This is a genomic window from Candidatus Omnitrophota bacterium (genome assembly GCA_030695905.1).
Classification (GTDB): domain Bacteria; phylum Omnitrophota; class Gorgyraeia; order 2-01-FULL-45-10; family 2-01-FULL-45-10; genus CAZHPY01.
This window is the reverse complement of record JAUYOL010000036.1, coordinates 173,015-230,685: the sequence shown is the minus strand read 5'-3', so window position 1 is coordinate 230,685 and position 57,671 is coordinate 173,015. Positions and strand designations below refer to the sequence as shown.

Genomic DNA, 57,671 nt, shown 5'->3' with positions numbered 1-57,671 from the left:
TTTGCCGGACGCGCCGAACATTTAATAAAAGATATATTAAAACGCAAAAAGATACCGATAGTTCTCGGAGGTACCGGGCTGTATGTAAGGGCGCTGGTAGACGGCCTTTTTCCCTCACCGGAAGCGGATCAAAATTTCAGGAAAAAGATGTATGGCCTTGCCGCGCGTTATGGAAATGAGTATCTGTATAAAAAATTACAGAAGGTTGATCCGCAGTCCGCGCGTCTTATCCATAAAAATGATATCAGGCGTGTAATAAGAGCTCTTGAGATATATAATAGTACCGGTAAGACTATGACCGAATTAAAGAAGAGCACAAAAGGCATAGCGGGTAGCTACAAAGTAAAGATATTCGGCCTGACGGCCCCCAGAGACCTTATCTATTCGAATATAAACGATAGGGTTGATGATATGATTAATGCCGGAGCCTTAAAAGAAGTTAAAAATATATACAAAAAGAAATTGAGCAAGACCGCAAATGCCGTGATAGGACTAAGAGAGTTGTCCGGTTTTCTAAAAGGCGAATACGGCCTTAACGCGGCGAAGGAGCTGATGAAGATGAATACAAGGCGCTTTGCGAAGCGGCAGCTTACATGGCACAGGCCTGATAAAAGGATAAAGTGGTTCGACGTCAGCAAGATTTCGCAGGGCAGGATAATAAGCGCAATCGCGAAAGGGGTATCGTAAATTGGAATTGGCAATAACCGTAACCATTGATCTTAAAAGACGCGAAGAGTGGACTCCGAAAGAACGCTCGAAGGAGCTTGTTGAGCTTGCCTCTTCCTGCGGCGCGAAGGTCGTGGAAGAGCTTATCGTCCGCAGAGAAAAGATAGAACCTGCCTGTTATATAGGCAAGGGCAAGGCCGAAGAGATCGGACGCCTGTGCGCGGAGAAAAATATAAGTATTGTTGTATTCAATAATGATCTTAGCGGCACCCAACAGAGGAATCTGGAAGAGATAATAGGTAAGAAGGTTATAGACAGGACGCAGCTGATACTTGATATATTCGCCAGACGAGCCCATTCTAATGAAGGTAAGGCGCAGGTTGAGTTGGCGCAATTGATGTATTTACTGCCGCGGCTGACAGGCAAGGGCATACAGATGTCAAGGCTCGGAGGCGGTATAGGTACAGTAGGGCCGGGTGAAAAGAAGCTCGAGGTTGACCGGCGCCGTATCAGGTCCAGGATATTCAGGCTTGAAAAAGAGCTTGAGAACTTAAGCGCCAGGCGCGGCATGATGCGTAAAAAAAGAGACAGATTTTCTCTTCCGACCATAGCCATTATAGGATATACGAATGTAGGTAAGTCTACTTTAATAAATGCGCTTACAAAATCAGATGTAGTCGTTCAGAATAAACTTTTCTCCACTCTGGACCCCACCGTGCGCAGGTATACGCTGCCGGACAGAAGAAATATTCTTTTTGTCGATACGGTAGGATTTATAGATAACCTGCCTCACAACCTCGTGGAAGCGTTCAAAGCGACTCTCGAAGAAGTGGTCGAGGCGGACCTGCTCCTGCACATAGTAGATGTGAGTCATCCGAAAGCGAAGGAGCAGTCTAACGCCGTATATAAGGTATTGGAGGAGATAGGCGCCAAAGATAAAAAGATCATCACTGTCCTTAATAAGATAGATAAGGTGGAGAATCAGATAGCGGTAGATAGGGCAGTAGAATATTTTCCTAATTCTGTGGCGATATCGGCATTAAAAAGAGAAGGATTCGACTCTCTGATCAGGATGATATCGGATGCGCAAAATACCGTCAAATTTGCTTGACAAAAAATTGAGTTATGATAGACTGCTATATTAGCACTCTTAAATAAAGAGTGCTAATTTGTCTGACGAAGGAAACGTGTTATGCCAAAGAGCGCTAAGAGAAGAGAAGAAGCGGTTTTAGAGATAATCGTGAGGAACTATACTGAATCCGCAGAGCCGGTCGGCTCGCGATTCGTTGCCCGCAAGCTCGGACTATCCAGCGCGACTATCCGTAACGTCATGAGCGACCTGGAGGAAGAGGGCTTTCTCATGCACCCGCACACTTCCGCGGGAAGGATCCCTACAGATAAAGGTTATCGCTATTATGTCAACAGCCTCATGCATAAACGAAGCATCAATGATAATATACTGCATATGGTGGAAGAGCAGTACCACCAGAAGATAAGGTCTCTTGAGGATATCCTGGAAAAGACGTCGCATCTTATGTCGAGCCTCACAAATTATGTCGGTATAACTTTGTTGCCGGATATAGACAGGGTATATCTTGATGGGGCGAGCCATCTTATAGAACAGCCCGAATTCCACGATATTAAGAAGCTGCAAAGTATCTTCAAATGCCTTGAAGATAAAGTCAGCATATTAAAAATTTTGTGTGGCGAGACAGAGGACGACTCGCTAACCATACATATAGGTAAAGAGAATAAATCAAACCAGCTATCCGAATGCAGCGTAGTTACCAGAGGCTATAAAGTCAGAGGCAAAAAAAGCGGCAAGGTAGGAGTAATAGGGCCAAAGAGAATGGTCTATGAGAGGGTCGTGCCGATGGTTGAGCTTCTTGCTGATACTGTTTCCATAATAATAGATGATATGGAGTAATGATAATGCCCAAAGAAAATGATAATAAGGGGAAAGATATACCCCTGCTCGAAGAGATGGTGACTATCCCCAAGAAGGAGTACGAAGCTCTTAAAGTAAAGCATGATGAGCGCGACGCGTACTATGATAAGTATGTAAGGGCTCACGCTGAATTTGAAAATGCCAAGCGCCGTATCGAAAAAGAAAAAGGTGATTATTTAAAGTATGCCAACGAGTCGTTTGTTATAGATCTATTGCCGATAGTAGACTCACTCGAAATATCGGAAAAACATATAAAGGAGGCCAAGGACTTTAAGGCTGTGCAGGAAGGAGTCGACATGATCCATCTGCAGATCCAGAAATTCTTAAAAGATATTGGACTGGATAGGATAAAGGCTGTCGGCGGGAAGTTCGATCCCAATCTGCACGAACCTATAGACTCGGTCGATATAAAAGATAAGGAAGAAGGTTTAATTGTAGATGAATTGAAGCCGGGCTATACATTTAACGGCAGGTTATTGCGTCCGGCGTCGGTAAAAATAGTAAAACACGGAGGTTAAGTATGGCAAAGGTAATAGGTATAGACTTAGGAACATCAAATTCAGCCGCTGCTCACATGGAAGCGGGCAGGCCCGTAATAATTCCATCAGCGGAAGGCGCGGGAGTCGCCAGCGGCAAGGCGTTTCCGTCATTCGTAGCTTTTACCAAAGACGGGCAAAAGCTGGTCGGAGAACCTGCAAGGCGCCAGGCATCGATAAATCCGGAAGGCACGGTCTTCGCGGCAAAGCGGAAGATGGGCACCGACTTCAAGTATAAGGTATACGGGAAGGAATATACGCCGCAGCAGATATCAGCATTTATATTGGCAAAGATCAAACAGGATGCGGAAAACTATCTGGGTGATACGGTAAACGAAGCAGTCATAACCTGCCCCGCGTATTTTAATGATAACCAGCGCCAGGCGACAAAGGACGCGGGCGAGATAGCGGGATTAAAGGTATTGAGAATAATCAATGAGCCGACGGCGGCGTGCCTTGCTTATGGTATCGATAAGGCCGGCAAGGAGCAGAAGATAATGGTATTCGACCTTGGGGGCGGGACGCTCGATGTTACAGTGCTCGAAATGGGCTGGGATGATGAACATAAGGCGGCGACATTCGAGGTCATATCGACAAGCGGCGATACGCAACTCGGCGGTACAGACATGGATAATACGCTCGTTGATTATATTACGAAAGAATTTAAGAAAGATACCGGTATAGATCTAAAGAATGACAAGATGGCGATGCAGAGAGTCAGGGAAGCCGCCGAAAAGGCTAAGGTGGAACTATCGAGCACGATGTCGACGGACCTGAATCTTCCGTTCATCACGGCCGATCAGTCTGGTCCGAAGCATTTGACTACGTCTTTGAACAGGGCAAAGCTCGAAGAGCTTATATCTCCTATTATCGACAGATGCAAGCACCCGATGGAACTGGCACTGTCCGACGCGAAGATAACGGCGAAGAATGTCGATAAAGTAATATTGGTCGGAGGCCCTACCAGGATGCCTATAGTCCAGAAGTTCGTCGAGGATTATGTCGGCAAGAAGATAGAGCGCGGGGTCGATCCTATGGAGTGCGTCGCTTTAGGAGCGGCAATACAGGCGGCTATAATGACCGGCGAGGCGAAAGACGTATTATTACTCGACGTTACGCCTCTGTCGCTCGGCATTGAAACTCTGGGAGGCGTATGTACTCGCCTGATCGAGAGGAACTCTACCATTCCAACACAGAAGAAGCAGGTATTTTCTACCGCCGCGGATAATCAGACGGCCGTTACGATAAGGGTTCTTCAGGGCGAACGCAAGATGGCCGACGATAACGTCGAGCTCGGAAGATTTGATCTTGTGGGAATTCCGCCTGCTCCAAGAGGCATACCCCAGATAGAAGTTTCGTTCGACATTAACCAGGACGGTATAGTTCATGTCGGAGCGAAAGATCTCGGTACAGGAAAAGAGCAGTCAATAAAGATAACCGCCTCAACGAAGCTTTCAAAGGAAGAGATAGAAAAATTCGTTAAACAAGCGGAAAAATTTGCTGCCGAAGATGAAAAGAGAAAAGAAGAGGTCGAGGTCATAAACCAGGCCGACACCTTAGTATACGCTACCGAAAAATCCCTGAAGGAGTTCGGCGATAAGGTCAGCTCACAGGAGCGCGCCGACATAGAGTCGAGGATCAATGATCTGAAGCAGGCGATGAAGGATAAGAATGTCGACAGTATAAAGCGCGGCACCGAAGAGCTCACAAAAGTTTCGCATAAGTTGGCCGAAGAGATATATAAGAAGACGTCGGCGAAGGAACAGCAGGGTAAGGGTCCCGGCGCAGGACAGCAGCAAAGTCCCAAGGGCGGAGCTGAAGCAGAAGGCGAAGCCGGCGGCAAAAAGGACGACGTCATCGACGCAGAATTTACATCGGATGACGAAAAGGGCAAGAAGTAAAACTTTCCGCACGCTGTATGGCGGTCCTTGCGGGGCTCGCCTTCAGCGGGTGCAAATTTACATTAGGCATGTAAATTTGCTCGGGAAAATTTTGATGGCCGTTCAACCTGGCAACCAGTATACAATGGCCCAGTTTGTCCGGCCGTTCTGAATCGCCAAAAGGAATCAAAATTTTCAACGCCGCTTCAGGCGGAACCCCACAAGCCCCGCCCGCGACATAAGCGAAAAAGTTTTACAAAGAAGGGCAACACATGGAAGAGGTAGGGGCCATCATAGAAGGGGACACCCTTTTATGTCAGCGGAAGGCGGCTACAAAAGCGACCGCCTACATCTGGAAGCAAAAAATTTATCATATTTGTGCGAACGTAACGAAGGATTAGGTTTGAGATCTTCTGCTGATGGGCCTGGACCCGTAAAATTATAGATGTAGGCTATAATTACAAAAGTAATATTTTACATACTTTTATATTGACAAAGTAAGTTTTTTGATATATACTTGTTTTGGAGGTGAAGAATGAAGAGCGTATTATCCATAAAAATTGAAAAGTCTCTTATACAGCAGATTAAGGAATTCTGTCAGTTGCATGGGTTGAAGCAGGGCTTTTTTGTCGAAAAGGCATTAAAGAGCCAGCTTGAGCGCGAAGAGATGATAGAGGATATCGTTGAACTCAAGGAGTTGCGTCCGCAGGAAAAAATCGCTATAACGTTCGATGATTATCTTAAGAAAAGAAAAGCATGAAATATAGCATCAAGATAGTTTCAAAGGCCGAAAAAGACCTCGATACTATTACAATGCATGATTTTGATGCTATCAAGAAGAAAATATTGGCACTGTCGGAAAATCCCAGGCCTTTTGGGTGTAAAAAATTAACCGCTGACGAAGGTTACAGGCTTCGGTCAGGAGATTTCAGAATAGTATATCGCATAGATGATAAGGCAAGAGAAGTAATTATTTATAGAATAAAACATCGCAAAGATGTTTATCGATAGAAGGCAAGAAAGAATTGAATGACTACTAAAAGAGACTACTATGACATACTCGGCTTGAGCAGGTCCGCCACGGCCGATGAGATAAAGAAAGCTTACAGAAATCTCGCCTTAAAGTACCATCCGGACAGGGTAGGCGCCGACAAGAAGAAGGAAGCGGAAGAGAAGTTTAAGGAGATGTCGGAAGCGTACGAAGTCCTGATGGACCCCAATAAGAAGGCTACGTACGATCAATACGGCCACGCCGGTGTGGATAGTTCCTTTAAGGGTGGCGGTTTCGACTTTAATCAGGACTTCCACCATTTTGATGACCTGCGTGACTGGGGTGTCAATTTAAATGACATACTTCAGGGATTCGGTTTTGGCGGCGACATATTCGGCGCAGGCTTCGGCGGCGCTGGAAGGCGTGGGGGGCCTCAGCGTGGTCACGACCTTGAATATAAGATAGAGATAAATTTTGAAGACGCCGCTTTTGGCGGGAAGAAGACTATATCTATACCTCGATTTGAGTCCTGCGAAGAATGTGGTGGTACAGGGGCCAAGCCCGGTTCGAAACAGGAAAGGTGCCCTGCCTGCGGAGGGCGTGGGCAGGTAAGCTCATCAAATGGTTTCTTTAATATAGTAAGAACCTGCGATAAATGCGCCGGTGAAGGAGTTATAACAAAGACACCCTGTCAGGAGTGCAGCGGTAGGGGGCGTATAAGGGCCAAAAAAGAGATAGAGGTAAATATACCGGCTGGCGTAGATTCCGGTTCGCGCCTAAGGCTTCAGGGCCAGGGCGAAGCGGGAGAAAAAGGCGGACGCCGCGGCGATCTATATCTTGTCATACATGTTAAGCCGCATGAAATATTTGAAAGGCACGAATCTGACGTATATTGTGAAGTCCCTGTGGAGTTCGTCGTCGCCGTGCTTGGCGGGGAAGTAGAGGTCCCGACGCTTGAGGGTAAGATAAAGATGAAGATACCCGCCGGCACCCAGAGTGGAAAAGTATTCAGGTTAAGAGGAAGAGGAATAGCTCGCCTGCATGATTATGGCAGGGGCGATCAGCTGGTAAAAATGCAGGTAGATGTACCGACAGATTTGACTGCGGAGCAGAAGAGGCTGTTGAAAGAATTTGCCAAGGTATCGGACAAACATCCGGGGCCGTTAGGGCAGTCATTTATGGAAAAGATGAGGAGGATGCTCAAATAAAATGCCGACATACGAATATTCATGTGACAAATGTAAAAAGAATTTTGACCTGTTCCAGAATATGAAAGATGAGCCTATAAAAAAGTGCCCGAAGTGCGGCGGTAAGGTGCACCGGCTCATAGGAGGAGGTTCGGGGATAATATTTAAGGGCACAGGTTTTTACGAGACGGATTATAAGAAAAAGAAGGGCCATCCACATTCGGACGCCTGTAAACACTGCCCGTCGAATAAAGGTAAGTCGTGTTCAAAAGAGTAGGCGTATTGCTATGGTTCTGGACCCCTGTCTTTCTATGGATGGGGATAATTTTTTACGCTTCTTCTATCGTATCCGACCAGATGCCGAAGTTTGATATACGGAACATAGATAAGTTATTTCATCTTGTAGAATATCTTGTCTTAGGCTTCCTTCTTGCCAGGGCATTCGTCCATTCTTCAGTCAAACCTAACTATAAATTAATCTTTATCGCGGCAGTCGCGATAGCTTTGTTATACGGGGCCTCGGATGAGATTCATCAGCGTTTTGTTTCCGGCAGGAGTTGCGATATAATAGATTTATTATCCGATCTTATAGGATCCGCTATCGGCGCCGGGTTATCTTTATATAAAGAAAGGGTTAAAAGTGCCATCGATAAGACCGTTTAAAGCAATTATATATAATAAGAAGAAGGTAAAGGATTTTACTAAGGTGGTGGCGCCGCCTTATGATGTCATCCCGCCGGCAATGCAATCCGCGCTTTATAAGAAGCATGAGAATAATATCGTAAGGCTAATTCTGGGAAAGATAAAAAAGTCTGACGATGTGTCTAGTAACAGATACACGCGCGCAAAAGAATTTTTTGATGCATGGCTCAATAAAGATATCCTCATTGAAGATGATGGAGAAGCAATATACATATATTCGCAAAAGTACAAATATGACGGCAAGATAATCGAGAGAATAGGCTTTATAAGCGCGCTAAAGCTTGAGCTCTCTGACAAAAAAGCTGTACTGCCTCATGAAAACACCCTTCAGGCGCCTAAGGCAGACAGATTGAATCTCATGAGAAGCGTCTCGGCGAACTTGAGCCCGGTATTTATGCTATATCAGGACGATAAAGACGAAGTCGGCGCTATATTAAAAAAAGTTATGAAGGCTACGAAGCCTTTTATAGATATCAGTATAGACGGTATCCGTAATAGAGCTTGGAAGATATCGCGCTCAGACGCCATAGAAAAGATAGAGCGTTTTATGACAGATAAAAACGTATTTATCGCCGACGGGCATCACCGTTATGAGACCGCGATAAATTATGCCAATGAGACAGGCAGTGAAAATTCAAAATACACATTAGCGTACTTCTGCAAGCTCGATGACGATTCCCTCACAATATTACCCACCCATCGATTAATAAAAGATATAGGCAAATTAACAAAAAACGATATATTGGAAAAATTAAACAGATATTTTATTGTCGAGGAATACCCTTCCGCCAAAAAATGTATTTCCAGGCCCAAGGAGCTCAGGGATTACCATGCTTTTGGAATGTATATGGGCGGCAAAAAGTTCTATTGTTTAAAATTAAACAAAGAGAACGCGGCAAGGACCTTTATGGGAGAAGGTTCGCAAGATTGGAAGAGCCTGGACGTGGCGATATTGCACAAGTTTATCATACAAAATGTGTTGGATATTCGCGATGAAGATGATAATATAGAGTTTGTCAAAGATGCGGATGAGGCGCTTACCTTAGCAGGCAAGGGAAAGTTTAAAATAGCTTTCCTGCTTAATCCTACAAAAGTTTCGCAGATGAAGAAGGTGGCCGAACACGGGGAAAAGATGCCCAGAAAGGCCACATATTTTTATCCTAAGCCGCTGTCGGGGCTTGTTATCAGAAAAATTTAGAGGTAAAGATGGCAGATGCTATTTTAAAAGATATAGGGATCGCTCTGGCAAAGGGCGATAGGGCTACCGTCGCTAAGCTTACCAAGGAAGCGCTTGATAGGGGCATTGGCGTAAAGACGATCCTCGAAGATGGCCTTATAGCGAGCATGAACGCCATAGGCGAGAAGTTTAAGGCCAATGAAATATTTATTCCGGAAGTTCTTATCGCCGCAAAAGCGATGCATGCAGGGATCGCGGTGCTTGAGCCGCTCTTCGCTTCGTCGGGCATTAAGCCGATGGGGAAAGTCATAATAGGTACCGTCAAAGGCGATCTTCATGATATAGGCAAGAATATAGTCAGCATGATGCTAAAAGGCGCGTGCTTTGAGGTAATGGACTTAGGCATAGACGTCCCACCCGGTAAATTCGTGGAGATAGTCCAGGCTAAAGGAGCGGATATAATAGCGATGTCGTCGCTATTGACCACTTCAATGGGTGCCATGAAAGATACTATAAAAATGTTGAAGGATTTGGGAGTGCGTGATAAAGTAAAGATCATCGTCGGAGGAGCGCCGATTACTCAAAGCTTCGCGGACTTTATAGGAGCGGACGGCTACGCGAAGGACGCCGCAACGGCGGTCGATAAGGCAAAAGAACTGCTAAAGGTTTAGGATGCCTTTTTTTCCAAAAAAACCAAAGTATACCATAGTAAAAGTCGCCAAGAAACGCGGCGATATCCCCAGCGACCTCTGGACAAAGTGCGAGGATTGCAAAGAGCTTATTTATAATAAGAAACTCGATGAAAACCTGCGCGTCTGCCCCAAATGTAATTTTCACTTCAGCCTCAACGCCCCCGATAGAGTAAGACTAACTCTTGATGAAGGAAGTTTCAAGGAGATGGATCCGGACATGGAGTCGCTCGATCCTCTTTCGTTTGAAGGGCCGAAGACATACAAAGAGAAATATAAAAAAGACCAGGAGCTTACAGGGCTTAAAGAAGCTGTTATTACCGGCGAAGGCACGATATACGGCAGGAAGGTCGTCATCGGCGTTACAGATTCGCGTTTTATAATGGGCTCTATGGGATCCGTCGTGGGCGAAAAACTTACACGCGCTATAGAGCGTTCCATAGAAACAAAATATCCCCTGATAATAATTTCCGGTTCGGGCGGCGGCGCCAGAATGTATGAAGGCCTATATTCTTTAATGCAGATGGCCAAGACATCCGCAGCGTTAAGTAAGCACAATAAGGCCGGATGTGTTTTTATATCGATACTTACCAATCCTACGATGGCCGGCATTATGGCGAGTTTCGCCTCTTTAGGCGACCTGATAATCGCCGAGCCTAAAGCATTGATAGGTTTTACCGGCCCGCGTGTTATAGAGCAGACGATAAGGCAGAAGCTTCCGCCTGGTTTTCAGAAGTCGGAATTTTTGCTTGAGCACGGGCTTATAGATATGATCATTCACAGAAAAAATATGAAAGAAAGTCTTTCGAAGCTTTTAACCTACTTCTAATATGGCACAGGTAAGCTTACAGAATGTTTCCAAGGTATTCTCCGGTAATGTCTGGGCGATACGCGATATCAATCTGGGCATAGAGAGTAAGGAATTTGTCGTTTTCGTAGGGCCTTCCGGATGCGGTAAGTCTACCACATTGAGAATAATAGCCGGATTGGAAGAAGCGACAAACGGAAATGTCTATATCGGCGACCAGAAGGTCAATGATATCCCGCCCAAAGATAGAAACATCGCCATGGTATTCCAGAATTATGCGCTCTATCCCCACATGACGGTCTATGAGAACATGGCGTTCGGATTGAAATTAAGAAAATACCCGAGGCAGGAGATAGAAGCCAGAGTAAAAGAGGCCGCTAATATTCTTGGAATAGAAAAACTCCTTCACAGGCGGCCCAGGGAACTATCCGGAGGACAGAGGCAGAGGGTCGCGGTGGGAAGAGCCATAGTGAGAAAGCCCCTCGTGTTTCTTTTTGACGAACCGCTGTCAAATCTCGACGCCAAGATGCGCGTGCAGATGAGGACCGAGATAAAGAAGCTTCACATACGTCTTCAGACCACGATGATATATGTTACGCATGACCAGACCGAAGCCATGACGATGGGCGACAGGATAGTCGTTATGAAAGACGGTATAATCCAGCAGATCGCCGACCCGATAGGACTTTATGATAACCCTGTAAATAAATTTGTGGCCGGGTTTATCGGTTCTCCTCCGATGAATTTCATAAAAGGAACTATATTAAATAAGGAAGGCAAGTTTTATTTCAACGAAGGCAATTTCCAGGTCAAGATAGTTGACGCTATGGTGCCCAAGATCATATCCTTCCTCAACAAGGAAGTCATATTCGGCATAAGGCCCGAAGATATATACGATAAACTCTTCGTATCATACGCTCCTTCCGAAAATACCATAAAGGCAAACTGCGAGGTTATCGAACCTATGGGTTCGGAGGTTTATCTGCATCTTAATACGGGCCGCAATTCACTGATAGCGAGGGTCGGCGGCCACGACCGGCCTACCATAAATCAGGACATGGATCTTGTATTCGATATGGCCAAAATCCACTTTTTTGATAAGGATACGGATATAACAATTGTCTAATCCGAGCACTCGCTCAATACTCGGAATTACTTCTTTAATAGTATTCCTCGCCCTATCGCATCTTTTATTTTCAATTCATCCTAAAATAGACCCCATTCTTTCGCCCGACTCCTCGGTAATTTCTGTAGCGGTCCTCTGTTTTAACATACCGATAATTCTTTTATGGATAGGGTTCGGTATATTCACAGGCATAGCGATCACTATCATCTCTTTATTCATCGCGCTGACAGGTGTTTTAAAAAGCGGTTATTATAGCGCGGCTTTCCTCTCGTGGAGCTTTATCTTGACGGCGCTTATAGGATACAGAAATTGGAAAGCTACAAAGAGTATAAAGTATTTTGCGGGACTGGATTCGGAAAAAGTCGAAGAGGGTATCAATATACTGTCTGACGAACTTAATAAAAAGAGGATCGACACAAAACATCTTGAGGAAAAACTACTTCGCTATAGCATGCTAAAAGATGTAGCGGAGTCTCTCACCACTACGCTTACTATAGAGGAGATAGCCAGGCTTATCATAGAAAAATCCACAGTGACGATAAAAAAATCAGGGCGCATAATGCTTTTCCTCGTAGATGTGCAGAAACAGGAGCTTATGCTTTCGGCATCGCAGGGGCCGCTTAAAGTGAAAGCGAAGGCCGGAGATATATTTGATAAGTGGGTGTTGAAACACGGTACGCCGCTTATAATCGAAGACTCTATGCAGGATTTTCGCTTCCCTAGCAAAGAAGCGGAAGAAGCCAAAGAATATTTTAAGTCACTTATCGCTGTGCCGCTTTTAAGCGGCAATAAGGTCATAGGTATATTGAGGATGGATTCTCCGACCGAAAATTTTTATACGCAGGATGACCTGCGCCTTCTCGACATATTGGGGGGATTAGGTTCAGTTGCCATACAGAACGCTTTCCTGTATTCATGGGTCCAGGATCTTGCTATACACGACTCACTGACCGGCCTATCTGTGCGGCGTTTCTTTCTAAAACGTCTGCATGAGGAGGCAAAACGCGCCGCCAGGAAGAAGGACGGCTCTATCGCGCTTCTGATGCTGGATATAGACCGATTCAAATGGTATAACGACAAATATGGCCATGCTACCGGAGATATTGTATTAAAATATATTGCCGGTACAATAGCAAGTGAATTACACGAAGGTGATATGGCGTCACGTTACGGCGGTGAAGAGATAGCGATATTTTTGTCCGGTGCCGATATCAGGAAGGCGCAGAAGAAGGCGGAGAGCATAAGAAAAAAGATAGAAGATCACCCTATTACCGTGCGCAGGGAAAGGCATAGCATAACCGTTTCTATAGGCGTTTCGGCTTATCCGAAAGATACGGCGGTGGAAGAGGACCTGGTCAAGATAGCCGACGAGCGTTTATATAAGGCAAAGTCATTGGGGAGAAACAGGGTATGCGCAGAATGATGCTTTACTTATGTATCTGTGCGGTCTTTCTCGCGGCGCTGGTTCATTTTATACCGGATAAAATATTTTTTATACCCATCCTATCATTCTTATTATTTGGCATCGCCGTGACCTGGAAAGAATACAGGGATAGCATAAACATTTTGAAAAGCGAAACGGGCTTAAAGCTTGAAAATTACAGCAGTGAAAAAAATAAATTGGAAAAAGATATTACCAGCGAAGACAGCCGTATATATGCCCTGCGCAACAAAGAGATGATGATATCGAGCCTTTATGAGATAACGAAGAATATGTCTAGCGACCTTACATTTAATGAAATATTCGGCGCGTTAAGCGCTTTTTTAAAAGAATATTTTGTATTCAAAAAGAGCGAACTTCTTATCTTAAAAGAAGTGGAAGGATGTATAAAGGTAGATAAAGTCTATAAATTATATAAGGATGAGAACTGCAAGCAAGAGGATGCGGAAACGAATTACGACGATATGCTGACGCTCTTCGACAATGATAAGAAAGAAGTGTATATCCCAAAAGCGGGCGGCGGGAGTTTCGGCGCGATACCGTTACTTAGTGAAAATAAGTTTGTCGGAATACTTACTATAGAGAACCTGCCCGGCATAGATTTTGACAGATTCGTTATAGTCGCTATGCAGTTTGCCCTCGAGATAAAGAAGGTGCTTTTGTATGAGACGGTCGAAGGCTTGGCGATAACAGATTCACTTACCGGGCTTTATACACGCAGATACTTTTTTGAACGCCTGAATGAGGAATTAAACAGGTCGAAAAATCACGGTTTTAAATTCACATTTCTTATGATAGACATAGATGATTTCAAAAAATGCAATGATACTCACGGGCATCTGGTGGGCGATGTTGTTTTAAAGGATATCGCGCATTTAATAAAGGAAAATGTCAGGGAGATAGATCTTGTGGCAAGATACGGAGGGGAAGAGTTCTCTATTATTTTACCCGAAACTGAGAGAATTGGCGCGATGCTTGCGGCGGAGAGAATACGTAAAAAGATAGAGGAGCACATATTTAAGGCATATGATGAGAAATTGAGGATAACAGTAAGCGCAGGCCTTGCGATATATCCCGATGACGCGGCCGATATGGAAGATATTGTGGAGAAGGCTGACAAAGCCCTCTATACGGCCAAGAGTTCCGGGAAAAATATTGTTTGTGAGTACAAAGATTAAATAGTATAATAACACAATTATTATGCGATTATTAATAGGTATAGATATAGGCGGTACGAATATTAGGCTTGCTTTGATGGATCGATCAGCGCGCCTTAAGGCAAAGAGGATATTCTCCACGGCAAGTTTTAAAGGTAAAGACGCCCTCGTAGATAAGCTTGTAGAAGAAATAAAGCTGCTCACCAAAGAATATTCTGTCACAAAAAAAGAGTTAATAGGCATAGGCATAGGCGCGCCCGGCGCGGTAGATATCAGGACGGGCACAGTCCACTACCTTACGAATATCCCGAATTGGCGCGAAGTGGCGTTAGGCGACATCTTAAAGAAGAGATTGGGCGTGCCGGTCTTTGTCGATAACGATGTCAATGTCATGGCGCTGGGCGAATTACGTTTTGGGGCAGGGCGAGGCGCTAAGAATATGCTGTGTATTACGCTCGGGACGGGAGTCGGCGGAGGATTGATATTGGATAACTCGCTATATCGCGGTTCAAGCTACGCGGCCGGGGAATTTGGCCACGTGCCGATAGGTATCGACGGCCCGAAATGTAATTGCGGAGGCCGTGCATGCGTTGAAGCCTATGTGGGCAACCGCTACATAATAAAAGACGTGGAGGCAAGGATCAAAAAAGGCGAGAAGACGCTCATAAAGAAACTTGTAGGCGGCGAACTTTCGAAGATCACCCCTGAAACGATTGACGAAGCCGCGCGTAAGGGCGATAGATTCGCAAGACAAGTTTGGATTGACGCCGGTAATAAGGTAGGCATTGGCCTTGCGGGCGTCGTTAATCTTTTGAATATAGAGAAGATAGTTATAGGCGGCGGGGTTGCCGAAGCGGGAAAGATATTGTTCGACTCGATAAAGAGGACGATATCCGAAAGAGCGATGAAGTTGCCGGCAAAGACGGTAAAAGTTGTGAAGGCAAAGTTAGGATATGACGCCGGTGTTATCGGCGCCGCGACGTTAGTATTATACGAGAGGGGTGTATGAAGTTATTTATTGATACGGCGAACATAAATGAAATCAAAGAGGCGAATTCTCTGGGGATAATCGACGGAGTTACCACAAATCCTACGTTGATAGCCAGGGAGGGCAAAGATTTTATATCTGTAGTAAAAGAGATATGCTCTATCGTAGACGGGCCTATCAGCGCCGAGGTCATAAGCTTAAAGTCCGATGAAATGATAAAAGAGGCCAGGACGCTTGCGAAGATACACAAAAATATTGTAATTAAGATACCATTGATACCCGAAGGACTAAAAGCAACGAAGATTTTATCAAAAGAAGGCATAAAGACAAATCTTACGTTATGTTTCTCGCCCACACAGGCACTTTTAGCCGCAAAGGCCGGCGCTACCTACGTAAGCCCTTTTATAGGGCGGCTCGACGATATAAGTATCGTCGGGATGGATTTGATACGCGATATAAAGACCATCTTTGGTAATTACGGGTTTAAGACCGAAATAATAGTCGCCAGCGTCCGTAATCCCGTGCATGTACTTGACGCCGCTAAGATAGGGGCCGATATAGCTACTGTGCCATATGCGACGTTGATGGCTCTTGTAAAACACCCGCTTACAGATATCGGGATACAGAAATTCTTAAAGGATTGGGAAAGTGTACCGAAGAAATAAATATTTATTTTATAGCCTGCAGCTTATGGCCTACAGCTTGATCGTCCTATCCTCAACTGCCTACGCGCAGGACTTTAAGCAAAAAGCGCCCATCGTAGTCAACGGCGATAAGGTCGAGTATTTCCACGAGCAGAAGAGAGTCGTGGGAACGGGAAATATATTTATCGACTATGAAGACGTGCGGCTAACCTGCGAGAAGGTCACGGTATATTTAGATACACGCGAAGCTATAGCCGAAGGCAATGTCAAGATAACGCAGAAAGACGCTTATTTTACCGGTGACAAAATAAATTACAATTTTGACAAGAGGACCGGCACCGCGATAGATGCTTATATAAATTATGTCCCATTCTACGGTAAGTGGCAGAAGATAGATAAGGTTGGGGAGAGCCAGGTAGGCATCGAAAAAGGTTATATGACTACCTGCGACCTGGAAAAACCGCATTACAGGATAGAGGCTAAAAAGGTAGAGATATACCTGGAAGATAAAGTTATCGCGAAGAATATAGTCGCGTATGTCGGCAATTGCCCCATTATGTGGCTGCCTTATTATTACCAACCCATAAAAGAACAATCGGCTCATATAACCATAATGCCGGGCCATGACAGGGACTGGGGCTATTACGCGCTTATGTCCATGAAATATGATTACAGTGAAATTTTTAAGGGCAGGTATAGGTTCGATTACAGGACGAAGAACGGCATAGCCGTCGGCATAGATAACTCCTACAAACTTGAAGGCCTGGGTGAAGGCATAGCCAATTTTTATTATGCCGATGAGAATAATGAGTATCTTTCATACAAGCCTATAACGCGTGAAGAAGGAAAATATAGATTACAGATAAGGCATAAATGGCAGGTCCTGGACGATACCTTAATGACTATGGAGCTTGAGAAGGTCCGTGACGACAGGATGGTGAAATATTATTTCTACAATGAGTGGGAAGAGCATCCTGTGCCGGATAATTATATCTCATTTATTACCTCAAAGGAAAGTTATACTACGGAATTTTTAGTACGCAAGCGAATGGACAAATACTATGATGTCGTCGAAATATTGCCCGAATTTAATGTCAACATACCGCAGTATAATATAAAGTACAATGGCGGAAGCTCGCCATTATACTATAACGCAAGTTTTACGCCTACATATATGAACCACACCTTTCCTCATTCCGAAACGAGCCAGTACAAAGATCTTAATGTCATAAGAGTAGATACTTATAATAAACTTTTATATAATACCAAACCCATACCATACTTAAGATCGCTCTATGTTACACCATTCGCCGGAACGAGGCAGACATTTTATTCAAGAGGCAAGTACGGCCAGACGAATTTTATAAGAGGTGTATTTGACGCTGGTTTCGACAGCTCCATGAAATTGTACAAAATATACGACATCAATACCAATGCGCTCGATCTGGACATAAATAAACTGAGGCATGTAATTACTCCGACCGTGAGCTACTTCTATACCCATCAGCCCACGGTCAGCATGGATAATCTTACGCAGTTTGATGCTATTGACGCGATAAAAGAGCAGAATAACATCGTCTTCCAGGTGGAAAATAAACTTCAGACAAAAAGAAACGGGGTGTCTGTCGATCTTGTGGACTACATTATAAGGACAGATTATCAGTTCAGGCTCAAAAAGGGCGTCTTCGCGTTTAATGATGACTCTGATTTTAAAGACCAAAAATTTCAATACGTATTTATGCAGTTGGAGCTTACGCCCTATCCTTGGCTATATACACTTGCAAAGATGAATATTAATACAAAGTATGGCCTGCCCGATTCTGCGAGCGTAGACTTTGTCGGGGGCAAGGAAGAAGATAGGTCGCTTGCTTTTGGGTATAGATATGAGCACTCATTTAATTCTGACATACCCGTCGACCCGGACACAAATGGTAATTTAGTCAATTATCTAACTACCGATGCCATATACAGGTTTAACGAGAAATGGAAAGCGCGGGTTTATTGGCGTTTTAATATGGACAAAGGATATATAGATGAACATCAGTACACCCTTTCAAGAGATCTGCACTGTTGGATATTAGAGTTTACCTATGATTATAGGCCTTATGAGGACAATAAAACGATCTCAACCCAGACATTTTGGGTATCGTTGCGTCTCAAGGCATTTCCTAAAATGCCGCTTGGAGTTGGTAGGGCCTATTCCAGAACAAGGGCTGGTCAACCTGGCGATGCCGGTTTTATAGAGCGTCAGAGGCTTTCTGCCGGACGTTCCGCAGGCTATTAGCGTAAAATCTAGTTTTTTCTATAGACCTACCGTACATTTCTTGCTATAATATTTAGCTTATAATATAGGGGTTACGATATGAATATAACGATTGTAGGTTCAGGCTATGTAGGTTTGGTCACAGGCGCTTGCTTTGCGGATCTTGGCAATGATGTTATATGTGTTGATAATAACGAAAGCAAGATCTCCAAGCTAAAAAAAGGCATAATGCCTATTTACGAGCCCGGCCTTGAAGAACTTGTTAAGCGAAATGTTAAAGAGGGCCGAATCACTTTTACCAGCCGTTTAAAAGATGGGGTAAAAAAGTCTGAAGTGATCTTCGTCTGTGTGCCGACCCCGCCCAAGGATAACGGCGACGCGGATATGACATATGTCGAAAATGTGGCGCGAGAGATAGCTCTTTCGATGTCTTCTTATAAGCTGATTGTGGATAAGTCCACCGTCCCGGTAAATACAGGCGAGTGGGTCGAGCATACCATAAATATATTCAATAAGCGCAAGATAAAATTCGATGTAGTGTCCAACCCCGAATTTTTAAAAGAGGGGACCGCTATCGAAGATTTCATGAATCCCGACAGGGTTGTCGTTGGGGTCAAGTCTAAAAAGGCCGCGGATATTCTTACCGAATTATACAAGCCTCTCAAGGCGCCGATAGTCGTTACAAATATAAAGAGCGCGGAACTGATAAAACACGCCTCAAATTCATTTCTTGCGACAAAGATATCCTTCATAAACTCTGTAGCCAATATCTGTGATAAGGTCGGCGCGGATATCGTGGATGTCGCGCGCGGCATGGGGCTCGACAAAAGGATATCGAAAGATTTTTTAAATGCTGGGATAGGCTTTGGCGGATCATGCTTCCCGAAGGATCTCGACGCGTTTGTTCACATAGCCGGAAAGATAGGTTATGATTTCGGCATACTAAAAGAGGTTCAAAATGTAAACAGGGAGCAGAAGAGGCTGGCGATAAAGAAGATAGAAGCTTTATTATGGAACCTGCCTAAAAAAACAGTCGGTGTTTTAGGGTTGTCTTTTAAACCGGGGACGGACGATTTAAGAGAAGCTCCTGCCATGGAGATCATAGAGGCGCTTCTCAAAGAAGGTGTGCGCGTTAAAGTGTATGATCCTGTCGCGATGGCTAAGGCCAAAGAGCGGTTGAAGGCGAGCGTTGAATTCTGCAAAGACGCTTACCAGGCCGCTAAAGACAGCGATTGTATTATTGTGGCTACGGAATGGAATGAATTTAAGGAGTTGGACTTTAAGAAGATAAAGAAAATAATGAGACAGCCTGTTATAGTTGACGGAAGAAATATTTATAATCCGGCCCAGATGAAGAAGCTTGGATTTAGATACGAGGGGATAGGCAGGGGCCATGATTAAAGGCGTTAAAGTTAAAAAATTAAAAATTATCCCGGATAAGCGCGGCAGGCTTATGGAAATCTTGCGCTGCGACGACAAAGTCTTCAAGAAATTCGGGCAAGTATATATGACGACTACTTATCCGGGCGTGGTAAAGGCGTGGCATTTTCATCAGAAACAGAATGATAATTTTGCCTGTGTGCACGGCAAGATAAGACTTGCGTTATACGACGCGCGGGAAAAATCGCCTACCTATAAAGAAGTTAATGAATTCATATTATCCACAGATGACCCGATACTCGTTACTATCCCCAAAATGGTTTACCACGGATTTAAGGGCATAGCAGATTGCGAGTCTATAGTTATCAATACTCCTACGCTTCCTTATAATTACAAAAAACCGGATGAAGAGCGTTTGGATGCTTATGATAATGATATTAACTACGACTGGAGAAAGTAATACATGGGATTGAAAGGCGTAATCTTAGCCGGGGGCTTGGGAAAGCGGCTCTATCCTTTGACGAGGATCTCCAATAAGCATCTACTGCCTGTTTTTAATAAGCCGATGATCTATTATCCCATACAGACGCTCGTCGATGCCGGTATTAAGGATATATTGATAGTGACCGGCGGAAATCATGCGGGAGAATTTCTGCGCCTTCTCGGTAATGGCAAGGATTTCGGCCTGAAGCATATAAATTACACTTATCAAGAAGGCGAGGGCGGGATAGCCGAGGCGCTGAAACTTGCCGAACACTTTGCCGACAATGACAAGATAGTGGTGATCCTGGGTGACAATATAATCGAAAAGGGTATAAAAAAGGCCGTAGAAGATTTTAGAAAACAGCCGAAGGGCGCGAAGATACTCTTGAAGAAGGTTGAGGATCCGGAGAGATTCGGAGTCGCCGAGTTTAGGGGTAAGAATGTAGTGTCTATAGAGGAAAAGCCCAAAAAGCCCAAATCCGATTACGCCATTACCGGTATCTATATGTATGATTCAAAAGTATTTGAGATAGCTAAGACACTGAAGCCGTCCAGGCGCGGCGAGCTCGAGATAACTGATGTTAATAATGAATATATAAGGCGCGGCGAACTTACTTACAATATTCTCGACGGCTGGTGGACGGATTCGGGAACTTTCGATTCACTGTTAAGGGCGAATATATTAGTAGCGAAGAAATTGACCAAATGAAAAAACTACTTGTGACTGGCGGAGCCGGATTTATCGGTTCAAACTTCATACGTTATATGTTAGGTAAATACGAGGACTATCGTATTACCAATATTGATAATCTCACCTATTGCGGCAATCTCGAAAACCTGAAAGACATTAAAAAGAATAAGCGATATAAATTCGTAAAGGGTGACATTACAGACGCAAAAGTCGTTGAAAAGCTGGTTAAAGGCAGCGATTGCGTAGTAAATTTCGCGGCAGAAACACATGTGGACAGGTCGATAAAAGACCCTTCGGTCTTTATCAAGACGAATGTATTTGGTACATATACTTTATTGGAAATGGTAAAGAAAGTCGGGGCGGAATTGTATATTCAGATCTCTACCGATGAGGTATATGGAAGTATTCCCAAAGGTTATTCTAAAGAGACGGATCCTTTGGAGCCCAACAGCCCATATTCAGCGAGTAAAGCCGGCGCGGACTTATTAGCAAGGTCCTATTTTGTTACTTATGGCTTGCCGGTGATCATAACGAGAAGCTCTAATAATTTCGGGCCGTACCAGTATCCGGAAAAAGTAATACCTCTGTTTGTAACGAATCTATTGCAGGATAAGAAGATTCCTTTATATGCCGACGGGATGAATGTGCGGGACTGGCTCTATGTAGTGGATAATTGCGAGGCCATAGATGTTGTCATGCATAAGGGGAAAGTCGGAGAAATTTATAATATAGGTGTCGGCGGCGAGACTACAAATATCGAATTGACGCACGCGATGCTTGCGCTTTTAGGAAAAGATGAAAGCATGATAGAGTATGTCAAAGACAGGCCCGGCCATGATAAGAGGTACGCGCTTGATATAACGAAGCTAAAAGCGCTCGGTTGGAAACCAAAGCATGATTTTAAATACGCGCTTGAACTTACTATAGAGTGGTACAAGAAGAACACAGCCTGGTGGCAGAAATTAATTAAATGCCGAAAAGATATAAAATATTAGTTACAGGCTCGAGCGGAATGCTAGGGACCGATCTTTGTCAGGAGCTGAAAAAAGACTATCAAGTGTATGGGGCGGATTTAGCTTATAGCTTAAAGCTTACAGCTTACAGCTTCACAAGGTGCGACATAACCGATAAACGTAGCATTTCCAAGGTTATGAATAAGCTTCATCCCGATATTATTATACACACAGCGGCGATGACGGATGTCGATGGCTGCGAGCTTAATCCGAAAAAGGCGTATAAGGTAAACGCCGAAGGTGCAAAAAATGTCGCGTTGGCCTGTAAAGAGGCGGACGCCGTTTTAATATACATCAGCACCGATTTCGTATTCGACGGTAAAAAGAAAAATCTATATAAAGAAACGGACAAGGTAAACCCCTTAAGCATATATGGAGATTCAAAGCTGAAAGGCGAAGAATCTATAAGAAATACGCTTAAAAAATATTTTATTCTTCGCACCAGTTGGCTTTATGGTAAGCATGGCAAAAATTTTGTGGATACTATTATTGCGAAGGCAAAGAGTGAAAAGGCCTTGAAAGTCGTTGATGACCAGGTGGGATCGCCGACGTACACGAAGGATTTAAGCAAAGCGATACACGTATTGTTGCACCGCCGCGATGACAAGTTGTTTTCGCTGACTACACCGCAGCGGTGGGCTGGTGTTTATCATGTTTCGAATTCGGGAAGCGTTTCGTGGTTTAGTTATGCCAGAAAAATATTGAAATTGGCGGGATCAAAGACGAGAGTTCTTCCGATATCTTCAAAAGAATTAAACTCCCCCGCGAAACGTCCGGCGATGTCGATATTGGATAATTCAAAGTTCATGAAATTTACAGGTTATAGGATGCGCAATTGGCAGGAGGCATTAAAAGATTATGTTTGATACCTTGAAGAATAAAATTCTTACCAAGAAAGCAAAGATAGGCGTGATAGGCTTAGGCTATGTAGGGCTGCCGCTTGCCATGGCATTTGCCAAAAAAGGGTTTAAGGTGTGGGGCATAGATGTCGACAAGGACCGTGTCGCAAGATTAAAGAAAGGGCAGTCTTATATATTGGACTTAAAGCCCCGGGAGATAGTCGCGTTACAGAAAGACGGTTCGCTGACTGTAACAACGGATTTGAGTAATATCAAAAGATTGGACGCTTTTATAGTATGCGTGCCGACACCTTTATTAAAGACCAAAGAGCCGGATGTTTCTTTTATAGTTTCCGCGACCCAGATGATAAAGAAGCACATGAAGCACGGACAGATAGTCGTATTGGAGTCTACCACATATCCCGGCACTACCGAAGAAGTTATGTTGCCTATTTTAGAATCGACAGGGCTTAAAGAATGCAAAGATTTTTATCTGGCATTTTCGCCGGAGAGGATAGATCCGGGTAACGCGAAATATTTTGTCACAAATATTCCTAAGGTTTTGGGCGGCATATCCGAAAGCTCCACACAAATCGGAACCATTTTATATAATCAAATAATAGATAAAGTCATGCCTGTCTCTTCGGCTAAGGCAGCAGAGATGACTAAGCTGCTTGAAAATACATTCAGGATAGTTAATTTGGGCCTTGTGAACGAGCTTGCGTTGATGTGTGATAAGCTCGGCATCAACATTTGGGAAGTCATCGAAGCGGCAAAGACGAAACCGTATGGCTTTATGCCATTCTATCCAGGGCCCGGCGTAGGCGGCCACTGTTTAACAAAGGATGAATACATATTCGTGAAGGATAAGGAAGCCTCGGGATTCAGGCCTATAAAGATATCTGATTTTGTCAGCGAATCGGGGAAAAACCCAAATTCGAGACTGCATAGAGTTAAAGGGGCAACATTTATAAGGCCTATTTCTAAAAAGGTGCTATCTTATGACCCGATAGGCAATGGATCATGCTTTAAAGAAGTCAGCATGCTTTCGGAAAGGCCCTATAATGGGGATATAATCAATATTAAGACGCAGGATAGCCGCGCTATATCCGTTACATCCAAGCATCCGATGATAGTTAACAAGGGCGGTCAATTGGGCGTCAAATTTGCCGACGAGCTTGAATTAAACGATGAGATACCTGTTATCCTCAATCTTCCGGAAGAATCTGTCAAAAAAGAGGACTCATGGATAGATTTGATAGAATTTCTAAAACAGCGGAATTTTGTAAGCGGTATAAGAGTCAAGGGAACATATTTTGAATGGCGCGATTTTAAGAAAGAAATAAAGCAAAGGTCGGCACCCGGCGCAAAAGCCAGTCTGGATGACTATTTTAAAGCCGGCTATCTTCCGTTAAATGTATATCTATCGCTGGAAGGCAAGATGAGCTGGCCGGTTAATAGAGAAGATCTCATGCTTTGTACAGGTCGCGGGCCTTCATACCAAAGCATTCCGGCGGTTATGGATGTTGACGAAGATTTCCTAAGGTTTATCGGTTATTATTTAAGCGAAGGCTGTATAACGGTAGATAAATCTATAAGAACGAGATTAACATTTAACAGGAATGAATCGCAATACCTTAACGATATCAGGTTGTTCCTTAAAGAGAAGGGTATCTGTTACTCAGAATATAATTCAAAGAAATGGAACAGCACCTGCATTAAGATATCGTCAAATATTTTCGGTTACCTCTTAAGAGATATACTGGGCTGCGGCGTTGATTCTTACTCTATGAAAATTCCTCAGCGATTTATGCTCTTGCCGAAAAAATTGAAGCTTCATCTAATTATGGGGTTATTGAGAGGAGACGGCGGCGTAGACAGTTCTAGCGGAAAGAGAGCCTATTGTAAGAACGGGAAAATATATAAGCATAATTTTAATTCGGCCACAGTAAATTATTTCACAATAAGCGATACCCTGTTTAATCAAATGGTGCTTCTACTACAGGATTTAGGCTTTATGCCAAGCTTCAAGAAAAGAAAAAATCTGTTAAACATGTTCGGGTACGGTCAACTTAAAAGATTGAGAAGCATGTTTCTTGGAGAGAAAGCGGGGCGAATTAAGTCTTATCTTGAAAAAAGCAGGAAAATAATACCAAACAAAAACTTCAATTTATATACAAATTTCGCGACTACAAAAATTAAAGACATATCCTACTCTAAAGCAAGCAAAGTCTATTCTATGGAAGTGCGGGATACCAATACTTTTGTAACATCATATGGCATACTTACTCATAATTGCATTCCCATAGATCCTTTGTATCTATCGTGGAAGGCAAGAGCGCATGGTTTTGAAGCGAGATTTATAGATTTAGCGTCGGAAATAAACGGCCGCATGCCGCACTATGTAGTGGAAAAGATAATCAGCGCGCTTAATAAAAAGAAGAAAGCGCTTAAAGGTGCCAAGGTATTGCTTATAGGAGTGGCATATAAGAAAGACGTCCAGGATTTGAGAGAGTCACCGGCGTTTGAGATAATCGAACTATTGGAAAGGAATGAGGCGAACGTTTTATATTATGATCCTTATTTTCCATATATTAAAGTAGACGGTATTAATTTGAAACGCGCGAAATTTACCAAAGAGGTGTTGGCTTCGGCCGATTGCGTTGTTATAGTAACCGATCACTCTAATATTGACTACCAGTTTATAGCGAAGAATTCAAAAGTTATTATCGATACCAGAAACGCGTTGAAGGGTATCAAAAATAGGTCAAATATCATAAAACTATAAAAATATGGCTAAATATCTTGTTACAGGCGGAGCGGGATTTATCGGATCGAATATTACCGAAGAGTTGGTTAAGCGCGGGGAAAGAGTCCGCGTTCTGGATAGCTTTATTACCGGTAATCGTGATAATCTTAAAACTTTTTTAAATAAAATCGAGCTGATCGAAGGCGATATCAGGGATGCGGCTGTAGTTAAGGATGCGATGAAGGGCATGGATTATGTCATTCACCAGGCGGCGTTGCGCTCTGTCGCCAAATCGGTTGAAGATCCAATTGCCACAAATGATACAAACGTATTTGGAACACTGAATATTTTAGTTGTGGCTAAGGAAGCCGGAATAAAAAGAGTGGTCTACGCTTCTTCGAGTTCAGCATATGGAGACGCCAAGAGCTTTCCTCAAAAAGAAACAGACCTTCCCGTGCCCATATCACCATATGGCGTTTCAAAATTGGCGGCGGAACATTATTGCGTTACATTCGCGAAGACCTTCGGATTAGAGACTGTCAGCTTAAGATATTTTAATGTCTTTGGCCCCAGACAAAACCCCGAAAGCAAATATTCCGCGGCCATACCCGCTATTCTTGCCAAGATGCTGGGAAGCGAATCTCCTATAGCGGAATGGGACGGTAAACAGTCGCGGGACTTTACTTATGTTGCAAATGTGGTTGAGGCGAATTTGAGAGCATGCATTGTTCCGAAAATATCAGGAGAGGTTTTTAATATAGCATGTGGGTCCACTACATCTATACTGGATATAATAAGAGAAACAAATAAAATATTGGGATTAAAACTTAAACCTGTATATGGGCCGAAAAGACAAGGTGATGTCAGAAAAACCTACGCCGACATCAGTAAGATGAAAAATATGTTAGGTGTGAAAAAGATAGTGGGATTTAAAGAGGGGCTTAAGTCAACGATAGATTGGTTCAAGTTGAAGAGACTGTCCCAGAATGGGACTGTCTCTAAAGAAAGCGTTGCATGAGAAAAACAGTTTTAATTACCGGCGGAGCAGGATTTATAGGTTCGCATTTATGCGAATTATTTTTAGGAAGAGACTGTCTCCAAAAAGTTGAATACTCGTTGAAGGAGACTGTCTCTAACAAAAATAGCTACAACGTCATCTGTGTTGATAATCTCATAACCGGCAAGCTCTCCAACATATCTCATCTGCTTAAAGACAGAAATTTCAGATTCATGAAACATAATATTTCCGAGCCCATTAAAATCAAAGGGCCTGTTCATTATGTCCTGCACTTCGCCTCTCCCGCAAGCCCTATAGACTATCTTAAGTATCCTATCCAAACACTTAAAGTCGGTTCTTTGGGGACTCACAATGCCTTAGGTGTAGCCAAGGTGAAAAAAGCAAGATTTTTACTGGCATCCACAAGCGAAGTATATGGGGATCCTCTTGTGAATCCTCAGCCCGAAAGCTACTGGGGAAATGTTAATAGCGTCGGGCCGCGGGGAGTTTACGATGAAGCCAAGAGATTCGCGGAGGCAATTACCATGGCTTACCATCGTGTTCATAAGGTAGATACAAAGATAGTCCGTATATTCAATACCTATGGCGTGAGAATGAGGGAAAAAGACGGCAGGGCAATACCTAATTTTATAAATCAGGCTTTGAATAATAAGGCTATTACGGTTTATGGCACCGGGTCTCAGACGCGAAGTTTTTGTTATGTTTCGGATCTCGTGGATGGCATATACAGGTTATTGATGTCAGAAGAACATGATCCTGTGAATATAGGCAACCCTAATGAGATGAAGTTGATAGATCTTGCTAAAACCATAATCAAGCTGACCGGAAGCAAGAGCAAGATTGTGTTTAAAGGGCTGCCAACGGATGACCCCAAGGTAAGGCGGCCAAATATAACTAAAGCGAGAAAATTTCTCAATTGGAAACCAAAAGTAGATCTCGAAACTGGATTGAAGAAGACGATAAGTTATTTTAGGGGAGAGTAATGAAGATACCTATTTTAGATTTGCAAGCGCAGTATAAGAGCATAAAAAATGAGATAGACGCAGCTTTAATGAAAGTTGTCGGAAGCCAGCATTTTATACTTGGGCCGGAGGTGGAGGCATTCGAACGCGAAGTTGCCGTATATTGCGGGACAAAATACGCGGTAGGCGTTGCCTCAGGCACGGATGCGCTTATATTATCGCTCAAGGCTCTTGGCATAGGCCCCGGCGATGAAGTCATTACAACTCCATTTACATTTTTCGCTACGGCCGAATCGGTGTCTATATTGGGCGCGAAGCCGATATTTGTTGATATCGACCCGAAGACTTACTGCATTAATCCGGAATTGATAGAAGATAAGATAACCAAACGCACTAAGGCGATTATCCCTGTGCACTTGTTTGGCCAATGTGCCGATATGGACAGAATTTTAGAAATCGCTAAGATCAATAATTTAAAAGTGATCGAAGATACGGCTCAAGCCATGGGCGCAACCTATAAAGACAGGCAGGCTGGATCAATGGGCGATGCGGGAGCTTTAAGTTTTTTCCCGAGCAAGAATTTGGGCGGTTTCGGTGACGGCGGCATGGTTGTCACAAATAATAAGGCAATTGCCGACAAAATAAAGATGCTGCGCGTTCATGGCAGCACGATAAGATATATTCATTCAGAGATAGGCGCTAATTCCCGCCTCGATGCTCTCCAGGCGGCTATTCTAAGGATAAAGCTCAAATATTTGAACAAGTGGCTGGATGGCCGACGCAGGGCCGCCCAGTACTATAATGATCATTTGAAAGATATAAGCGCTATTATGGCACCATTTGCACCTTCTTATAATACGCATACTTACCATCTTTACACTTTGCGGGTCAAGCCAAGTCCAGAGAAATTAGCAAAATTTCTTAATGACGCAGGTATTGAGGCCCGGACCTACTATCCTGTTCCGTTACACCTGCAAGAGTGTTACAAAGACCTAAATTACAAAAAAGGCGCTATTCCTGAATCTGAATCCGCCGCCTCCCAAACTTTTTCCATACCGATATATCCTGAGTTGGGAACCAAAGAGCTGAAACTTATAGTAGAAAAAATCATTGAAGGCTCAAAATAAGCGCTACATTCTTATTATCATTGCTATAGCTTTAGTAATAAAGCTTTCGCTCTTCCTGTTTGCCGCAATTCATGCCCCACAAGGAAAATTATTACCCGACTCTTATGGATATTTGAAATTATCTGATATGCTTACAACTAAGGGTGTTTTTGCTACGCAAAATGAAAATGGAGCATTGACATATGAAATGTTCAGAACCCCCGGTTATCCGCTATTTCTCGCCATTCTTAACGGTATATTGAAGATCCCGCTCGACGGAGTAGTCCTTTTGCAGATAGCGATGACTTTTATTATGGCTTTCATAGTTTATAGAGCGACATTGGAGATAGATCAGAAAATAGCTTTATTAAGCGCCCTTATGTGGGATGTCTGCGAAAGGCTGCGAGTGCCGATGATGCCCTTTATAGCCATAATTTCAGCCTATGGATGGTGTTTAATGATTGAACGAGTGCAAAAGAATAGGCCCGGCAATGGATAACTATATTAAAAAAGTTTCTTTAGTCAAAGGCTCCGGCAGGTATGGCAATATACAAAAATCCCTGGACCTCATAAAGCCGGACCTGGAAGTGATCCGCAGTAAAAAAGAGATACTAATAAAGCCCAATCTGACTGCTACCAACAATAAAACTGCTAATACGCACCGGGAGGCGGTAGAGGCCGTAATAGATTTCTTGCTGGGTAATTTTGCCGAGCTGCGCCACAGCCGGTTCGTTATCCTGGAAGGGAGCGGAAGTGCGCATTATGAAAAGACATCCACGAATGAAGTCTTCAGAAAATTCGGGTATTTTGACCTCATAAAAAAATACGATAACGTAAGTATAGAATGCATTGAAGATCATGCGGATTATTCCGAGCATATGATCATGTCTATAGCGGGCCCTGAAAAGATACGGATCGTAAAGCGTTTATCCGCCTTTGACTTCAGGATATCCATAGGGGTGCCCAAAACTCATAACTACGCCATAGCTACATTCGGTATAAAAAATATGGCGGGCCTGATCAGGCAGGAAGACAAGTCGCTGCTTCACGGCCTCCGTACTCCAAGTGCGCCCGACGCCAAAACTATATTCACATATATTCCCACGTCTGCCATAGCTTGGATGAGGAGAAGGCTTCCGGGCCTGGTAAACCTTATTTTTAAAAAGTCGGTTGCGTACATGAGATCTACAAAGGTTATTCATAGAAATATTGTCGATCTGGCCAAACTTACCTGGCCGGATCTAGTGGTATTGGACGCGTTTGATTGCATGGACGGAAACGGCCCCGTAGACGGTTTTCCTGTAAAGCTGGATGCGGCGGTCGCGTCAACGGATGCCCTGAAAGCGGACGGGGTCGGGGCCAGATTAATGGGGCTTGAGCCAGAGGATATAGGTTATCTCTATTATCTGCATGAAGAAGGGCTGGGGGATTATTCTATTAACGGCATGGTAGGGGCCTCTATAAGCGATGTCAGGCGGAATTTTATGATGCACCCGACCTATAATATACAAAAGAACTGGTATTTGGCACAAATATAGGTGAATACAGCAGTAAAAGATGCTTCTGGACACCAACGCCACAAGCGATTTTTGTTGATTATATCAAGTCCTTCTGGTAGAATTTTTGTTCAATGAATGAACATCCCCCAAAAGAAGAAATTCTGCATATAATCAAGGAAATAGACAGTAATTCAGCCATTACCCAGAGGAATATTTCAGATAAGCTTGGAATATCTCTCGGTAAGACGAATTATCTGCTCAATGCCCTCATCGAAAAGGGCATAGTCAAATATAAAAGTTTTTCCGAAAACCCAGGGAAGATCAGTAAGATCCAGTATAGCCTTACCAAAAAAGGCCTGGAAGAGAGGATACGGCTTATGCACCTTTTTTTGAAGATCAAGGAAGAAGAGTATAACAAGATAAGACAGGAGTGGGAAAGTCTTAACGCCAATGGCAATAGTAGCGTACTAAAAGGAGACTCTTTAGATGAAAAAGAAGGATAATGAGCGCTTTTCTTTCGATGTGGTGATCATAGGCGGCCTGGGGCATGTCGGATTACCCCTTGGCCTGGTGCTGGCCAACAAGGGCCTTAGGACGTGCCTGTGCGATATCGACCCGGCCAAGGCAGGCATGGTAAAAAAAGGCATCATGCCCTTTATGGAGCATGGCGCCGAACCGATATTAAGAGAAGTTCTGAAAAATGAGAAACTTAAAGTATCGTTGGATGAAAAGGTCGTTTCAAAAGGAAGGTATGTCATCATAGCTATAGGGACGCCCGTAGACGAACACCTCACCCCGAAGACACGCGCCTTTCTGGAGCTTTTTCTTAAATTAAAGAGATATCTGAACAAAAGACAGGTCATTATCATTCGCAGTACGGTCTATCCTCACACCTGCCAGCAGGTCTTAAAGATATTGGGCCGGAATGCCGGATGGCGCATAGCGTATTGTCCGGAGCGGATAGTCCAGGGATATGCCGTTAAAGAATTGAATGAATTGCCCCAGATAGTTGCCGGCATGAGCGATGAAGCGGTTGATGAGGCCGCGAGACTGTTCGGCGTTATTTCGCCCAAGATCATTAAGACCTCTATGGGAGAGGCGGAGCTGGTCAAGCTGTTTACTAATTCCTGGAGATACATGCAATTTGCCATGACCAATCAATTCTATATGATCACCAGGAATTTCGGGGTTGACTATAACAATGTGCGCAAAGCGATGACCGAAGGGTATGGCAGGATGGCGACCTTGCCGACAGCAGGTTTTGCTGCAGGCCCTTGCCTTCTGAAAGATACGATGCAGCTGGCCGCATTCAGCAGCAATAATTTTATTTTAGGCCATGCGGCGATGATGATCAATGAGGGCCTGCCTAATTTCTTGGTGGAGAAATTAAGGGAAAAGCGCGACCTGCATAAAACCATGATAGGCATACTCGGGATGGCCTTCAAGGCCGATACTGATGATATAAGAGATTCACTTTCGTATAAACTCGGTAAGATCTTAAGGTTTCACGGAGCGACGGTCTACTATTCCGATGAATATGCTAAAAATTCGGATTTTGTTACGAAAGAAAAGCTGTTAAAATCCTGCGATGTGATAATAGTCGGGGCTCCTCATTCCGCCTATAAAAAAATACATATTCCGGAAAAAGTAGATGTTATCGATTTATGGGGAATAATTGAAAGAAAAAATGCAAAAGTATAAGAAGGTGCTTCTAACAGGGGCCTACGGCCAGCTGGGCACGGCTATATTAAAAGAAGGTGTCCGCGGATATTTTTTGACTCCCGGGAAGGATCTTTTAGATATAACGAGATATTCTTCAGTCGAAGGATATTTTAATAAACACAAGTTCGACGCTATCATACATTGCGCCGCTCTCGCGCGCATGACCGAATGTGAAAAGCATCCGATAGCGGCCATTGAAACAAATATAAAGGGGACGGCCAATCTTGTGATGGCGGTAATAAGCGAGGAGACGCGATTGAAGAGGCCCTTTAGATTTATACAGATCTCTACCGATGGGGTATATCCCGGCACAAAAGGTAATTATTCCGAAAAAGACGAAACCATTCCATATAATATTTATGGATGGACGAAGCTTGGCGCCGAGTGTGCCGTGCATTTGCTCAAAAATTTCTGTATTATACGTACCAGTTTTTTTAATCCGGGCAAGATTAGCTTTGACCGTTCCGCTACAGACCTGTATTCATCCAAAGTCACAATAGACTATCTGGCCAGGGCGATTATGGTATTGCTTGAAAGTAAATTTATCGGCACAATAAATATCGGCAGTCAAAGGCAATCTGATTACCAGAGGTATAAGGAATTCAAGCCCTCTTTACGGCCATGCAGGGGTACCGATATATCTAAAAGCATAGGCCTTGATCTTGCAAAGGACGCTTCTTTAAATTATGGACAATGGAAAAAAATAGAGCGAGGATTGTTAAAAAACTTCTAATGGATAGATTAGATATAGTCATTCCTGTTTATAACGAAGGCGAAAATATTGCGACAGTCTTTAGGCTGCTTAAAAAAGATGTTTCCACGCCTTTCCGCGTTTTGATTTGTTACGATCGCGATGATGATAATACGCTGCCCGTGGCTAAAGATGCCGCCAGGGAGCTGCCATATAAGGTGATATTCGTTAAGAATAACGCCGGAGGAGTGCATAACGCGGTTATCGCGGGATTCAATGCCAGCGACGCGCCGGCAGTATTGGTATTCCCGGCGGACGATAACGATAATACCAGGATAATAGACAGGATGTACGAAAAATTCAAAGAGGGAAATGATATTGTTGCCGCCAGCCGTTTCATGAAAGGCGGCTGTATGAAAGGCTGCCCCTGGCTAAAATCATTCCTGGTACGCTCCGCTTCATTTACGCTTTATTGGCTGGCAAGCATTCCGATAAAAGATGCCAGCAACGGTTTCAGGTTATTCTCCAGAAGGATTCTCGATACTGTCCCGATCGAGTCGAGCCAGGGTTTTACATATTCGCTGGAGTTTTTAGTTAAATGCCACCGTTTGTGCTGGAAGATCGCCGAAGTGCCGTCTTCCTGGTATCAGCGTGAAAAGGGGAAGAGCCATTTTCGCCTGTTTAAGTGGCTTCCATATTATTTGCGCTGGTATTTTTACGGGTTTATCACCACGTATCTTAGAAAAGTTCCGGCAGCTGTTAAGTTAAAAGGGTAATAATCATGTCAGGTAAAAAAGTATCTGTAATTATACCGATGTATAATGCCTCCGGCTGCATCGAGAGCTGTCTGTCGGCTGTATCAAGACAGACGGCCGGGGATCTCGAGGTTCTACTGGTAGACGATTGCTCTACGGATGACACTGTTCAAAAAGCGCAAAGTTATCCGTTTAAGATAATCAAGACCGGAAAGCGTATTTCTCCGGCCAAGGTAAGGAACTACGGGGCAAAAAATGCTTCCGGAGATATCCTTGTATTTGTTGATGCGGATGTCATGCTTAATCCGGACTCAGTGGAGGAAATTATTAATGCGATATCCGCGCCTGGTACGGACTCGGTTTTCGGTATATATGCAGAAGATACCCCTCAGCCCGGTTTTTTCAGCCAGTTCCAAAACTTATTCATAGTGTACAGATATGAAAGATTGTCCAGCCCTACGGACATCACCTGTTCTTTTTTCTTTGCCATAAAAAAGAGCGTTTTTGAGGCTATCGGGGAATATAACGAAGAGATGTCTTATTACGAAGATATTGAGCTCGGCAAAAGGCTTGCCAAGGGGGGCTACCATTGTAAAATTGACCCTAAGCTCAGGGTAACGCATCTGAAATATTATAATCATCTAGGCCTGATAAAAGACTATCTTAAGAAAAGCGCCGAAGTGGGGCTTTACGTAAAACGCGAAGGTTTTTCAGGAAAGGTAAAGGATAATGCGTGGCCCCTTTCGATTAAGATAGCGGCATTATCGGGCCTTTGTCTTTTATTTTCCATCAGCCTGCTCAAGATCACATTCGTCCCTTTTTTGCTGTTTTTTGGTGTATACAATATTTCGATAGCGCCTTTTTTATCGTATCTGGTCAAAGCCAGGGGCCTTCTTTTTGGCTTAAGGTCTTACGTTGTCCTGTTCGAGATCTATCCGGTTTTCCTTGCCGGGCTGTCTTACGGCATCCTGAAAAGGGGTACTCATGGCTAATCTGCTCAAATTTCTGCCAAGAATATTTTTCTCTAAAGGTGACCCGCTCCAGTTCATTTTTTTCATTACTTCCAGATGCAACCTCAGGTGCAGGCACTGCTTTTACCTCGAGAACCTGCACGGCCCGAAAGACGAATTATCCTTAAAAGAGATAGAGAAGCTCTCGCAGGGAATGGGTGAACTGCTCTGGCTCTCCCTGACCGGTGGCGAGCCTTTTTTAAGAGAGGATATCGCCCAGATCGCCAGGATCTTTTATGATAACAACAGATTCAACCTCCTGACCATATGTACAAACGGCATTTTGCAGGATCATGTCATTCGTTCGGTTTCCGATATATGCAAGGCATGCAAAGGCTCACGCGTAATACTATACGTCTCACTGGACGGTATGAAGGAGACTCATGACCGGATCAGGGGCCTTCAGGGCGGGTTTGAAAAGGCCCTGGGCACGGTACGGGAGCTTAAGAAGCTCAAAAAAGACTTTAAGAATCTGAATGTAGCGACCATTACTACCTGCAGCGCAGAAAATCAAAAGGAGATGGGGGCCTTAGCGTTGTTCCTGAGGAGCGAGGTTAAACCGGACACTATTTCGATCAATCTTATAAGAGGTAAACCGCGCTCCACCGACCTGGGCGAAGTGGACCTGAAGCATTATTTCGAGTTCATAAAGATCCAGAAAGAAGGATGGGCCACGGGAGATCTCGGGCATTTTAATTTGCTGGGCAAAACCTTTATCAAGCGCAGAGAACTGCTGCAGAAACAGGTCATATCCACCGTATTTAAAGAGGATAGATTCGTGATCCCCTGCCGAGCAGGAAATATCAGCTGTGTCATGACCCAGACCGGAGACCTATACCCCTGCGAAATGCTTGACAAGAAGATCGGCAATATAAAAGACGCAGATTATGATTTTAAAAAACTATGGCGTTCTGCCCGGGCGGCAAAGCTCAGGAGCTTTATCAAGGATACCAAGTGCTATTGCACCTACGAATGCGCCATTACGACTAACATCCTTTTTAATGCGGCACAATTAACGAAGATGTTTATAAGGAAGGCTTAAGATGAAATATCTGGTAACCGGCGGAACGGGTTTTATAGGCAGTGCCCTCGTGCGCAGTCTTTTAAAAGACGGGTGCCGGGTAAGGGTTTTAGATAACGGTTCCAGGGGAGGATTCGACAGGCTCAAGAATATATCGTCTCAAATAGAGGTGATCAAGGCAGATATACGTGAACCAAAAGCTGTTCAAGAAGCATGTAAGGGAGTGGATGCCGTATGCCATCTTGCATATTTGAATGGCACGGAATTTTTCTATACCAAACCGGAACTGGTACTTGAGATCGGAGTGAAAGGCATAGTCAATATTATAGACGCATGTATCAAAGAGGGCGTGCGTGAATTAATAGTAGCCTCCAGTTCGGAAGTATATCAGACGCCGCCGAATATCCCCACTGACGAAAAGGTGCCGCTGAGTATTCCCGATCCGCTTAACCCGCGCTATTCTTACGGCGGAGGCAAGATAATCAGCGAGCTCATGGCTATAAATTACGGACGGAAGCATTTTGACAGGGTAATTATATTCAGGCCGCATAATGTATATGGGCCCGATATGGGCAAAGAACATGTCATCCCGCAGTTTATTCTCAGGATGAAAGAGCTTTGCGGAAAAAACAGTTCGAAACAGATACAGTTCCCCATACAGGGGACCGGCCAAGAGACACGATCATTTGTTTTTATAGACGATTTTATTGACGGGCTCATGATGGTTATTAAAAAGGGAGAACATCTGGGCATCTACAACATCGGGACCATGGAAGAGGTGACGATTAAAAAATTAGCCGCGGAAGTGGGAAGGTATTTTAACAGGAAGATCATCGTCAGGCCGGGCAAGCCGGCTGAAGGGGGAACGTTGCACCGCTGCCCCGATATTTCGAAATTAAAGAAACTGGGGTATGTGCCAAAAACCTTTTTTGCCAAGGGGTTGGATCTTACGGCCGTATGGTACGATAAACAATATAAGGGGGACACACTTGAATAATACCGCTAATCTTACTTTCAAGACAGGCTCAAGCGTTGTTGTCGAACGTTGTCAGATATGTGACAACCCTAAACTGGAACCGATTCTTTTTCTAGGGTATCTGCCTCCGGTAAATAAGATGCACAAGATCGGTGAAATGCCAAAGGAAGAAAATAGTTACCCTGCTCAGTTATTATATTGCGCTAAATGCCGCCTGGTACAGCTCGGCCTCATCGTTGACGCCGGTATATTGTTTCCTTCGGAATACCCTTATACCAGTAGCACGACCAAAATATTGAGAGAAAACTTTGCCGAACTTTACAAAGAATGCATTGGCCTGATAGACCTGAAATCAAGCGACCTGGTCGTGGATATCGGCTCAAACGACGGAAACCTTTTAAGCAACTTCAAGGGCCTCCATAACGTTCTCGGCATTACACCGGAAGATATCGGCAAGATCGCGATCAAGCGGGGCATACCTACCGTCATCGATTACTTTACAAAAGATGTTGTAGAGAATATTTTGACAAAGAGCGGCCAGGCAAAGGTTATTACGGCAACCAACGTCTTTGCCCATATTGAAGATATCAATGAAATAGTAGAATGCATCCTCCGGTTATTGTCAAAAAACGGCGTATTTATTTCAGAGTCACACTATCTTTTGCCTCTTATCGAAACGCTGCAATATGATACTATCTACCATGAACACCTGCGCTATTATTCGCTGCATAGCCTGCAGTATCTTCTTAAGGCGCACGGCCTGGAGATATTCCATGCCAAGCGCATCCCTACTCACGGAGGTTCAATAAGAGTATATGCGGCAAGGAAGGGGCAATATAAGGTGAGGGATACGGTTGTCGCGCTCCTGAAGGAAGAGGCCCCGGTTGTTCTTAGCAAAGAAAGCCTGATGAAGTTCAAGGACAAGGTCGTATTGTCCAAACTGGAGTTAAGCTCTTTATTAAAAGACATTAAAAAGAATGGCGGAAGGATATATGGTATAAGCGCGCCCTCAAGAGCAAGCACGCTTATAAATTATACCGGGATCGATGACGGTATACTGGATTGCGTTTTGGAGATCAAGGGTTCATACAAGATCGGCAAATATATGCCCGGGACACTTATACCAATATTGGAAGAATCGTTGCTTTTCAAGTACCAGCCGGAATATGCGCTTTTGCTCTCGTGGCACATAGCCGATGAATTAATGCCCAAGTTGAGAGAAAAAGGATTTAAGGGAAGGTACATAGTACCGCTGCCATCACCGAGGATAGTAGGAGATTAGTAGATGGAGTTTAATTTTTACGAAATCTTGAAGAAGATCGCTTGTTTTGTCCTGATAGTGATCTGTGTCGGATTGCCTGTTATAAGTGTTTTCAGCTTCGTGGTCATTTTTATATCCGGATTAGCTATAGTGAACAGCAAGATCAGCTGTTCTTATAAGCGATTGGTCGTCGCCTCATTTATAGCCATTTTCGTCCTTATTATCAAGGGTATTATTCCTCATGCGGCTATCCAGGAAGGGCACAATATCTTTTTCACAAAAGGCGACAACGAGACACTGGAGAAGGGGCTGCCTCCTGAAGCCTTCGCTTTTATGAAGCAGCAATTCTTAAAAAAGTATCCTTTGGATAAAAGGACTTCCAGCGACAGCGGATGCTGGCAATGCCGGCCGCCTCAATCTCTCTTTGTTTTTTCGGCGGATTCGGCCCTCTCAAAGCCGAAATACAGCCGCATAGTCGATAGTATAAACTTTAACAATCTTACAGAATTCAGGGGCGGCTTTGCGAATGATAGCGCCTATGGCTGGTTCGGGGCGTCCGATATCAGGCGGGATAGCATGCCATTTTTTGTAATGTATGAGTTATCACCTTCTTCTGTTAATAGTTCGTTATGCTGGACCGGGTATCTCTTATGGGAAGGCGCGGATGGGCATTATGAGGCCATATACAACGAGACCAGAGGCTGTAGAAAGATAGCGGATCTGGATATCGGTAAAAAAGTTTTCGGGGTAGCCATAAATAATAAGGAGCAGCCGGGTTTCTGGGGCAGGTTTAAAGATTTAAAATCGAGAATAAGGCTTTTCTTATCCGGCAAAAAGCCTATACATGCGCCGGAAGAAAACAAAGAGATTCCTCTTTCCATGAGCCTGGTCTTATCGCCCATGCTGAAATTTTCAGCTCTTTTAAAAAGGATACCGGAGGCCTTAGGGGCGTTATTCATCCTCAATCTGATGATCAAGATAGACAGAAAGCGCTTTCTTCTTGCATGCTCAATAATACTTATTGCAGCGGCCATAACTTATATATATTGTCCGCACCTGTTCGGGCAGTATTTTATTCATGAAGGCGGCGAAGACGGCCCAACCCATGAAACCCTGGGCAGACAGGTGCTGGTCAACGCTTTATCCGGGAATTGGAAACAGGCCCTGCGCGGGGGAGAGGATATTTTCTGGAATACGCCCGGATTCCGGTATTTTCGAGCGGTAGAGAAATTATTTTTTGGCGATACCAATTTCGGATATCTGGCCGTTGTTTTAATATTGCCTTATGTCCTTTTCGGATTTCTGGAGAATTTTATATCAAGAAGATGGTCTTTCTGGATAACAATGTTTTTTTTATTTGGCGTATTTTTGCAGTCTCATACAATAGATAGGCTTGGTTTCACATACTATATCTATGTGATGGTGGTGCGGGGAGGATGGCCCGATACTTTGGCATATACCGCCTTTCTCGGGGCGCTCACCCTTTTATTAAGATACGCAAAAATCCGAAATGGCGCGTATTACTGGTACGGGTTCCTGGCGCATCTTTTGCTTTTTGTAACGGTATTTATGCGCCCCCAGTTCTCGATCGCCGCGTTGATAGTCCTGTGTTATTTTGCGGGCAAATTGATGCTGGCCGGACGCTTTAAAGAAGTATTATTTTCGTGGCTGGGTTTCACCCCGGTCTTATTTACGCTTTTACATAATTATTTTTTCGGGCACAAGTTTTGTGTCTTCACGGCTTTTGCCCGGACGGCTCTTTCTACGCCGCCGTCGCTATATCTGGACGCCTTTAAAGAATTATTGGCATTCAATTTATCCGGCGGGAGTATCGCAAGGATTGCGGCGCATTTAAAGATCATGATAGCTCCATGGTATCGTGCGATATTTCTGGGGCTGGTATTTTATGCGGCTTTTCTTAAAAGAAAGATGCCGCCTGATATGAGGATGATAGCCGTCGTTTGCCTTAGCCTTCACTTTATCAACCTGTTCATTTTTGCCGTATATTTTAGATATGTTTTCTTGGCCTGGGCATTGACGGTGGTAGTCGCGATATTTTTATTTTGGTTACGATTAACTGGCCGGAAAGAGGAGGTAGGCATATGAAGGTAGTTATCCTTGCGGGTGGCATGGGGACGAGGATCAGCGAAGAGACAAGCGTGATACCCAAACCCATGATAGAGGTCGGAGGCAAACCAATACTATGGCATATCATGAAGATCTATTCGCATTACGGTTTCAACGATTTTATAGTCTGTTTGGGATACAAGGGCTATATCATCAAGGAATATTTTTCACACTATTTTTTGCACACAAGCGATGTAACGATAGACATGAAAAAAAATAAAGTGAGCGTTCATTCAAGCTCTTCAGAGCCGTGGAAGGTTACGCTGGTCGATACGGGCATGGAAACTATCACTGGCGGCCGGATAAAAAGGATTAAAAAATATATCGGGAAAGAGCCGTTTTTAATGACATACGGCGACGGGGTGGGACGGATCGATATAAGGGAGCTGGTACGTTTTCATCGTAAGCACAAAAAGATGGCTACGGTAACTGCGGTACAGCCGCTCGGCAGATTCGGCAGCCTGGATGTAGGAAGATCAGGCAAGGTCAATTCATTCCTGGAAAAACCGCGAGGAGATAATAACTGGATCAACGCGGGTTTTTTCGTCCTCGAGGCCGGTATCTTTGATTACATCGAAGGCGATAGTACGCACTGGGAAAAGGAACCGCTCGAAAATCTGGCGAAGAAGGGTCATCTGGTCGCTTATAAACATACGGGATTTTGGAAACCGATGGATACCCTGCGGGATAAGTTGGAATTAGAGCGGTTATGGGATGCCGATAAAGCGCCGTGGAAGGTCTGGTAAAAATGAGATGCAGATTTTGCAATAAAGAGCTTAGGCAATTGTTCGTATCTTTAGGCTCTGCGCCTTTGTCGAACGCCTATATTAAGAAAGAGCAGTTGGCTCGTAAAGAACCGTTGTATCCTCTAGATGTTTACGTTTGCGATAATTGTCTTCTAGTCCAATTGCCCGAGTTCGAGAGCCCGGAGAATATATTCAGCGATTATGCGTATTTTTCCTCTTGTTCCGAAACGTGGATGAGACACTGCGAAGAGTATGCCGATAAGATGTTTAAGGATTACGGGATAAATAAAAAATCCCGCATTGTTGAAATAGCGAGTAACGATGGCTGTTTGCTGCAGTATTTTATGAGAAAAGGTGCTAACGTGTTAGGTATTGAGCCGGCCGTTAATGTTGCCGAAACGGCCCGGAAGAAAAATGTACCTACTGAAACGGCATTCTTTGGGGCCAGGACCGCGAAGCGGCTGGCGTGCGAGGGTAAAACAGCGGACCTGTTGATCGGGAATAATGTCCTGGCGCATGTACCGGACCTAAACGATTTTGTCCAAGGCTTAAGCATACTGCTGAACCCGAATGGGATGATTACAATGGAATTCCCGCATCTGGCAAGGTTGATAGAGGGCAGGCAGTTCGATACCATTTATCACGAACATTTTTCCTATTTCTCGTTTTTAACGGCGGAAAAGGTTTTTTTCTCCCACTCTCTTGTTATCTTTGACGTTGAAGAACTGCCTACGCATGGCGGTTCCTTAAGAATTTACGTCAAACACAAAAATGACGGTACAAAACCGATTAGTGAACGTGTTCACAAAATGTTGGATAAAGAAACCAAATCAGGCTATGCCGATATCACAAATTATTTTGCTTTTGACGAGAAGGTTAAGAAGGCAAGATGTGAACTCCTCAGTTTTTTAGGCAAGATAAGGTATGACGGAAAAACTATTGTCGGATACGGCGCGGCAGCCAAGGGCAACACCATGCTTAACTACTGCGGCATAAAAAATGACCTGATAGATTATGTCGCGGATATAAGCCCGCATAAGCAAGGCCGGTTTATGCCCGGCAGCCGCATACCAATAGTATCGCCGGACAGGATACGCCAGACAAAGCCGGATTACATCCTGATATTGCCCTGGAATATTAAAGAAGAAATAATGCGGCAGCTTTCTTATGTAAGAGACTGGGGAGGAAGTTTCATTATTCCCATTCCGGAATTAGAGGTGATCCGATGATATTCAAAGAAACAAAATTAAAGGGCGCATATGTCATAGAATTAGAGAAGGCCCAAGACGAACGCGGTTTCTTTGCTTACTCCTATTGTCAGAAGGAATTTCAGGAGCACGGTATAGACCTCAATATAGTCCAGTGCAATGTCTCTTATAACAAGGCCAGGGGTACGCTGCGCGGCATGCATTATCAGTCTACTCCGTTCGAGCAGGCCAAGCTGGTCAGCTGTATAAAGGGCAGGATATACGACGTTATAATAGATCTGCGGGAAGACTCCTGCACTTATCGTAAATCGTATGCGCTGGAGTTAGGCGGGGAAGATTACAGAATGTTGTATATCCCGAAAGGTTTTGCGCATGGATACCAGACACTGGAAGATGATTCAGTTGTTTTTTACCAGATGTCCGAATTTTATCATCCAGAGTGCGCTAAGGGCGTAAGGTGGGATGACCCGTTATTTTCTATAAAATGGCCCCTTGACGTTAAGGTGATATCGAAGAAGGATAAAAAATGCGCATAATGATACTGTTCCCCAATACCGGCAGTGATGGAGTAATACCTCTGGCAGTAGGAATACTTTCTTCGATCGCAAAGGACGCCGGATGTGAGGTGCGCTATGTCGAAACAACCTTTTATAACAAAAGCAACACCGCCACCGAGGATCATGAATCTACCGGAGAGTTCATGCCCGTAAAGGGGCGTGAGAAATCAGAGTATCCGCCTTTGCAGAGTTTTTACACGGACTTTAAGGATGAGTTAAATTCATTTCATCCGGATGTGCTGGCTGTGCATGCCAATTCTTTAGAATGGGAGCTGTTCAAAGATGTCATGGAAAATGTTCAGTTGCCGGAAGTCTCGCCGCTTGTTGTTGTAGGCGGGGTGCATGCTACCATCGATCCGGATTCGGTTATGGCCGAACCTTTTGTGAATGCCGTATGTGTAGGCGAAGGTGAAGATACGTGGGCGGAGCTGATACGCGCAATTTGCGATGGAAACGATGTTTCCGGTATAGCAGGCCTATGGGTACGCACACCAAAGGGTATTAATAGAAATCCAAGGCGCCCGCTGATCCCGGCCGATAGGCTTTGGGATATCTGCCCCGACCACTCTCTTTTTGATAATAGGCACCTACTGAAGCCGTATGACGGCCGGATGCGTCGCCGCGCTTTAATCGAGTATTCCCGCGGATGCCCGTTTTCGTGCAGCTATTGCGTCAATGCCGCGCTTAAAAACAGCTTTAGGGGCCTTGGTCAATTCTTTCGAGTGCGCCCGTTTGAAAATTTTCAGCGCGGTGTAAAGCAGTTTAAGGATCGCGGAGCAGAGATACTGCAGCTTCAGGACGAGTGCTTCTTTCATAACAATACCGGGGATATTGAACGGTTTTGCGGCTGGTACGGTAAAGAGATCCGCCTGCCGCTTATTTTACAGACCCGGCCCGAGTCGATTACTGAAGACAAGATGCGTCTGGTCTCCGGGATGCGGGTCCCGGTGCAGATATCTTTAGGGGTTGAATCGGGAAGCTCGCGTATATTGCGGAATATATGCGGCCGGCACATGACGGTCGATTCCATATATAATGCTTTTGCCTTGATACACCGTTATGGGTTGCGTTCCAGCGCATACTGTATGATAGGCTTTCCTACCGAAACACGCCGGGAGGCCTTTCAGACGATAGGTTTGATTCGCGAGATCCGGCCTACCGTGGCTATCATGAGCGTCTTTTATCCTTTTACTGGAGTCCCCTTAAGGAAGTTCTGTATGGACCATGGTTATATAAAAGGCGATGAAGCTGCGCGGACCTTTACCGGAAAGACCGTTTTGCGGGGCCAGCCGATGAGCCCGGAGGAGGTTGAGGGAATACGGAGATGTTTCAGGTTGTATACGAAGCTGCCCGAAAAGTACCTTTCCAAAGTAGAGCGCTGCGAGCGCGATTTCGAGAATAATAGATCTCTCTTCGCCGATCTTGTACAGCGTTCGTGGTCGGACGAAGCGCTTGAATACAGCGACGGGGTCAAGATATGAACTATACCGTACTCGGCGTCAACGGTTTTATAGGCAAACACGTAGCTGCGGCGCTGGGCCGGCGCGGCCACTCCGTGTTCTGTCCGGCCCGCGAAGAGAAGCTGTCGGGCCGCGACCTGGGCGTAGCGTTTTACTGTATCGGCCTTACCGCCGATTTCCGCCAACGGCCACTTGATACGGTGGATGCGCATGTATGTGTGTTAAATCGCGTCCTGCGCGAAACAAGTTATGAAAAACTGGTCTATCTTTCATCTACAAGGGTATACGCGGGGCTTAAGGGATGCGTGAACGAGGATAGCGTGCTTTTAGCGGATCCGAATGATCCTTCCGATCTTTACAATATATCGAAACTCATGGGCGAATCGGCTTGCCTGCATTCCGGGCGGAATGCGGTCGTTGCGCGCCTGTCCAATGTAATAGGGCCGGACTTCTCATCCGATAATTTCATATCCGTCCTTATGCGCGAGGCATGCGAAGAAAAATCGATACTCCTGCATTCAATGGCCCAGAGCGCTAAGGACTTCATTCTCCTGGAGGACGCAGTAGGGGCGATAATCGCTTTGGGGGAACTGCCCCGGTCCGGGCCCATATACAATATCGCATCGGGCCGGAACCTGAGCAACAGGCAGGTCTGTGAGGCGATTACCGCGGTCGAACACTGTAAGTGGGAAGTGGTCCCGGACGCGCGGCTGTTGGATTTCCCCGAGATCGACATTTCACGCGCGCGAAAGGACCTCGGCCTGACGCCCGGCGATGTTCTGGGCTCTCTGGCGGGCATGGTACGCCGCTATAGGGAAAAGAAAGATGTAGAACATGGATATACGTATTAACGGCGATAATATCACCGTAACTGAAAATGGCGTCAAGCGCGAGTTTGACATCGGCACGCCCGAAGCGTTTAAATTACTCTCTTCTTTATGGCTACGGTCAGGGTGGGACACAAAACACGTCTACTCCTTTACATGGATGGGCCGTCCGATAATACAGCTGCCTGAAGATGTCATGCGTATCCAGGAGGTCATCTATCGCGTGAAACCGGATGTATTGATCGAAACCGGTATAGCGCATGGAGGCAGCTTGATATTCTACGCTAGCCTTTTTAAGGCGATGGGTAAAGGACGGGTGATAGGCGTAGATATTGAGATCCGGCCGCACAACCGCAAGGCTATCGAGGCGCATGATATGTATAGCCTAATCACCATGATCGAAGGGTCGTCTGTTGACAATAAGATAATCGGCAAGGTCCGCTCTCAGGTAAAACGCGGTGAAAAAGGCCTGGTCATTTTAGATGCCAATCACACAAAAGAGCATGTCCTGGCCGAATTACGGGCCTATTCTGAATTTGTAGCGGTAGATTCATATATCGTCGCATGCGACGGTATTACGAAAGAGCTTGTGGGGGCGCCGCGCACCAAGCCTGAATGGGCTACGGACAACCCACAATCGGCTATTAAGAATTTTCTGTCGGAGCGGGATGATTTTGTTCAGGAAGAACCGGTGTTTCAGTTTAATGAGGGGCAGATAAAAGAGCGCGTTACCTATTGGCCGGGCGCTTTTCTGCGGCGAATGAAATGATAAATATGCCGATTTCCGGAGAAAAGAAACAGATAATAGAGAATATCATATCGTTGTTCATTTTTCAGGGGTCGACCTATATATTGCCGCTCATTACATTACCTTATCTTGTCCGCGTGCTGGGCCCTGAAAAATTCGGGTTAGTCGCATTCGCCCAGGCATTTGTCTACTATTTTATGGTCATAGCCGAGTACGGTTTTATACATACCGCATCGAAAAAGATCGCTGTTAGCAGAGATACCAACGAGGGGCTTGTGCAGGTTTTTAATTCCATAATGTTGATAAAAACCATCCTCTTTTTCGTATGCCTTGTTGCTTTAACCGTGATAGTAGCCGTATTCTCCAAATTCAGGAGAGACTGGGACCTTTATTTAGTGTCTTATCTGGCTATCATGTGTAATATCCTTTTCCCTACCTGGTTTTTTCAGGGAATGGAAAAAATGAAGTATATTAGTTATTTGAGCATGTTATCGAGGGTAATATTCATAGTAGCCATCTTCAGTTTTGTAAAAGCACAGTCGGACTATATTTATGTGCCTTTATCAAATCTGATAGGGACTTTTACAGCCAGCGTGATCAGCTTGTGGCTCATTATAAAAAAATTCGGCATAAGAATAAAAGCTCCTTTGAAAACTTCGATTTATTCGGAATTGAAGGAAGGATGGCATGTTTTTTTAGGGATGGCTTCCGTCAGTGTTTATACCACAAGCAATATATTCATTTTAGGCCTGTTTTGCAGAAATGAGATCGTCGGCTATTATAAGGCAGCCGACTCTATAGTAAAGGCGTTTGTGGCGTTGTTAAGCCCTGTTTCGCAGTCTATGTATCCATATATAAGCCGGCTGGTAGTCGACTCGAAAAAGAAAGCTGTCGCTATCATCAAAAAACTGCTTATTGGTGTCGGCGTGGCGACTATTATCATGGGGGCGACTATTTTTATTTTCGCACCCTATATCGTGAAAATACTTTTAGGCCCTCAATATACTCGGTCAGTGATAATCCTGAGGATACTTTCGCCGCTGCCATTTCTTCTTGGAACCAGCAGCATCGTGGCTGTACAGGGATTGCTGACCTTTAGCATGAATAAGGCGTTCTCTTCAATAGTTATATTCGTGGGGGTAATCAACGTGATACTGGCTTTTATCTTAACCCCTTTATACAAAGATATAGGCATTTCGATCGCATTATTGATCTCAGAAATGATCGCAACATGCGCCGTAATTCTTGTTTTCAAATACAGGCGGCGCAAAAGTGTATTTGCATGAAGGATATCCCGATGCCCGAGCGTAATGCAATGGTAATATCTCATTTATGGAAAACCAACACAATATGCGAAAACTATTGCGATGGTATAAAAGAAAACAGCGATAACTATTGCTTTGTAGACTATATGGATCTGTATATCCAGACAGGGAAGAATCTTTTTGAGAAAAGAATCGAGGGCATGATTATTGAAAAAAGGATTAATTATATTTTCTTTATTCTCGGATCCAGTGATTTAACTTTTGATATTAATTTCATCAAAAAATTGTCAAGTTCGTCATTTATAAGTATGAATTTTTTTGACACGGAATATTTTTTTGATTCAAGCGATAAATATTATGCGCAGGCAGCTAATTTAGTAACGCTGCCGGATTACCTGTCGAAGTTCAGGTATGAACTTTTAAACATAAATGCGATATGCACTTTCAGCCTGTTCAGTAAGAACCGGTATTCGCGCAGTCATGATTCCGAAAAAAATATCGACGTATCATTTGTTGGCAGTCTTCTGACTAAAAACCGTAAAGAGCATATCGATTATCTGGCCGCTAATAACGTGAAGATACAGCCTTATGGCGAAGGCACCTCGAATGGATACGTCGGCTTTGACAACATGTTGGACATATTCAGGACAAGCAGGATAAATTTGAATTTTACCAGCATAAACGCCGATTCGACATTGTTTGGTTTGAATATTAATAACAGGGTCAAACAGTCCAAGGGGCGGCCTATAGAAATTGCGTTATGCGGAGGATTTGTTTTAAGCGAATATGCGCCAGGCATGGAAAACATGTTCGAAATAGGGAAAGAGATAGACGTATTCCGAACGAAAGAAGAATTGCTGCAAAAAATCCGTTATTATCTGGCGAATGAAAAAGAAAGAGAAAATATTGCAAGAAGGGCGCATGAAAGGGCAGTAAGGGACTATGATGCGAGGACTGCATTTGCGAGGATCTTCGAGAATATAGATATGTATGAGAAAAGGAATCCGAGCATATATGTCGATAAAGAATTTATAAGAAATTATGCGACATTCAGGTTTCTATATATAGGGCTGTTCCTGTTAAATGGAAAATATAAAAATGCGCTCGAGGAATTTTGTTTCTTTTTGAAATATCGGAAGATCAATTTTCGCAGCCTCAGGATGCATTGCAGGTATGTGGCCTCCATCTTTTTTTACAAGCACAAAAGAACCAAGAATATCATAAGGGGTATATTAGGTTTGCCAAAGTATGCTTACGATACTCCGAGTAAAGCAGAGCCGACTATTTAGCCTGCGTAAAACTATAAAGGAATAATTTTTGATGAACGCTCCACATAAAATAAAACTATGCCTCGTGGCCCTGGATAATGATTATATATCTATAGGGCTGCGCAAAATAGCCGCTATCGCTCGCAAGACTTATCCGGACGCGGATTTCCTGAATATTGCGTCAAAAAATATCCGCTCCAAAGAAGACCTGCGGTTTATAGCAGAACGCATAGCGGCCGCGAATGTCGCATGTTTTTCATGCATGACCGCTCATGCCGAAACGGCAAAGAATGTTATTGCTGCGGCAAAGACCTTGAATCCAAGCCTTTTTATCATTTGGGGCGGCGTCCATGCGATACTGTGCCCTGAAGACGTGATCAAGCACGCCGATGCGGTTTGTGTCGGCGAAGGCGAGAAAGTGTTTCTGCGGCTGCTATCAACGATTGAGCAGGGCAGCTCATACCGTTCGATCGGAAATTTTTGGTTTAGGGATGGAGAGGTGGTAATAAAGAACGGGTTTCTTCCTCTTAACACGCCCCAGGAGATGTCCGGATTCCCGTTCCATTTATTTATGGACGACGAGTTGTTATTTGTTTCCGGCAGGGGTTTTATCCCATTCCGGGGCGAGGATTTCATTAAAGCAAAAGGGCTATTCTATACAACTATATGGTCTATCGGTTGCCCGAACAAATGCACTTATTGCAGCAACTCGAAATTTATCAAAAATGACCCTACATACGGCAGGATAAGATACCCTTCAGCGCGCTATATTATCGATGAGATAAAGAATGTATTAAGTAAATATCCGTATCTTTCGGCTGTGACTTTTGTAGATGACGGGTTTATGTCGATACCTCTTAACATATTGAAGGAATTTGCGGAGCTGTGGAAAAAAGAAGTAAATATGCCTTTCGCGGTCGGCGGCATAATACCCGCGTATGTGAACGAAGAGAAGATAAGCATTCTTGTACGGGCGGGGCTTGTGCGGATGCGTATGGGCATACAAAGCGGCAGCGATGATATCCTGAAATTTTATCAACGGCCTAACAGGCCGGGCCTCATTCAGGATGCGACAAAAATTATAGGCAGATATTCTTCGTATATGGTACCACCAAACTACGACATCATACTGGATAATCCGATAGAGACACGGGATGATATAATACGTACCTTGGAATTGGTCTATGGCCTGCCAAGGCCTTTTACGTTGTATCTCTTTTCCTTAAGGGTGATACCGAATACGCAGCTTGCTGCCGATCTGAAAGAGCGAGGCATATCGATCCCTGATATTAACTCCAGCTTTCACTGTCTGGCCCCTACGCTCGCCAACATCTTGATCGTGATGCTTGTTTTTGTTAAGCTTCCACGCAAGGTTTTTGACAGGTTGCTTAAAGATATTTATCCGGCTACTGTAAAACAGAAGATGTATCCGCGGCTCATGAAGGCCCTGATGAAGATCTACAGATACCGGGTCATATGTTATGAAGTTTTTAATCTTGAGATCTCGTGGATGGGCGGGCAGAAGGCGGTGCTATTCTCGAAACTCGGGATTAACAGGTTGTTCCGTAACGCGATTATGAGGCGTATATCAAAAATTCAGAACCTTTAGTCAGTATAGGCGTGCCGGTGTTTAATGGCGAGAGGCATATATCGCGCGCACTGGATTCTCTATTGGAACAGGATTACGCTAATCTTGAGATCATCATTTCTGATAACGGGTCTACGGACGCGACTCCTGAGATCTGCCGGGAATATGCGCATAAAGACCCCAGGATTAAATACAACAGGTCCGAAAAAAATATGGGGATACTGTATAACTTTAACCGTGTTTTTGAGCTCTCTAAAGGAAAATATTTCATGTGGGCCGCGCATGACGATAAACGGGAGCGTTCTTTTGTGAACGCATGCGTCAGGAAGATGGAACAATCCTCGGGTGCGGTGCTGTGCCAGGTGCATACGGCGTCTTATATTGAGGGCAGGGAAGAGCTGTTGCGTGTCGCCACTCTTGACAGCTTCGCGAACGTCTCAGGGTTAGCGGGCAGGTACCGCGAAACCCTGAAGCGGCTTCCGGCAGTGGCGCTTTACGGGCTTTATCGTTCATCGGCGATGCGCCAAACGCACATGTTGCGTAAAAGCATGTCGACGGAGCTGGCGTTTATCCAGGAGCTGTCTATTTACGGCGATTTTATCCAGGTACCGGAAGTACTTTTTACTTACTTCGGGCGCCCCAAATGGAATACTGTCGAACAGGATTATAGCGCCGCGCTCGGGGGGCAGAATAAGCCATGGTGGTACCTGCCGTTCTTTATATTATTCTGCGACCATTTTAGCCGGATAGCGGGTGCGAGAATATCATTCTTAAGGAAGTTTCAACTATGGGGCGTTTTGATCCAGGACCAGGCAAGGCAGGTTTTTTTAAAACTTTTAATCAAATCCGCCGGGTCACTATGCCCGGCCGGATCGAAAGAGCGTGTAGGCGAGGCTATATATTGGCGGTGGCTGCACAATCCGAATACAAGGGTGGCGAACGACGGCCTTTTCCGCGAAAGGATCATAAAACCGATGCTCGGATGGTGGAGATAGGCATGTCCTTAAAGAATAAAAATAATATCTGGCAGGTAGTACCGTGGGTAAAGCATAAAATTTACCGCGCATCAGTATCTGTCGCGCAAAATTTAGATAAGAATTGGCGCGTCAAATATATACAGCTTGAAATCACGTATCGTTGCAACAAATTATGTTCTAAGTGCAACCGTTTCTGTAATCTTGGGCTGCCGCACCTCAAAGACGCGGATATGAAAATTGAGCAAATTGAAAAATTCATAAACCAGGTCAGGCAGAAAAATATTCGTTTGAAACGCATACAGATACTTGGCGGAGAGCCTTTCCTACACCCGCGGCTGCATGATTTCATATCGCTGCTTTTCTACGAATTGATGGTTCCCGGGAATCTTGCGCGCATAGAGATATATACAAACGGTATTATCGGCTCAAGCAGCGCTTTAAAAGAATGCAGGCTTGACGCTAATATAGACAGGGCTTTTAACGAAAAAAAGATAGAGATTATCGCGTCGCCTAAAGAAGCGCATGAGTCATTTATATATGTGCTTTCGGCTCCGGTGGACCTCGGGCTTAAATGGGATGTGTGCAGCCTTCCGCGGGAATGCGGCGTATTATTGAATGCATATGGTTACTGGCCCGGAGGCACCTGCGGACCGATAGCGATGCTGTTTGGGCTCGCGGAATACGCAAAATATGATTTTCCCGAAAGGTTTATGGATGCATGGCCAAATTTAAGAAAAGACATTTGCAGATATTGCGTATCCGGCTGTAAGGCGCTGGCGGACAAAAGGGAAGGGTGCGTGACCCCAAGCTTTAAAGACGCTATTTCGAACCGTATGAAAGCGTCCTCAGTTCCAAAAAAGTTTTAAATCGAAAGAGATGAGATGGTAAGTTATAAAGTAGTTTTTAAGCGGCTATGCCCGCCAGTAGTGTGGGATTCTTTGAAATTTGTAAATAACAGGGTTATTTCAAAGATCACAAGGCGCATAAAAAGGCCGCGTAACCCGTCGAATCAGGACTTAGGCATATATTGGAATAAGGCCTTTGCGGACAAACTGGAGAATTGGGGCGAAGGAACGGTATGGAACGAGATTCAATTCCTGCTGGCTAATTGTCGCGGACGGATATTAGACATTGCCTGCGGCACGGGTAAGACGATCGATATACTTTCGAAGAAGTTTCCCGGAGTTGTGATCTACGGATGCGATATTTCCGATTTATTGATAGAAAGGGCCGTGGCTAAGGGGATACTGGCAGAGCGGCTTAAGGTGTGCGATGTCACAGACACCGGCTATGAAGACAATTATTTTGACTATGCGTATTCTATCGGGTCTATCGAACATTTTACCGAAGAAGGCATTTCAAGGGCTATAAAAGAATCGAGCAGAATCGTGAAAAACGCAGCTTTTCATCAGATCCCGGTTTCAGAAAGCGGCAAGAATGAGGGGTGGGTAAAATGCGCCGGTCAGTCCTATTTCAATAACAACCTGGACTGGTGGGCGAGCAAATTTAAGCAATATCATGACGTTGTATACATTCTGGATTCTGCCTGGACAGGCGGCGCGCAAATAGGTAAATGGTTCATTTGCCTGAAAAATAGGGGATAGAAATGGGTACTGATCGCGGCTCAATCAAGCTTTTGATGAGAGAGGGTAGTAGGGAAAAATTTTCCGGGCATGCGCTGACCATAGGAAGGCAGGATATCTGTCCTGTCACGCCGCTTGTATTCAAGAGATGGGCTCAAGATATGGGCTTTGAATTAAAAAAACCCGTCACGGGCGCTCGCGTTACCGACGTGGATTTATTTTTATCGGCCGGCTTTGACAACATAGACAGCCTTGATTATAGCGATTTTGAGAAATGCACAATAATACATGACTTAAATAAGGACGTGCCAGTCAATCTTCACGGTAAATATGATTTGATATTTGACGGAGGCACTTCGGAACACGTATTTAACCTGCCGAAGGTACTCGAGAATTACCATAAAATGCTTAAAGCAGGGGGCAGGATAATTCACTTTTTGCCTTCAACGAATTGCGTAGAACACGGATTTTATATGTTTTCACCGACATTATTCTGGGATTATTATTCGGCAAATAACTGGGAAATAAAAGATTCGTTATTCGTGAAATATTCCAGATACGGGAATAATTATTTAATGGATGCCTATAAATATGTGCCGGGATGCCTGGACAGGCTCTCTTATGGAGGCCTTGGCAAGAATATATATTATGTGTTTTTTGTAGTTAAAAAAACGGATACGTCTACTTTTAATGCCTCTATCCAGCAAGGCCAATATTTAAAAAGGTGGCCAGGCGCTCAGGCCGCAAAAGACGCGCAATCAAAAAGGAGTGATTCATTAAAGAAGGTAGCGGCTATGCTCCCTGAAAGGTTAAGGAGTGCCTTATATCTTTTATACCGTTTTATAGTTTTGAAAATTCCGCTTAAGTTTCATTTGAAATTAATAGGCAGGTACTAAAAATTGACAAAAGCGATCCTTGTCCTGGATATGTCTTATACGCTAAAGATGTTCAGGGAAAACCGTATGGAGCAGGCGCTGGACAGTAGAAGGCTTGCAGGATATTTTGATAAGGTCATTTCCGTGCATCCGCTGGCCGGAATTTTTGAATCTGGCGATAACAGGTTCGGTGATCCCGTCATCACTCGGCTTGATGACTCGCATCTGTTCGTAGAGGGGAAAGTAGGCGTTAGTCGTACCTGGCGGTTTGCGCCTCCGTTAAATCTGTTTTTAGCGCAAATTAAACTGACGCGGATATTGCTTAAGATGGCCAGAGAGCTAAAGGTAAAAGTTGTGCGCATAGGCGATCCGTATTATCTGGGATTAATGGGATTATTTTTAGCCAGAAGACTGAGAGTGCCTTTGGTTGTCAGGGCTTGTTTCAGATATGACGAAATTTTTCGATTGACGGGAAAGCCTGTGATGCCGCGTCTGTTCAAGTTTCGCTGGATTGAAAAGATCGTAGAAAGATTTGTGTTCCCGCGCTGTGACTTAATAGCGGGAGCGAATGAGGACAATATGCGTTATGCCCTGGAGAATGGCGGCCGCCCCGATGTCGCGACGGTTTTTAGGTACGGTAATCTTATACACAAGGATCACTGGCAGGAACCGGCCGTGCGTTCCGACGGCGACACGCAGCTTGCCGGGCTTGGAATAAAGGATGAAAAGGTCCTGGCGACCGTATCGCGTCTTGTTCCAATGAAACTCATTGAAGACATGATCCGCGTTGTCGCTGAACTTATCAAGCGGGGGCGCCGCGTCAAGGGCCTTATAATCGGAGACGGACCGATAAGAAAGGAACTCGAGGCCCTGGCAACCTCGCTGAAGGTTGAAGACGCGGTGATCTTTGCCGGCAACCGCGCTCAAGAGTGGATCGCCGCCGTTTTACCTAAAGCAACAGCTATTATTTCACCGCACATGGGTAGGGCATTGGTTGAGTCTGCGCTTGCCGGAGTGCCGATCATCGCATATGACTATGACTGGCAGAGAGAGGTTGTTGTTGATGGAGAGACCGGTTACCTGGTGCCTAACAGGGACTGGATGGCGTTGGCCGACAGGATAGACAGCATATTAGCAAGCCCTGCTGACGGGAAGAAGATGGGTAAAAATGCCCGCGAAAAGGTGTTAACTTTGATGGATCCGGAGAAGTCGGCGCTTCATGAACAGAACGAGTATTCCAAGGTGTTGGCGCGAGCTTATGAAAAAGTTTATTAAGAAAAAGTTATCCGAAAATTCGTTGATAAGAAAAGGGTATTATCTTTACCTTTCTCTGAATATATTGACGGAATGGTACGTAAAGTGCGCGCTCAAAGCTGCGCTCAAGGGCAGGGAAAAAGAAACATTGAATATACTTGATGCCGGGGTAGGTTTTGGGCAGTATAGTTACTATTTGTCAAGGGCGTTCCCGCGGGCTAAGATTTGCGCCGTTGATATCGATAAGTCCAGGATAGAAAATTTTAGGCCGTTTATAAACAGGGAGAATCTTAATATTGAAACCAGGCATTCAGATCTTGTTGACCTGCAGCAGGATAATCAATTCGATCTTATACTATGCACGGATGTTTTGGAGCATATTGAAAAAGATAATGCCGTGGTCGCGACATTCTTTAAAGCGCTTAAGAGAGATGGTATTTTAATCGTTGGTGTGCCGGCAAGTCCCCAAAAAAGAGTGCTACCGTTCTTGAGAAATGCCGATTTTTTTAAACCGCATAGCCTGGAGCATGTCCGGGAAGGGTACGCCTTAAGCGAGATAACCGGGATCATTGAAAAGAATAAACTCAAGATTATCGACACGCGGATATCTTTTGGGAAACTTGGCGCCTTAGGTTATGAATTGTTCTGCATGTGCCAGTTTCGCCCGTTACTATTTTTGGCCTTATTCCCACTCTATTTTTTATTTGTTCAACCGCTTGTTACGATACTAATGATTTTAGACGTCGCAAAGGTAAATAAGAGCGGGAATGGAATAATCATCGTCGCTAAGAAAGTATGAATAAGTTAAAAAAATGACAAGAATATTGCATCTTACGACAGACTCTAAAATAGCCGGTGCTGAGAAATTACTTATAGGCATAGCCGGGGAATATGATAGATCAAGATTTGAGTTGTTATTTTGCACGCTTAAAAAAAGAGGTGATTTACACGCTGAAATCGAGAAACTGAGCCAAAAGTGTTATTCGCTGGGATACGACAATATAATCTGTTTGCCCGCGGCTATTATAAAACTGGTGCAGATCATAAAACGAAATAAAATTGATATTTTGCATACCCATCTATTTCATGCAGGTATAGTAGGTTATCTCGCCGGCATCTTTTCTGGGAAGACAGCGGTTTTGATAACAAAGCACTACTCCAACATGCTCTATCTTTACGGTAACAGTTTTCAACGGTTCCTGGATAGATGGGTTTTAAAGAGGGCAAAACATATCATAGCTATCTCTTACGGCGTGAAAGATATCTTAGTCCGGTTAGACGGAATCGCCGATAAAAAAATATCGGTCATCCATAACGGTATTGATCTGAAACGATTTGATCCTTTAATGGACGCAGGGGCCAAGGTCAGACGCGAACTGAAGATAGATGATGATGTCAAGATAATCGGTACCGTCGGTATATTTCATCCGAGAAAAGGTCATGAGTATTTGATCCGTGCTGCCGATATCGTCTGCCGGAAAAGGCAGGATGTCAAATTTCTGCTTGTAGGCGACGGCATATTAGAGGAGAGACTGGTTGCCTTAAGAGACCTGCTTGACCTGAGAGAGAAGGTAATATTTACAGGGTACAGGAAGGACATCCCGGACCTGTTATCGATAATGGATATCGTGGTTCACCCCTCACTCGAAGAAGGTTTTGGGCTTAGTATTATCGAAGCGATGTTTTCCGGCAAGGCAGTTATAGCCACGAATGTAGGGGGGGTCCCGGAAATAATTGAAAATAGGCTTAACGGGTTACTTATTCCCGAAAAGGATCCCGAGGCAATAGCGGACGCGATAGACTATATCTTGAGTAATCCGGATAAAGCGGGAGAACTGGGAAGCAATGCGAGATCGCGGGTTTGCGAAAGATTCAGCCTTTCCGCTATGGTAAAAAAATATGAGTCGGTTTACGGGAAGATCAGAGGCAATATATGTGCGGCATAACGGGATTTGTTACGGCAGATAATGCGCTTAAGGATCCGGAAATGGCTTCCATCGGCATTTCGATGGCGAATTCTTTAAGTCATCGCGGCCCGGATTCCAGCGGCGTATGGACCGACGAAAACGCCGGCATCGCGCTGGCGCATCGCCGTCTTTCTATACTTGATCTTACTTCGGCCGGAGACCAGCCTATGACCTCCGTGTCCGGGCGTTATGTAATTGTATTCAACGGAGAGATCTATAATCACTTGGAGATGAGGCAAGAGCTGAACAACGATAAAGGCTGGCGCGGCCATTCGGATACGGAAACATTATTGGCCGGGTTTGAAAAATGGGGTATAGACCAGACGCTTAAAAGAACCGTTGGTATGTTCGCTATCGCGCTTTGGGATCGTAAGGAAAAAGTGCTTACGCTAGCGCGGGACCGCATCGGCGAAAAGCCGCTTTATTACGGGTTTCAGAAAGGCACGCTTATTTTTGGCTCCGAATTGAAGGCACTTAAACGCCATCCGGACTTTGTCGGAGAGATCGACAGGGACGTTATCTGTCTGTATTTGAGACATTGCTATATTCCTGCGCCTTACTCTATTTATAAAGGCATATTCAAGCTCCTGCCGGGCCATTATATAAGTTTTAAGGCCGCGCACGGGCCTGATACGCTGCGTTCGGCTAAACCTGAGGCCTACTGGAGATTGTCTGAGGTCGCGGCGAACGGTATCGCGAGACCGTTTGCGGGAAATGAAGCGGATGCCATATCCGAACTTGAGGAGCGGCTGAAACGCGCGATAAAGCTGCAGATGGTTGCGGATGTGCCTTTAGGTGTTTTTCTTTCAGGGGGGATAGATTCTTCAACGGTCGTTGCGTTGATGCAGGCCCAGTCAGGCCGTCCGGTCAAGACATTTTCTGTTGGGTTTAAAGAGATGGGTTACAACGAAGCCGAATACGCAAAAGCCGTTTCCGGGCACCTTGGCACGGATCATACCGAGCAATATGTGTCGCCTGCGGAAGCTATGCAGGTTATCCCCAAGCTGGGCAGCATGTATGACGAGCCGTTTGCGGATTCCTCACAAATACCTACTTTTCTGATCTCTCAAATGGCGCGCAAATATGTCAAGGTCTCATTGTCCGGCGATGCCGGAGACGAATTATTTTGCGGATATAACCGCTACGCATTGGCCGATATGTGGAAAAATGTTTCCAGGGTCCCGTTCGCGATCAGGAAGTCTGCCGGGCGTTTGATAAAGGCGATTGCGCCATCGACCTGGGATCGCGTTTTCAGGTATATCGGCAAATTTTTCACCTTACCATCCAATATGGGCGAGAAACTGGAAAAGCTTTCTACACGCCTGGAGAATGTCGATGGTGTCGGGTCTCTTTACTACAGCCTGGTATCTGAGATCGCCGACCCGGATCGCGTGGTTATCGATGCCAGGGAGCCCGGTACATGGCTTACCGAAACAGGGCTGAAAGAAACCTTCGCGGACTATAAGGTCCAGATGATGTATATGGATAGCATGACTTATTTGCCGGATGACATACTGGTCAAGGTCGACCGTGCGGCCATGTTCAACAGCCTTGAAACGAGGATCCCTTTTCTCGATCATAGGATCATCGACCTGGTATGGAGTCTGCCTCTATCCATGAAGATGCGTGATGGACAGACCAAATGGATGTTAAGGTGCCTGTTATATAAGTATATTCCTAAGTCGCTCATCGAGCGGCCCAAGATGGGTTTTGGTGTTCCTGTAGGTGACTGGATGCGCGGCAGGCTTAAAGATTGGGCTCAAAACTTGCTGGACGAATCCCGCTTGCAGCGGGAAGGGTTGTTTGACGCGCAATTTATTCGTACGCGATGGAAAGAGCACC

General features: G+C 44.6%; 56 protein-coding genes (2 of these 56 running past the window's edge). All 56 read left to right on the top strand.

All coding sequences use genetic code 11. The features are described from left to right. A protein-coding gene (gene miaA, locus Q8R38_06450; protein ID MDP3791665.1) for a tRNA (adenosine(37)-N6)-dimethylallyltransferase MiaA crosses the window boundary here: on the top strand, nucleotides 1-687 show its 3' portion. The gene continues 237 nt to the left of window position 1, outside the view; 687 of the gene's 924 nt are visible here — the last part of the coding sequence; its start codon lies off the left edge, out of view; its stop codon occupies nucleotides 685-687. A gap of 1 nt (nucleotide 688) precedes the next feature. Further along, nucleotides 689-1,777 carry a GTPase HflX gene (hflX, locus tag Q8R38_06445; protein MDP3791664.1) on the top strand — a complete coding sequence of 363 codons (1,089 nt, stop codon included), beginning with the start codon at nucleotides 689-691 and terminating at the stop codon, nucleotides 1,775-1,777. A gap of 81 nt (nucleotides 1,778-1,858) precedes the next feature. After that, entirely contained in the window at nucleotides 1,859-2,593 is a 735-nt protein-coding gene (locus tag Q8R38_06440) for a hypothetical protein (GenBank protein MDP3791663.1), read from the top strand. Nucleotides 2,594-2,598: 5 nt separating this feature from the next. Continuing rightward, nucleotides 2,599-3,132: a nucleotide exchange factor GrpE gene (locus tag Q8R38_06435; GenBank protein ID MDP3791662.1), complete on the top strand. Its 534-nt coding sequence runs from the start codon at nucleotides 2,599-2,601 to the stop codon at nucleotides 3,130-3,132. Between the two features lie 2 nt (nucleotides 3,133-3,134). Continuing rightward, nucleotides 3,135-5,051, top strand: coding sequence for a molecular chaperone DnaK (gene dnaK, locus Q8R38_06430; GenBank protein ID MDP3791661.1), 1,917 nt, complete (start codon nucleotides 3,135-3,137; stop codon nucleotides 5,049-5,051). 514 nt (nucleotides 5,052-5,565) lie between these two features. Beyond that, on the top strand, nucleotides 5,566-5,790 hold the full coding sequence (locus Q8R38_06425) for a hypothetical protein (GenBank protein MDP3791660.1): 225 nt from the start codon (nucleotides 5,566-5,568) through the stop codon (nucleotides 5,788-5,790). After that, a complete protein-coding gene (locus Q8R38_06420) occupies nucleotides 5,787-6,041 on the top strand; it encodes a type II toxin-antitoxin system RelE/ParE family toxin (protein MDP3791659.1) in 255 nt (84 codons plus the stop codon). Before Q8R38_06425 ends, Q8R38_06420 begins: the two co-directional genes overlap by 4 nt. A gap of 18 nt (nucleotides 6,042-6,059) precedes the next feature. Next, the gene (gene dnaJ, locus Q8R38_06415; protein ID MDP3791658.1) at nucleotides 6,060-7,229 is read left to right on the top strand and encodes a molecular chaperone DnaJ; all 1,170 of its coding nucleotides are present in this window, start codon (nucleotides 6,060-6,062) and stop codon (nucleotides 7,227-7,229) included. Nucleotide 7,230: 1 nt separating this feature from the next. Continuing rightward, complete coding sequence (locus Q8R38_06410) at nucleotides 7,231-7,485, top strand: zinc ribbon domain-containing protein (GenBank protein MDP3791657.1); 255 nt, start codon at nucleotides 7,231-7,233, stop codon at nucleotides 7,483-7,485. Continuing rightward, nucleotides 7,470-7,871 (top strand): VanZ family protein, encoded by a 402-nt coding sequence (locus Q8R38_06405; GenBank protein ID MDP3791656.1) that lies wholly within the window; start codon nucleotides 7,470-7,472, stop codon nucleotides 7,869-7,871. Before Q8R38_06410 ends, Q8R38_06405 begins: the two co-directional genes overlap by 16 nt. Further along, nucleotides 7,849-9,108, top strand: coding sequence for a DUF1015 domain-containing protein (locus Q8R38_06400; GenBank protein MDP3791655.1), 1,260 nt, complete (start codon nucleotides 7,849-7,851; stop codon nucleotides 9,106-9,108). Before Q8R38_06405 ends, Q8R38_06400 begins: the two co-directional genes overlap by 23 nt. Nucleotides 9,109-9,116: 8 nt before the next feature. After that, entirely contained in the window at nucleotides 9,117-9,758 is a 642-nt protein-coding gene (locus Q8R38_06395) for a corrinoid protein (protein ID MDP3791654.1), read from the top strand. A gap of 1 nt (nucleotide 9,759) precedes the next feature. Beyond that, complete coding sequence (accD, locus tag Q8R38_06390; protein ID MDP3791653.1) at nucleotides 9,760-10,605, top strand: acetyl-CoA carboxylase, carboxyltransferase subunit beta; 846 nt, start codon at nucleotides 9,760-9,762, stop codon at nucleotides 10,603-10,605. 1 nt (nucleotide 10,606) lies between these two features. Beyond that, on the top strand, nucleotides 10,607-11,710 hold the full coding sequence (gene ugpC / locus Q8R38_06385) for a sn-glycerol-3-phosphate ABC transporter ATP-binding protein UgpC (GenBank protein ID MDP3791652.1): 1,104 nt from the start codon (nucleotides 10,607-10,609) through the stop codon (nucleotides 11,708-11,710). Next, nucleotides 11,703-13,133: a sensor domain-containing diguanylate cyclase gene (locus tag Q8R38_06380; GenBank protein MDP3791651.1), complete on the top strand. Its 1,431-nt coding sequence runs from the start codon at nucleotides 11,703-11,705 to the stop codon at nucleotides 13,131-13,133. The genes ugpC and Q8R38_06380 overlap by 8 nt, the downstream gene beginning before the upstream one ends. Next, nucleotides 13,130-14,329, top strand: coding sequence for a GGDEF domain-containing protein (locus tag Q8R38_06375; protein MDP3791650.1), 1,200 nt, complete (start codon nucleotides 13,130-13,132; stop codon nucleotides 14,327-14,329). Before Q8R38_06380 ends, Q8R38_06375 begins: the two co-directional genes overlap by 4 nt. 22 nt (nucleotides 14,330-14,351) lie before the next feature. Continuing rightward, complete coding sequence (locus Q8R38_06370) at nucleotides 14,352-15,317, top strand: ROK family protein (protein ID MDP3791649.1); 966 nt, start codon at nucleotides 14,352-14,354, stop codon at nucleotides 15,315-15,317. After that, complete coding sequence (gene fsa, locus Q8R38_06365) at nucleotides 15,314-15,961, top strand: fructose-6-phosphate aldolase (GenBank protein MDP3791648.1); 648 nt, start codon at nucleotides 15,314-15,316, stop codon at nucleotides 15,959-15,961. The genes Q8R38_06370 and fsa overlap by 4 nt, the downstream gene beginning before the upstream one ends. Next, complete coding sequence (locus Q8R38_06360) at nucleotides 15,945-18,224, top strand: hypothetical protein (GenBank protein MDP3791647.1); 2,280 nt, start codon at nucleotides 15,945-15,947, stop codon at nucleotides 18,222-18,224. Before fsa ends, Q8R38_06360 begins: the two co-directional genes overlap by 17 nt. Nucleotides 18,225-18,302: 78 nt before the next feature. Next, on the top strand, nucleotides 18,303-19,604 hold the full coding sequence (locus tag Q8R38_06355; GenBank protein ID MDP3791646.1) for a UDP-glucose/GDP-mannose dehydrogenase family protein: 1,302 nt from the start codon (nucleotides 18,303-18,305) through the stop codon (nucleotides 19,602-19,604). Continuing rightward, complete coding sequence (locus tag Q8R38_06350; protein ID MDP3791645.1) at nucleotides 19,597-20,043, top strand: dTDP-4-dehydrorhamnose 3,5-epimerase family protein; 447 nt, start codon at nucleotides 19,597-19,599, stop codon at nucleotides 20,041-20,043. The genes Q8R38_06355 and Q8R38_06350 overlap by 8 nt, the downstream gene beginning before the upstream one ends. Nucleotides 20,044-20,052: 9 nt before the next feature. Then, nucleotides 20,053-20,775 carry a sugar phosphate nucleotidyltransferase gene (locus Q8R38_06345; protein MDP3791644.1) on the top strand — a complete coding sequence of 241 codons (723 nt, stop codon included), beginning with the start codon at nucleotides 20,053-20,055 and terminating at the stop codon, nucleotides 20,773-20,775. Beyond that, nucleotides 20,772-21,752, top strand: coding sequence for a dTDP-glucose 4,6-dehydratase (rfbB, locus tag Q8R38_06340; protein MDP3791643.1), 981 nt, complete (start codon nucleotides 20,772-20,774; stop codon nucleotides 21,750-21,752). The genes Q8R38_06345 and rfbB overlap by 4 nt, the downstream gene beginning before the upstream one ends. Next, the gene (gene rfbD, locus Q8R38_06335) at nucleotides 21,728-22,636 is read left to right on the top strand and encodes a dTDP-4-dehydrorhamnose reductase (protein ID MDP3791642.1); all 909 of its coding nucleotides are present in this window, start codon (nucleotides 21,728-21,730) and stop codon (nucleotides 22,634-22,636) included. The genes rfbB and rfbD overlap by 25 nt, the downstream gene beginning before the upstream one ends. Continuing rightward, nucleotides 22,629-25,397 (top strand): nucleotide sugar dehydrogenase, encoded by a 2,769-nt coding sequence (locus Q8R38_06330; GenBank protein ID MDP3791641.1) that lies wholly within the window; start codon nucleotides 22,629-22,631, stop codon nucleotides 25,395-25,397. Before rfbD ends, Q8R38_06330 begins: the two co-directional genes overlap by 8 nt. A gap of 4 nt (nucleotides 25,398-25,401) precedes the next feature. Further along, a complete protein-coding gene (locus Q8R38_06325) occupies nucleotides 25,402-26,376 on the top strand; it encodes an SDR family oxidoreductase (protein ID MDP3791640.1) in 975 nt (324 codons plus the stop codon). Next, the gene (locus tag Q8R38_06320; protein MDP3791639.1) at nucleotides 26,373-27,359 is read left to right on the top strand and encodes an SDR family oxidoreductase; all 987 of its coding nucleotides are present in this window, start codon (nucleotides 26,373-26,375) and stop codon (nucleotides 27,357-27,359) included. Before Q8R38_06325 ends, Q8R38_06320 begins: the two co-directional genes overlap by 4 nt. Then, nucleotides 27,359-28,465 carry a DegT/DnrJ/EryC1/StrS family aminotransferase gene (locus Q8R38_06315; GenBank protein ID MDP3791638.1) on the top strand — a complete coding sequence of 369 codons (1,107 nt, stop codon included), beginning with the start codon at nucleotides 27,359-27,361 and terminating at the stop codon, nucleotides 28,463-28,465. The genes Q8R38_06320 and Q8R38_06315 overlap by 1 nt, the downstream gene beginning before the upstream one ends. Further along, complete coding sequence (locus Q8R38_06310) at nucleotides 28,449-28,943, top strand: hypothetical protein (GenBank protein MDP3791637.1); 495 nt, start codon at nucleotides 28,449-28,451, stop codon at nucleotides 28,941-28,943. Before Q8R38_06315 ends, Q8R38_06310 begins: the two co-directional genes overlap by 17 nt. Then, nucleotides 28,936-29,982, top strand: a complete 1,047-nt coding sequence (locus Q8R38_06305; GenBank protein ID MDP3791636.1) for a DUF362 domain-containing protein — start codon at nucleotides 28,936-28,938, stop codon at nucleotides 29,980-29,982. Before Q8R38_06310 ends, Q8R38_06305 begins: the two co-directional genes overlap by 8 nt. 92 nt (nucleotides 29,983-30,074) lie before the next feature. Next, a complete protein-coding gene (locus Q8R38_06300; protein MDP3791635.1) occupies nucleotides 30,075-30,446 on the top strand; it encodes a MarR family EPS-associated transcriptional regulator in 372 nt (123 codons plus the stop codon). Then, the gene (locus Q8R38_06295; GenBank protein ID MDP3791634.1) at nucleotides 30,430-31,644 is read left to right on the top strand and encodes a nucleotide sugar dehydrogenase; all 1,215 of its coding nucleotides are present in this window, start codon (nucleotides 30,430-30,432) and stop codon (nucleotides 31,642-31,644) included. The genes Q8R38_06300 and Q8R38_06295 overlap by 17 nt, the downstream gene beginning before the upstream one ends. Then, complete coding sequence (locus Q8R38_06290) at nucleotides 31,631-32,398, top strand: sugar nucleotide-binding protein (GenBank protein ID MDP3791633.1); 768 nt, start codon at nucleotides 31,631-31,633, stop codon at nucleotides 32,396-32,398. Before Q8R38_06295 ends, Q8R38_06290 begins: the two co-directional genes overlap by 14 nt. Then, a complete protein-coding gene (locus Q8R38_06285; GenBank protein MDP3791632.1) occupies nucleotides 32,359-33,132 on the top strand; it encodes a glycosyltransferase family 2 protein in 774 nt (257 codons plus the stop codon). The genes Q8R38_06290 and Q8R38_06285 overlap by 40 nt, the downstream gene beginning before the upstream one ends. Before the next feature lie 5 nt (nucleotides 33,133-33,137). Then, a complete protein-coding gene (locus Q8R38_06280) occupies nucleotides 33,138-34,103 on the top strand; it encodes a glycosyltransferase (protein ID MDP3791631.1) in 966 nt (321 codons plus the stop codon). Then, nucleotides 34,096-35,163, top strand: coding sequence for a radical SAM protein (locus Q8R38_06275; protein MDP3791630.1), 1,068 nt, complete (start codon nucleotides 34,096-34,098; stop codon nucleotides 35,161-35,163). The genes Q8R38_06280 and Q8R38_06275 overlap by 8 nt, the downstream gene beginning before the upstream one ends. A 1-nt stretch (nucleotide 35,164) precedes the next feature. Next, complete coding sequence (locus Q8R38_06270; protein MDP3791629.1) at nucleotides 35,165-36,139, top strand: SDR family NAD(P)-dependent oxidoreductase; 975 nt, start codon at nucleotides 35,165-35,167, stop codon at nucleotides 36,137-36,139. Then, nucleotides 36,132-37,400: a class I SAM-dependent methyltransferase gene (locus tag Q8R38_06265; GenBank protein MDP3791628.1), complete on the top strand. Its 1,269-nt coding sequence runs from the start codon at nucleotides 36,132-36,134 to the stop codon at nucleotides 37,398-37,400. The genes Q8R38_06270 and Q8R38_06265 overlap by 8 nt, the downstream gene beginning before the upstream one ends. Before the next feature lie 3 nt (nucleotides 37,401-37,403). Further along, complete coding sequence (locus Q8R38_06260; GenBank protein MDP3791627.1) at nucleotides 37,404-39,485, top strand: hypothetical protein; 2,082 nt, start codon at nucleotides 37,404-37,406, stop codon at nucleotides 39,483-39,485. Continuing rightward, entirely contained in the window at nucleotides 39,482-40,252 is a 771-nt protein-coding gene (gene rfbF / locus Q8R38_06255) for a glucose-1-phosphate cytidylyltransferase (GenBank protein MDP3791626.1), read from the top strand. Before Q8R38_06260 ends, rfbF begins: the two co-directional genes overlap by 4 nt. 2 nt (nucleotides 40,253-40,254) lie before the next feature. Next, complete coding sequence (locus Q8R38_06250) at nucleotides 40,255-41,481, top strand: class I SAM-dependent methyltransferase (GenBank protein MDP3791625.1); 1,227 nt, start codon at nucleotides 40,255-40,257, stop codon at nucleotides 41,479-41,481. Continuing rightward, nucleotides 41,478-41,996: a dTDP-4-dehydrorhamnose 3,5-epimerase gene (gene rfbC / locus Q8R38_06245; protein MDP3791624.1), complete on the top strand. Its 519-nt coding sequence runs from the start codon at nucleotides 41,478-41,480 to the stop codon at nucleotides 41,994-41,996. Before Q8R38_06250 ends, rfbC begins: the two co-directional genes overlap by 4 nt. Next, on the top strand, nucleotides 41,987-43,498 hold the full coding sequence (locus Q8R38_06240) for a radical SAM protein (protein ID MDP3791623.1): 1,512 nt from the start codon (nucleotides 41,987-41,989) through the stop codon (nucleotides 43,496-43,498). The genes rfbC and Q8R38_06240 overlap by 10 nt, the downstream gene beginning before the upstream one ends. Further along, nucleotides 43,495-44,328, top strand: coding sequence for an NAD(P)-dependent oxidoreductase (locus Q8R38_06235; GenBank protein ID MDP3791622.1), 834 nt, complete (start codon nucleotides 43,495-43,497; stop codon nucleotides 44,326-44,328). The genes Q8R38_06240 and Q8R38_06235 overlap by 4 nt, the downstream gene beginning before the upstream one ends. After that, entirely contained in the window at nucleotides 44,312-45,073 is a 762-nt protein-coding gene (locus Q8R38_06230) for a CmcI family methyltransferase (GenBank protein ID MDP3791621.1), read from the top strand. The genes Q8R38_06235 and Q8R38_06230 overlap by 17 nt, the downstream gene beginning before the upstream one ends. Beyond that, on the top strand, nucleotides 45,070-46,338 hold the full coding sequence (locus Q8R38_06225) for a flippase (protein ID MDP3791620.1): 1,269 nt from the start codon (nucleotides 45,070-45,072) through the stop codon (nucleotides 46,336-46,338). The genes Q8R38_06230 and Q8R38_06225 overlap by 4 nt, the downstream gene beginning before the upstream one ends. An 11-nt stretch (nucleotides 46,339-46,349) precedes the next feature. Beyond that, complete coding sequence (locus Q8R38_06220; protein ID MDP3791619.1) at nucleotides 46,350-47,606, top strand: glycosyltransferase; 1,257 nt, start codon at nucleotides 46,350-46,352, stop codon at nucleotides 47,604-47,606. Between the two features lie 31 nt (nucleotides 47,607-47,637). Continuing rightward, a complete protein-coding gene (locus tag Q8R38_06215) occupies nucleotides 47,638-49,194 on the top strand; it encodes a radical SAM protein (GenBank protein MDP3791618.1) in 1,557 nt (518 codons plus the stop codon). An 11-nt stretch (nucleotides 49,195-49,205) separates the two neighbouring features. After that, nucleotides 49,206-50,168: a glycosyltransferase family A protein gene (locus Q8R38_06210; GenBank protein MDP3791617.1), complete on the top strand. Its 963-nt coding sequence runs from the start codon at nucleotides 49,206-49,208 to the stop codon at nucleotides 50,166-50,168. Between the two features lie 2 nt (nucleotides 50,169-50,170). Continuing rightward, nucleotides 50,171-51,016, top strand: a complete 846-nt coding sequence (locus tag Q8R38_06205; protein MDP3791616.1) for a radical SAM protein — start codon at nucleotides 50,171-50,173, stop codon at nucleotides 51,014-51,016. A gap of 15 nt (nucleotides 51,017-51,031) precedes the next feature. Beyond that, a complete protein-coding gene (locus Q8R38_06200; GenBank protein MDP3791615.1) occupies nucleotides 51,032-51,754 on the top strand; it encodes a class I SAM-dependent methyltransferase in 723 nt (240 codons plus the stop codon). Nucleotides 51,755-51,756: 2 nt separating this feature from the next. After that, a complete protein-coding gene (locus tag Q8R38_06195; protein ID MDP3791614.1) occupies nucleotides 51,757-52,629 on the top strand; it encodes a class I SAM-dependent methyltransferase in 873 nt (290 codons plus the stop codon). A gap of 3 nt (nucleotides 52,630-52,632) precedes the next feature. Further along, entirely contained in the window at nucleotides 52,633-53,883 is a 1,251-nt protein-coding gene (locus tag Q8R38_06190) for a glycosyltransferase (GenBank protein MDP3791613.1), read from the top strand. Next, nucleotides 53,867-54,661 (top strand): class I SAM-dependent methyltransferase, encoded by a 795-nt coding sequence (locus Q8R38_06185; GenBank protein MDP3791612.1) that lies wholly within the window; start codon nucleotides 53,867-53,869, stop codon nucleotides 54,659-54,661. The genes Q8R38_06190 and Q8R38_06185 overlap by 17 nt, the downstream gene beginning before the upstream one ends. A gap of 13 nt (nucleotides 54,662-54,674) precedes the next feature. Beyond that, on the top strand, nucleotides 54,675-55,808 hold the full coding sequence (locus Q8R38_06180) for a glycosyltransferase (GenBank protein ID MDP3791611.1): 1,134 nt from the start codon (nucleotides 54,675-54,677) through the stop codon (nucleotides 55,806-55,808). Further along, nucleotides 55,796-57,671 carry the 5' portion of an asparagine synthase (glutamine-hydrolyzing) gene (gene asnB / locus Q8R38_06175; protein ID MDP3791610.1) on the top strand. It continues 86 nt past the right edge of the window, so only the first 1,876 of its 1,962 coding nucleotides appear in the window; it begins with the start codon at nucleotides 55,796-55,798; its stop codon lies beyond the right edge, outside the window. The genes Q8R38_06180 and asnB overlap by 13 nt, the downstream gene beginning before the upstream one ends.

Excerpts from the sequence above, each read along its gene's own strand:
- Q8R38_06435 (MDP3791662.1), top strand. The coding sequence starts at position 2,599 with ATGCCCAAAGAAAATGATAATAAGGGGAAAGATATACCCCTGCTCGAA.
- Q8R38_06280 (MDP3791631.1), top strand. The coding sequence starts at position 33,138 with ATGTCAGGTAAAAAAGTATCTGTAATTATACCGATGTATAATGCCTCC.
- Q8R38_06285 (MDP3791632.1), top strand. The coding sequence starts at position 32,359 with ATGGAAAAAAATAGAGCGAGGATTGTTAAAAAACTTCTAATGGATAGA.
- Q8R38_06200 (MDP3791615.1), top strand. The coding sequence starts at position 51,032 with ATGGTAAGTTATAAAGTAGTTTTTAAGCGGCTATGCCCGCCAGTAGTG.
- Q8R38_06325 (MDP3791640.1), top strand. The coding sequence starts at position 25,402 with ATGGCTAAATATCTTGTTACAGGCGGAGCGGGATTTATCGGATCGAAT.
- Q8R38_06425 (MDP3791660.1), top strand. The coding sequence starts at position 5,566 with ATGAAGAGCGTATTATCCATAAAAATTGAAAAGTCTCTTATACAGCAG.
- dnaK (MDP3791661.1), top strand. The coding sequence starts at position 3,135 with ATGGCAAAGGTAATAGGTATAGACTTAGGAACATCAAATTCAGCCGCT.
- Q8R38_06395 (MDP3791654.1), top strand. The coding sequence starts at position 9,117 with ATGGCAGATGCTATTTTAAAAGATATAGGGATCGCTCTGGCAAAGGGC.
- Q8R38_06235 (MDP3791622.1), top strand. The coding sequence starts at position 43,495 with ATGAACTATACCGTACTCGGCGTCAACGGTTTTATAGGCAAACACGTA.
- Q8R38_06305 (MDP3791636.1), top strand. The coding sequence starts at position 28,936 with ATGGATAACTATATTAAAAAAGTTTCTTTAGTCAAAGGCTCCGGCAGG.
- Q8R38_06205 (MDP3791616.1), top strand. The coding sequence starts at position 50,171 with ATGTCCTTAAAGAATAAAAATAATATCTGGCAGGTAGTACCGTGGGTA.
- Q8R38_06260 (MDP3791627.1), top strand. The coding sequence starts at position 37,404 with ATGGAGTTTAATTTTTACGAAATCTTGAAGAAGATCGCTTGTTTTGTC.
- Q8R38_06330 (MDP3791641.1), top strand. The coding sequence starts at position 22,629 with ATGTTTGATACCTTGAAGAATAAAATTCTTACCAAGAAAGCAAAGATA.
- Q8R38_06320 (MDP3791639.1), top strand. The coding sequence starts at position 26,373 with ATGAGAAAAACAGTTTTAATTACCGGCGGAGCAGGATTTATAGGTTCG.
- Q8R38_06220 (MDP3791619.1), top strand. The coding sequence starts at position 46,350 with ATGCCCGAGCGTAATGCAATGGTAATATCTCATTTATGGAAAACCAAC.
- Q8R38_06230 (MDP3791621.1), top strand. The coding sequence starts at position 44,312 with ATGGATATACGTATTAACGGCGATAATATCACCGTAACTGAAAATGGC.
- Q8R38_06225 (MDP3791620.1), top strand. The coding sequence starts at position 45,070 with ATGATAAATATGCCGATTTCCGGAGAAAAGAAACAGATAATAGAGAAT.
- rfbB (MDP3791643.1), top strand. The coding sequence starts at position 20,772 with ATGAAAAAACTACTTGTGACTGGCGGAGCCGGATTTATCGGTTCAAAC.
- Q8R38_06195 (MDP3791614.1), top strand. The coding sequence starts at position 51,757 with ATGGGTACTGATCGCGGCTCAATCAAGCTTTTGATGAGAGAGGGTAGT.
- Q8R38_06420 (MDP3791659.1), top strand. The coding sequence starts at position 5,787 with ATGAAATATAGCATCAAGATAGTTTCAAAGGCCGAAAAAGACCTCGAT.
- rfbF (MDP3791626.1), top strand. The coding sequence starts at position 39,482 with ATGAAGGTAGTTATCCTTGCGGGTGGCATGGGGACGAGGATCAGCGAA.
- Q8R38_06315 (MDP3791638.1), top strand. The coding sequence starts at position 27,359 with ATGAAGATACCTATTTTAGATTTGCAAGCGCAGTATAAGAGCATAAAA.
- Q8R38_06370 (MDP3791649.1), top strand. The coding sequence starts at position 14,352 with ATGCGATTATTAATAGGTATAGATATAGGCGGTACGAATATTAGGCTT.
- Q8R38_06355 (MDP3791646.1), top strand. The coding sequence starts at position 18,303 with ATGAATATAACGATTGTAGGTTCAGGCTATGTAGGTTTGGTCACAGGC.
- Q8R38_06410 (MDP3791657.1), top strand. The coding sequence starts at position 7,231 with ATGCCGACATACGAATATTCATGTGACAAATGTAAAAAGAATTTTGAC.
- fsa (MDP3791648.1), top strand. The coding sequence starts at position 15,314 with ATGAAGTTATTTATTGATACGGCGAACATAAATGAAATCAAAGAGGCG.
- dnaJ (MDP3791658.1), top strand. The coding sequence starts at position 6,060 with ATGACTACTAAAAGAGACTACTATGACATACTCGGCTTGAGCAGGTCC.
- Q8R38_06250 (MDP3791625.1), top strand. The coding sequence starts at position 40,255 with ATGAGATGCAGATTTTGCAATAAAGAGCTTAGGCAATTGTTCGTATCT.
- Q8R38_06270 (MDP3791629.1), top strand. The coding sequence starts at position 35,165 with ATGAAATATCTGGTAACCGGCGGAACGGGTTTTATAGGCAGTGCCCTC.
- rfbC (MDP3791624.1), top strand. The coding sequence starts at position 41,478 with ATGATATTCAAAGAAACAAAATTAAAGGGCGCATATGTCATAGAATTA.
- Q8R38_06185 (MDP3791612.1), top strand. The coding sequence starts at position 53,867 with ATGAAAAAGTTTATTAAGAAAAAGTTATCCGAAAATTCGTTGATAAGA.
- Q8R38_06240 (MDP3791623.1), top strand. The coding sequence starts at position 41,987 with ATGCGCATAATGATACTGTTCCCCAATACCGGCAGTGATGGAGTAATA.
- Q8R38_06350 (MDP3791645.1), top strand. The coding sequence starts at position 19,597 with ATGATTAAAGGCGTTAAAGTTAAAAAATTAAAAATTATCCCGGATAAG.
- Q8R38_06375 (MDP3791650.1), top strand. The coding sequence starts at position 13,130 with ATGATGCTTTACTTATGTATCTGTGCGGTCTTTCTCGCGGCGCTGGTT.
- Q8R38_06275 (MDP3791630.1), top strand. The coding sequence starts at position 34,096 with ATGGCTAATCTGCTCAAATTTCTGCCAAGAATATTTTTCTCTAAAGGT.
- accD (MDP3791653.1), top strand. The coding sequence starts at position 9,760 with ATGCCTTTTTTTCCAAAAAAACCAAAGTATACCATAGTAAAAGTCGCC.
- Q8R38_06440 (MDP3791663.1), top strand. The coding sequence starts at position 1,859 with ATGCCAAAGAGCGCTAAGAGAAGAGAAGAAGCGGTTTTAGAGATAATC.
- Q8R38_06300 (MDP3791635.1), top strand. The coding sequence starts at position 30,075 with ATGAATGAACATCCCCCAAAAGAAGAAATTCTGCATATAATCAAGGAA.
- Q8R38_06180 (MDP3791611.1), top strand. The coding sequence starts at position 54,675 with ATGACAAGAATATTGCATCTTACGACAGACTCTAAAATAGCCGGTGCT.
- Q8R38_06215 (MDP3791618.1), top strand. The coding sequence starts at position 47,638 with ATGAACGCTCCACATAAAATAAAACTATGCCTCGTGGCCCTGGATAAT.
- ugpC (MDP3791652.1), top strand. The coding sequence starts at position 10,607 with ATGGCACAGGTAAGCTTACAGAATGTTTCCAAGGTATTCTCCGGTAAT.
- Q8R38_06290 (MDP3791633.1), top strand. The coding sequence starts at position 31,631 with ATGCAAAAGTATAAGAAGGTGCTTCTAACAGGGGCCTACGGCCAGCTG.
- rfbD (MDP3791642.1), top strand. The coding sequence starts at position 21,728 with ATGCCGAAAAGATATAAAATATTAGTTACAGGCTCGAGCGGAATGCTA.
- Q8R38_06295 (MDP3791634.1), top strand. The coding sequence starts at position 30,430 with ATGAAAAAGAAGGATAATGAGCGCTTTTCTTTCGATGTGGTGATCATA.